At 72.2% G+C, this 55,712-nt stretch carries 56 protein-coding genes (1 of these 56 running past the window's edge); 20 read left to right on the forward strand and 36 right to left on the reverse strand.

All coding sequences use genetic code 11. From position 1 onward, the window contains the following. Window positions 1–1,005 (forward strand): ABC transporter permease (locus ACWEV0_RS20640; RefSeq protein ID WP_453150793.1); only part of this gene is annotated, 1,005 nt, incomplete at its 5' end. Between the two features lie 80 nt (window positions 1,006–1,085). Then, window positions 1,086–3,074, forward strand: a complete 1,989-nt coding sequence (locus ACWEV0_RS20645) for an FAD-dependent oxidoreductase (protein ID WP_453150794.1) — start codon at window positions 1,086–1,088, stop codon at window positions 3,072–3,074. Here ACWEV0_RS20645 and ACWEV0_RS20650 read toward each other — a convergent pair. Next, window positions 3,071–4,021 (reverse strand): LysR substrate-binding domain-containing protein, encoded by a 951-nt coding sequence (locus tag ACWEV0_RS20650; RefSeq protein ID WP_453150795.1) that lies wholly within the window; start codon window positions 4,019–4,021, stop codon window positions 3,071–3,073. The genes ACWEV0_RS20645 and ACWEV0_RS20650 overlap by 4 nt on opposite strands. A gap of 134 nt (window positions 4,022–4,155) precedes the next feature. Between ACWEV0_RS20650 and ACWEV0_RS20655 the strand changes: the two genes are divergently transcribed. Both ACWEV0_RS20655 and ACWEV0_RS20660 read left to right on the forward strand, forming a co-directional pair. Next, window positions 4,156–4,710: a peroxiredoxin gene (locus ACWEV0_RS20655; protein WP_453150796.1), complete on the forward strand. Its 555-nt coding sequence runs from the start codon at window positions 4,156–4,158 to the stop codon at window positions 4,708–4,710. A 2-nt stretch (window positions 4,711–4,712) separates the two neighbouring features. Next, window positions 4,713–5,246, forward strand: a complete 534-nt coding sequence (locus tag ACWEV0_RS20660; RefSeq protein ID WP_386865860.1) for an alkyl hydroperoxide reductase — start codon at window positions 4,713–4,715, stop codon at window positions 5,244–5,246. A gap of 74 nt (window positions 5,247–5,320) precedes the next feature. Here the strand turns inward: ACWEV0_RS20660 and ACWEV0_RS20665 are convergent, their stop codons facing one another. The 5 genes from ACWEV0_RS20665 to ACWEV0_RS20685 all read right to left on the reverse strand — a co-directional run bounded on the left by ACWEV0_RS20665 (window position 5,321) and on the right by ACWEV0_RS20685 (window position 11,086). Then, window positions 5,321–6,016, reverse strand: a complete 696-nt coding sequence (locus ACWEV0_RS20665) for a hypothetical protein (protein WP_453150798.1) — start codon at window positions 6,014–6,016, stop codon at window positions 5,321–5,323. Continuing rightward, a complete protein-coding gene (locus ACWEV0_RS20670; protein WP_453150799.1) occupies window positions 6,013–7,521 on the reverse strand; it encodes an AI-2E family transporter in 1,509 nt (502 codons plus the stop codon). Before ACWEV0_RS20670 ends, ACWEV0_RS20665 begins: the two co-directional genes overlap by 4 nt. A gap of 112 nt (window positions 7,522–7,633) precedes the next feature. Then, entirely contained in the window at window positions 7,634–8,329 is a 696-nt protein-coding gene (locus ACWEV0_RS20675) for an aggregation-promoting factor C-terminal-like domain-containing protein (RefSeq protein ID WP_453150801.1), read from the reverse strand. 369 nt (window positions 8,330–8,698) lie between these two features. Further along, window positions 8,699–10,024 (reverse strand): PhoH family protein, encoded by a 1,326-nt coding sequence (locus ACWEV0_RS20680; protein ID WP_451607709.1) that lies wholly within the window; start codon window positions 10,022–10,024, stop codon window positions 8,699–8,701. Between the two features lie 300 nt (window positions 10,025–10,324). Then, window positions 10,325–11,086, reverse strand: coding sequence for an isoprenyl transferase (locus ACWEV0_RS20685; protein ID WP_451607708.1), 762 nt, complete (start codon window positions 11,084–11,086; stop codon window positions 10,325–10,327). A 111-nt stretch (window positions 11,087–11,197) separates the two neighbouring features. On the opposite strand from ACWEV0_RS20685, the gene mgrA reads away from it, so the two are divergent. Continuing rightward, a complete protein-coding gene (mgrA, locus tag ACWEV0_RS20690) occupies window positions 11,198–12,235 on the forward strand; it encodes an L-glyceraldehyde 3-phosphate reductase (RefSeq protein ID WP_453150802.1) in 1,038 nt (345 codons plus the stop codon). Window positions 12,236–12,515: 280 nt separating this feature from the next. Here mgrA and ACWEV0_RS20695 read toward each other — a convergent pair whose 3' ends face one another. Next, window positions 12,516–13,886, reverse strand: coding sequence for a DUF2079 domain-containing protein (locus ACWEV0_RS20695; RefSeq protein ID WP_453150850.1), 1,371 nt, complete (start codon window positions 13,884–13,886; stop codon window positions 12,516–12,518). A gap of 172 nt (window positions 13,887–14,058) precedes the next feature. Continuing rightward, window positions 14,059–14,796 carry a prepilin peptidase gene (locus ACWEV0_RS20700; protein ID WP_453150851.1) on the reverse strand — a complete coding sequence of 246 codons (738 nt, stop codon included), beginning with the start codon at window positions 14,794–14,796 and terminating at the stop codon, window positions 14,059–14,061. A gap of 38 nt (window positions 14,797–14,834) precedes the next feature. On the opposite strand from ACWEV0_RS20700, the gene ACWEV0_RS20705 reads away from it, so the two are divergent. Next, window positions 14,835–15,200, forward strand: coding sequence for a DUF192 domain-containing protein (locus tag ACWEV0_RS20705; RefSeq protein ID WP_453150803.1), 366 nt, complete (start codon window positions 14,835–14,837; stop codon window positions 15,198–15,200). 113 nt (window positions 15,201–15,313) lie between these two features. Here ACWEV0_RS20705 and ACWEV0_RS20710 read toward each other — a convergent pair whose 3' ends face one another. The 16 genes from ACWEV0_RS20710 to ACWEV0_RS20785 form a co-directional block, all read right to left on the reverse strand. Next, window positions 15,314–16,414: a hypothetical protein gene (locus tag ACWEV0_RS20710; RefSeq protein ID WP_453150805.1), complete on the reverse strand. Its 1,101-nt coding sequence runs from the start codon at window positions 16,412–16,414 to the stop codon at window positions 15,314–15,316. Between the two features lie 11 nt (window positions 16,415–16,425). Further along, the gene (locus ACWEV0_RS20715) at window positions 16,426–16,836 is read right to left on the reverse strand and encodes a hypothetical protein (RefSeq protein ID WP_453150806.1); all 411 of its coding nucleotides are present in this window, start codon (window positions 16,834–16,836) and stop codon (window positions 16,426–16,428) included. A gap of 272 nt (window positions 16,837–17,108) precedes the next feature. Beyond that, complete coding sequence (locus tag ACWEV0_RS20720; protein ID WP_453150807.1) at window positions 17,109–18,320, reverse strand: hypothetical protein; 1,212 nt, start codon at window positions 18,318–18,320, stop codon at window positions 17,109–17,111. A gap of 21 nt (window positions 18,321–18,341) precedes the next feature. Next, window positions 18,342–18,950, reverse strand: a complete 609-nt coding sequence (locus tag ACWEV0_RS20725; protein ID WP_453150808.1) for an OmpA family protein — start codon at window positions 18,948–18,950, stop codon at window positions 18,342–18,344. A 10-nt stretch (window positions 18,951–18,960) separates the two neighbouring features. Continuing rightward, window positions 18,961–19,491, reverse strand: a complete 531-nt coding sequence (locus ACWEV0_RS20730; protein WP_453150809.1) for a hypothetical protein — start codon at window positions 19,489–19,491, stop codon at window positions 18,961–18,963. A gap of 73 nt (window positions 19,492–19,564) precedes the next feature. Next, entirely contained in the window at window positions 19,565–20,239 is a 675-nt protein-coding gene (locus ACWEV0_RS20735) for a pilus assembly protein TadG-related protein (RefSeq protein ID WP_453150852.1), read from the reverse strand. Continuing rightward, the gene (locus tag ACWEV0_RS20740; protein ID WP_453150853.1) at window positions 20,236–20,469 is read right to left on the reverse strand and encodes a Flp family type IVb pilin; all 234 of its coding nucleotides are present in this window, start codon (window positions 20,467–20,469) and stop codon (window positions 20,236–20,238) included. The genes ACWEV0_RS20735 and ACWEV0_RS20740 overlap by 4 nt, the downstream gene beginning before the upstream one ends. A gap of 102 nt (window positions 20,470–20,571) precedes the next feature. After that, the gene (locus tag ACWEV0_RS20745; RefSeq protein WP_453150811.1) at window positions 20,572–21,141 is read right to left on the reverse strand and encodes a response regulator transcription factor; all 570 of its coding nucleotides are present in this window, start codon (window positions 21,139–21,141) and stop codon (window positions 20,572–20,574) included. Window positions 21,142–21,148: 7 nt separating this feature from the next. Beyond that, a complete protein-coding gene (locus tag ACWEV0_RS20750; protein WP_453150854.1) occupies window positions 21,149–22,036 on the reverse strand; it encodes a DUF5936 domain-containing protein in 888 nt (295 codons plus the stop codon). Window positions 22,037–22,123: 87 nt separating this feature from the next. Beyond that, entirely contained in the window at window positions 22,124–23,083 is a 960-nt protein-coding gene (locus tag ACWEV0_RS20755) for a type II secretion system F family protein (RefSeq protein WP_453150812.1), read from the reverse strand. Window positions 23,084–23,095: 12 nt separating this feature from the next. Further along, window positions 23,096–24,442 (reverse strand): CpaF family protein, encoded by a 1,347-nt coding sequence (locus tag ACWEV0_RS20760; RefSeq protein ID WP_453150813.1) that lies wholly within the window; start codon window positions 24,440–24,442, stop codon window positions 23,096–23,098. After that, window positions 24,439–24,816 carry a TadE family protein gene (locus ACWEV0_RS20765; protein ID WP_453150814.1) on the reverse strand — a complete coding sequence of 126 codons (378 nt, stop codon included), beginning with the start codon at window positions 24,814–24,816 and terminating at the stop codon, window positions 24,439–24,441. Before ACWEV0_RS20765 ends, ACWEV0_RS20760 begins: the two co-directional genes overlap by 4 nt. After that, a complete protein-coding gene (locus ACWEV0_RS20770; protein ID WP_453150816.1) occupies window positions 24,813–25,184 on the reverse strand; it encodes a TadE/TadG family type IV pilus assembly protein in 372 nt (123 codons plus the stop codon). The genes ACWEV0_RS20765 and ACWEV0_RS20770 overlap by 4 nt, the downstream gene beginning before the upstream one ends. Before the next feature lie 2 nt (window positions 25,185–25,186). Next, window positions 25,187–26,437 carry an AAA family ATPase gene (locus tag ACWEV0_RS20775; protein WP_453150817.1) on the reverse strand — a complete coding sequence of 417 codons (1,251 nt, stop codon included), beginning with the start codon at window positions 26,435–26,437 and terminating at the stop codon, window positions 25,187–25,189. 122 nt (window positions 26,438–26,559) lie between these two features. Further along, window positions 26,560–27,270 (reverse strand): Flp pilus assembly protein CpaB, encoded by a 711-nt coding sequence (cpaB, locus tag ACWEV0_RS20780; protein ID WP_453150819.1) that lies wholly within the window; start codon window positions 27,268–27,270, stop codon window positions 26,560–26,562. Between the two features lie 45 nt (window positions 27,271–27,315). Beyond that, entirely contained in the window at window positions 27,316–28,194 is an 879-nt protein-coding gene (locus ACWEV0_RS20785) for a hypothetical protein (RefSeq protein WP_453150820.1), read from the reverse strand. 292 nt (window positions 28,195–28,486) lie between these two features. Here ACWEV0_RS20785 and ACWEV0_RS20790 point away from each other — a divergent pair, with 292 nt between their 5' ends. Beyond that, complete coding sequence (locus tag ACWEV0_RS20790) at window positions 28,487–30,169, forward strand: chitinase (RefSeq protein WP_453150821.1); 1,683 nt, start codon at window positions 28,487–28,489, stop codon at window positions 30,167–30,169. 219 nt (window positions 30,170–30,388) lie between these two features. Further along, the gene (locus ACWEV0_RS20795) at window positions 30,389–31,720 is read left to right on the forward strand and encodes a M14 family metallopeptidase (protein ID WP_453150823.1); all 1,332 of its coding nucleotides are present in this window, start codon (window positions 30,389–30,391) and stop codon (window positions 31,718–31,720) included. Here ACWEV0_RS20795 and ACWEV0_RS20800 read toward each other — a convergent pair. Genes ACWEV0_RS20800 through ACWEV0_RS20815 form a run of 4 tightly spaced genes read right to left on the reverse strand, consistent with a single transcriptional unit; the run spans window position 31,717 to window position 34,519 of the window. Further along, the gene (locus ACWEV0_RS20800) at window positions 31,717–32,202 is read right to left on the reverse strand and encodes a hypothetical protein (protein ID WP_453150825.1); all 486 of its coding nucleotides are present in this window, start codon (window positions 32,200–32,202) and stop codon (window positions 31,717–31,719) included. The genes ACWEV0_RS20795 and ACWEV0_RS20800 overlap by 4 nt on opposite strands. A 60-nt stretch (window positions 32,203–32,262) precedes the next feature. Next, entirely contained in the window at window positions 32,263–32,673 is a 411-nt protein-coding gene (locus ACWEV0_RS20805) for a RidA family protein (protein WP_453150826.1), read from the reverse strand. After that, window positions 32,670–33,437: an IclR family transcriptional regulator gene (locus ACWEV0_RS20810; protein ID WP_453150827.1), complete on the reverse strand. Its 768-nt coding sequence runs from the start codon at window positions 33,435–33,437 to the stop codon at window positions 32,670–32,672. Before ACWEV0_RS20810 ends, ACWEV0_RS20805 begins: the two co-directional genes overlap by 4 nt. Then, window positions 33,434–34,519 (reverse strand): sugar kinase, encoded by a 1,086-nt coding sequence (locus ACWEV0_RS20815; RefSeq protein ID WP_453150855.1) that lies wholly within the window; start codon window positions 34,517–34,519, stop codon window positions 33,434–33,436. Before ACWEV0_RS20815 ends, ACWEV0_RS20810 begins: the two co-directional genes overlap by 4 nt. Window positions 34,520–34,688: 169 nt before the next feature. On the opposite strand from ACWEV0_RS20815, the gene ACWEV0_RS20820 reads away from it, so the two are divergent. Both ACWEV0_RS20820 and ACWEV0_RS20825 read left to right on the forward strand, forming a co-directional pair. Beyond that, window positions 34,689–35,954 carry an alanine racemase gene (locus ACWEV0_RS20820; protein WP_453150828.1) on the forward strand — a complete coding sequence of 422 codons (1,266 nt, stop codon included), beginning with the start codon at window positions 34,689–34,691 and terminating at the stop codon, window positions 35,952–35,954. A 14-nt stretch (window positions 35,955–35,968) separates the two neighbouring features. Then, the gene (locus ACWEV0_RS20825; RefSeq protein ID WP_453150829.1) at window positions 35,969–37,600 is read left to right on the forward strand and encodes an N-acyl-D-amino-acid deacylase family protein; all 1,632 of its coding nucleotides are present in this window, start codon (window positions 35,969–35,971) and stop codon (window positions 37,598–37,600) included. Here the strand turns inward: ACWEV0_RS20825 and mptB are convergent. From mptB to ACWEV0_RS20840, 3 genes are all read right to left on the reverse strand, one after another. Further along, window positions 37,554–38,933, reverse strand: a complete 1,380-nt coding sequence (gene mptB, locus ACWEV0_RS20830) for a polyprenol phosphomannose-dependent alpha 1,6 mannosyltransferase MptB (protein WP_453150830.1) — start codon at window positions 38,931–38,933, stop codon at window positions 37,554–37,556. The genes ACWEV0_RS20825 and mptB overlap by 47 nt on opposite strands. Window positions 38,934–38,984: 51 nt before the next feature. Continuing rightward, entirely contained in the window at window positions 38,985–41,054 is a 2,070-nt protein-coding gene (locus tag ACWEV0_RS20835; protein ID WP_453150856.1) for a bifunctional polysaccharide deacetylase/glycosyltransferase family 2 protein, read from the reverse strand. Window positions 41,055–41,437: 383 nt separating this feature from the next. Beyond that, on the reverse strand, window positions 41,438–41,893 hold the full coding sequence (locus ACWEV0_RS20840) for a hypothetical protein (protein ID WP_453150831.1): 456 nt from the start codon (window positions 41,891–41,893) through the stop codon (window positions 41,438–41,440). A gap of 145 nt (window positions 41,894–42,038) precedes the next feature. Here ACWEV0_RS20840 and ACWEV0_RS20845 point away from each other — a divergent pair, with 145 nt between their 5' ends. The 6 genes from ACWEV0_RS20845 (at window position 42,039) to ACWEV0_RS20870 (ending at window position 48,491) form a co-directional block, all read left to right on the forward strand. After that, complete coding sequence (locus tag ACWEV0_RS20845; protein ID WP_453150832.1) at window positions 42,039–43,250, forward strand: pyridoxal phosphate-dependent aminotransferase; 1,212 nt, start codon at window positions 42,039–42,041, stop codon at window positions 43,248–43,250. 135 nt (window positions 43,251–43,385) lie between these two features. Beyond that, window positions 43,386–43,784, forward strand: coding sequence for an SCO4983 family protein (locus tag ACWEV0_RS20850; protein WP_453150833.1), 399 nt, complete (start codon window positions 43,386–43,388; stop codon window positions 43,782–43,784). Between the two features lie 175 nt (window positions 43,785–43,959). After that, complete coding sequence (locus ACWEV0_RS20855) at window positions 43,960–45,081, forward strand: hypothetical protein (RefSeq protein ID WP_453150834.1); 1,122 nt, start codon at window positions 43,960–43,962, stop codon at window positions 45,079–45,081. Beyond that, the gene (locus ACWEV0_RS20860) at window positions 45,078–46,292 is read left to right on the forward strand and encodes a toxic anion resistance protein (RefSeq protein ID WP_453150835.1); all 1,215 of its coding nucleotides are present in this window, start codon (window positions 45,078–45,080) and stop codon (window positions 46,290–46,292) included. Before ACWEV0_RS20855 ends, ACWEV0_RS20860 begins: the two co-directional genes overlap by 4 nt. Continuing rightward, window positions 46,289–47,884 carry a substrate-binding and vWA domain-containing protein gene (locus ACWEV0_RS20865; protein ID WP_453150836.1) on the forward strand — a complete coding sequence of 532 codons (1,596 nt, stop codon included), beginning with the start codon at window positions 46,289–46,291 and terminating at the stop codon, window positions 47,882–47,884. The genes ACWEV0_RS20860 and ACWEV0_RS20865 overlap by 4 nt, the downstream gene beginning before the upstream one ends. Further along, entirely contained in the window at window positions 47,871–48,491 is a 621-nt protein-coding gene (locus ACWEV0_RS20870) for a hypothetical protein (protein ID WP_453150837.1), read from the forward strand. Before ACWEV0_RS20865 ends, ACWEV0_RS20870 begins: the two co-directional genes overlap by 14 nt. 95 nt (window positions 48,492–48,586) lie before the next feature. Here ACWEV0_RS20870 and ACWEV0_RS20875 read toward each other — a convergent pair whose 3' ends face one another. Further along, window positions 48,587–50,410, reverse strand: coding sequence for a phosphoenolpyruvate carboxykinase (GTP) (locus ACWEV0_RS20875; protein ID WP_453150838.1), 1,824 nt, complete (start codon window positions 50,408–50,410; stop codon window positions 48,587–48,589). A gap of 197 nt (window positions 50,411–50,607) precedes the next feature. Between ACWEV0_RS20875 and trhA the strand changes: the two genes are divergently transcribed. Next, window positions 50,608–51,300, forward strand: coding sequence for a PAQR family membrane homeostasis protein TrhA (gene trhA, locus ACWEV0_RS20880; RefSeq protein WP_453150839.1), 693 nt, complete (start codon window positions 50,608–50,610; stop codon window positions 51,298–51,300). Window positions 51,301–51,327: 27 nt separating this feature from the next. Next, complete coding sequence (locus ACWEV0_RS20885) at window positions 51,328–51,957, forward strand: TetR/AcrR family transcriptional regulator (protein ID WP_453150840.1); 630 nt, start codon at window positions 51,328–51,330, stop codon at window positions 51,955–51,957. Here the strand turns inward: ACWEV0_RS20885 and ACWEV0_RS20890 are convergent. From ACWEV0_RS20890 to ACWEV0_RS20900, 3 genes are read right to left on the reverse strand one after another with little or no spacing between them, the layout of a single operon-like run. Then, window positions 51,902–52,915, reverse strand: a complete 1,014-nt coding sequence (locus tag ACWEV0_RS20890) for a glycoside hydrolase family 26 protein (protein WP_453150842.1) — start codon at window positions 52,913–52,915, stop codon at window positions 51,902–51,904. The two genes, ACWEV0_RS20885 and ACWEV0_RS20890, sit on opposite strands and share 56 nt — an antisense overlap. Window positions 52,916–52,952: 37 nt before the next feature. Next, on the reverse strand, window positions 52,953–53,621 hold the full coding sequence (locus ACWEV0_RS20895; protein WP_453150843.1) for a vitamin K epoxide reductase family protein: 669 nt from the start codon (window positions 53,619–53,621) through the stop codon (window positions 52,953–52,955). A gap of 19 nt (window positions 53,622–53,640) precedes the next feature. Beyond that, window positions 53,641–54,144 (reverse strand): DUF5949 family protein, encoded by a 504-nt coding sequence (locus ACWEV0_RS20900; protein WP_453150844.1) that lies wholly within the window; start codon window positions 54,142–54,144, stop codon window positions 53,641–53,643. Between the two features lie 151 nt (window positions 54,145–54,295). Between ACWEV0_RS20900 and ACWEV0_RS20905 the strand changes: the two genes are divergently transcribed. Both ACWEV0_RS20905 and ACWEV0_RS20910 read left to right on the forward strand, forming a co-directional pair. Next, window positions 54,296–54,733 (forward strand): tyrosinase family oxidase copper chaperone, encoded by a 438-nt coding sequence (locus tag ACWEV0_RS20905; RefSeq protein ID WP_453150845.1) that lies wholly within the window; start codon window positions 54,296–54,298, stop codon window positions 54,731–54,733. Beyond that, a complete protein-coding gene (locus ACWEV0_RS20910) occupies window positions 54,717–55,583 on the forward strand; it encodes a tyrosinase family protein (RefSeq protein ID WP_453150846.1) in 867 nt (288 codons plus the stop codon). Before ACWEV0_RS20905 ends, ACWEV0_RS20910 begins: the two co-directional genes overlap by 17 nt. Before the next feature lie 89 nt (window positions 55,584–55,672). Here ACWEV0_RS20910 and ACWEV0_RS20915 read toward each other — a convergent pair whose 3' ends face one another. Beyond that, window positions 55,673–55,712: the 3' portion of a chaplin gene (locus tag ACWEV0_RS20915; RefSeq protein WP_451611588.1), read on the reverse strand. It continues 239 nt past the right edge of the window; 40 of the gene's 279 nt are visible here — the last part of the coding sequence; its start codon lies off the right edge, out of view; its stop codon occupies window positions 55,673–55,675.

Below are 55,712 nucleotides of genomic sequence, written 5' to 3' on the forward strand. Positions count from 1 at the left end.
CCGAGTTGGTCTCCGGGGGTCGCCGCCCCCGGCGGCGACGACGCCCGGCGCGCCATCGACGCGCTCAGGCGGACCCAGGGCGTCACCGGCGTCATCGGCACCATCGAGTCGAACGTCTACTGGCCCGGGCAGCTGAAGAAGGGCGACGAGGTCGGGCCGATCACCTCGGTCGCCGTCGGCGACTGCGCCTCCCTGAGTGAGCTGGCCCACCTGCCGTCCTGCGCCGACGGCGACGTCTTCGTCGCCCTCGCGCACGGCGAGGAGGGACCGGAGGACGCCTGGGTCAAGCGGACCGCCCGGCCCGGAGCCGTCGTCGCACTGCGCGAACCGCGGCCCCGCCGGGCAGCCGGGTCCGCCCCGCTGCCGACCTGGCGCATTCCGGCCACCGCCCGCTACGTCGACTCGCGCCACGACCCCATGGGCCGGATCCAGTTCGGCGTGCTCGCCACCCCGAAGGCCATCGACGCCACCCGGCTCGAACACCCCGAGGCCGGCGCCATGATCCGCGTCGACCCGGCGGTGCCGGACGCCGCCGAGCACGTACGGAACACGGCCGCCGCCCTCGACCCGCTCACCCGCGTCATCACCCTGCAGAACCTCGAACGCGACGGGCGCTTCAGCAGCGTCCGCACCGGCATCCTGGCCGGCGCCACGCTCACCATGCTGCTCGTCGCCGCCTCGCTCCTGGTCACCACCCTGGAGCAACTGCGCGAACGCAAGCGGCTGCTGTCCTCGCTCGTCGCCTTCGGCACCCGGCGCACCACCCTCGGCTGGTCGGTGCTCTGGCAGACGGCCGTCCCGATCGTGCTCGGCATGACGCTGTCGGTGGCCGGCGGACTCGGACTCGGCGTGCTGCTCCTGAGGATGATCGGCAAGCAGGTGGAGGACTGGTGGGTGTTCCTGCCGGTGACCGGGGTCGGGGCCGCGCTGATCCTGCTCGTCACGCTGCTGAGCCTGCCGCTGCTGTGGCGGATGATGCGCGCCGACGGCCTGCGAACCGAGTGATCACCGTACGAGTGGTTTAGCTCCACGTCCGTGTGAACGGGCTCGCTACGGCAGTGGTCCGCCGCCCAGGGTGATCGGCGATGACTCCTCATGACCTGAGCAACCCGGACCTGACCACTCCCGACACTCAGTCCTCACCCCCGCACCACGGCGTGCCGCCCACGCGGCGCGCCGTGGTCACGGCCACCGGCGCCACGGCGCTCGCCGCCGGACTCACCGCCGCCGCACCCGCGGTGGCCCTGAACCCGGGCGCCGCCCCTTCCCTCGCGCCACCACCCGGCACCGACCCCGCCGCCTACACCACCGTCGCCCGCGCGATCGCCGTCTACGACGAGCACGACCACCCCCTCGTCCCGGCCTACCTCGACATCGTCCGCGGCGGCCTGCCCCCGGCCCAGGGCCGCCCCACCAAGCGCGTCCTCGTCGTCGGCGCCGGCCCCGCCGGACTCCTCGCCGCCGACCTGCTCAACCGCGCCGGCCACGACGTCACCGTCATCGAGGCCAACGGCAACCGCGTCGGCGGCCGCATCAAGACCTTCCGCAAGGGCGGCCACGAGAACGGCGCCCAGCCCTTCGCCGACCCCAGGCAGTACGCCGAGGCCGGCGCCATGCGGCTGCCCGAGAGCCACCCGCTGCTCATGGAGCTGCTCAAGAAGCACGCCCTGCCCGTGCAGGAGTTCCTCCTCGTCGACGTCGAGGTCGAGAACCCCGCCAAGCGCGCCAACCGCACCTGGATCCACGTCAACGGCATCCACGAGCGCCGCGCCGACTACGAGAAGAACCCGGCGCGGGTCAACGACACCTTCGGCGTCCCCGCCGAGTTCAGCGACATGACCGCCGCCGCGATCCTCGCCGAGGCCCTGGAACCCGCCCACCTCCTCGTCCGCGGCAAGCACGGCACGGAGCTCGTCGAGGGCTGGGCCGAGGTCCTGAAGCGGTGGGGCCACTGGTCCATGTACCGCTACCTCACCGAGTCCGCGAAGCTCGACACCCGCACCATCGACCTCGTCGGCACCATCCAGAACCTCACTTCCCGCCTGCACCTCTCCTTCGTCCACAGCTTCCTGTCCGCCGCGCTCATCGACCCCAAGACGAAGTTCTGGGAGATCAAGGGCGGTACGGCGAAGCTCGTCGACGCGCTCTACGCGCCCGTGAAGAGCAAGGTGCGGCTCGACCGGCGCGCCGTGCGCGTCGAACGCCACGCGGGCAAGGTCCGGGTGCACACCGTCTCGGAGAACTGCCAGACCGGAAAGGGCGGCGTCACCGAGGTCTTCGAGGGCGACGAGGCCGTCATCACCGTGCCGTTCTCCGGCCTGCGGCACGTGACCTTCGACCCGCCGCTGTCCTACGGCAAGCGCCGGGCCGTCTTCGAGCTGCACTACGACGCCGCGACCAAGGTGCTCCTCGAGTTCTCGCAGCGCTGGTGGGAGTTCACCGAGGCGCAGTGGGAGGAGGCGCTGAACTCCATCGAGCCGGGGCTGTACGCGAAGTACCGGCGCGGCCGGGTCGGGGACGCCCGGCACCTCGGCGCCCACAAGTCGGTGAAGGCCCTCGGCGTGACGGTCCCGCCCGAGCTCAAGGAGTGCTTCGGCCCCTTCCGCCCGGCCCGAGCCCGCGACCCCGAGGCCGCCCACGTCCGCGGCGGCGGCTCCGTCACCGACTGGGCCAACCGCTTCCTCTACTTCGAGCACGCCCACCCGATGGAGGGCAGCGACGGCGGCATCGTCCTCGCCTCCTACAGCTGGGCCGACGACGCCCTCAAGTGGGACGCCTACGCCGACGAGGAGCGGTACCTGCGCGCCCTCGCCGGCGTCCAGGCCGTCTTCGGCCGCCGCTGCGAGGTCTTCTTCACCGGCAAGGGCAAGACCCAGTCGTGGATGCGCGACCACTACGCCTACGGGGAGGCGTCCGTCCTCCTCCCCGGCCAGCACACCGAGCTCTTCCCCGACGTCCCCGGCTCGGAGGGGCCGCTGCACTTCGCCGGGGACCACACCTCGATCAAGCCCGCCTGGATCGAGGGCGCCCTGGAGTCCGCCGTACGCACGGCCCTGAAGGTCCACACCGGCTAGACCCCAGGGACGATCCTCACCGGAAGGCCCTCCATGGCCTCCCGCAGCGAGCCCGCCAGCTCCTCGAACTCGGACTGGCGGGCCGCCCCCGTCCGCATCGCAAGCGCGATCCGCCGCGACGGCGCCGGCTCCGCGAAGTCCCCCGTGAACAGCGCGCTGTCTCGGGCCGTCTCCACCTTCACCGCGGTGCGCGGCAGCAACGTCACCCCGAGCCCGCCCGCCACCAGCTGCACCAGCGTCGACAGCCCGGCCGCCGTCGTCGTCACCGCCGCCCCCTCCGTACGCCCCGCCTCCCGGCACACGTCGAGCGCCTGGTCCCGCAAACAGTGCCCCTCGTCGAGCAGCAGCAGCCTCAGCTCCCGCAGCGCCGCCCGCGGAATGTCCGCCCGCCCCGCCAGCGGATGCCCCTGCGGTGTCACGAGCACGAAGTCCTCGTCGAACAACGGCAGCTCCGTCACCCCCGGCACCCCCAGCGGCACCGCGAGCAGCAGCAGGTCGAGCCGTCCCGCCGCCAGACCTTCGAGCAGCGACGACGTCTGCTCCTCGTGCACCTGCAGATCCAGCTCCGGATACCGCCCGTGCACGAGCCTGAGCACCGTCGGCAGCAGATACGGCGCCACCGTCGGAATCACCCCGAGCCGCAGCACCCCGGTGAACGGCGCCTGCGCCGCCTCCGCCTCCTCCATCAGCTCCCCCACCGCGTCGAGCACCGCGTGCGCCCGCACGGCAAGCCGCTCCCCCGCCGGCGAGAGCAGCACCTTCCGCGTCGTACGCTCGAGGAGCTGCACGCCGAGTGCCTCTTCGAGAGCCGAGACCGCGCCCGACAGCGCCGGCTGGCTCATCCCGATGGCCGCCGCCGCATCGCGGAAGTGCAGATGCTCCGCGACCGCCGCGAACGCTCTGAGCTGGGACAGACTGGGCTGCTTCACACGCCGCACCGGAATCACTGATAACCACCTTCGATCAACGCGACCGAGTCTAGCTATTTCACTGATCAATGGCCCCCGTGTCAGGATGTGAGACGTCCAACCCCTCACGGAAGACCCCAAAAGGGACCCTTCCGACCCTGCAAGGAGAGCGCGTGCTCACTGTCGGTGACAAGTTCCCCACCTACGACCTGACCGCCTGCGTGTCGCTGGAGAGCGGCAAGGAGTTCGCGCAGATCGACCACAAGTCCTACGAGGGCAAGTGGCGCGTGGTGTTCTTCTGGCCGAAGGACTTCACCTTCGTCTGCCCGACCGAGATCGCCGCGTTCGGCAAGCTGAACGACGAGTTCGCCGACCGTGACGCGCAGATCCTGGGCGTCTCCGGTGACTCGGAGTTCGTGCACCACGCCTGGCGCAAGGACCACGCCGACCTGCGTGACCTGCCCTTCCCGATGCTGGCCGACTCGAAGCACGAGCTGATGCGCGACTGCGGTGTCGAGGGTGCCGACGGCTTCGCGCAGCGTGCCGTGTTCGTGATCGACCCGAACAACGAGATCCAGTTCGTCATGGTGACCGCCGGCTCCGTCGGCCGTAACCCCAAGGAGGTCCTGCGGGTCCTCGACGCCCTGCAGACCGACGAGCTGTGCCCGTGCAACTGGAACAAGGGCGAGGACACCCTCGACGCGGCCGCGCTGCTGGCCGGTGAGTGAGCATGGCGCTCGATGAGCTGAAGGCCGCCGTACCGGACTTCGCCAAGGACCTCAAGCTGAACCTCGGTTCGGTGATCGGCAACAGCGAGCTGCCGCAGCAGCAGCTGTGGGGCACGGTGCTCGCCTGCGCCATCGCCTCGCGTTCGCCGAAGGTGCTGAAGGAGCTGGAGCCGGAGGCCCAGGCCAACCTGAAGCCCGAGGCGTACCAGGCCGCGAAGTCGGCCGCCGCGATCATGGCGATGAACAACGTCTTCTACCGGACCCGGCACCTGCTGTCGGACCCGGAGTACGGGACGATGCGCGCCGGTCTGCGGATGAACGTCATCGGCAACCCGGGCGTCGAGAAGGTCGACTTCGAGCTGTGGTCGCTGGCCGTGTCCGCGATCAACGGCTGTGGCCAGTGCCTGGACTCGCACGAGCAGGTCCTGCGCAAGGCCGGTGTCGACCGCGAGACGATCCAGGAGGCCGTGAAGATCGCCGCGGTCATCCAGGCGGTCGGCGTGACGCTGGACGCCGAGGCGGTCCTGGCCGAGTAGGGCCCGCCGCAGAGCACGACGAAGGCCCCGGGGTTCCCAGAACCCCGGGGCCTTCGTCGTGCCCGTGCCGCCGCCTACTTCTTCAGCGCGGCCATCAGCTGCCTCATGTCCTCGACGAGATACGTCCGCATGGCGGCCGGGTCCAGTTTCGGCACCTCGCGGGGGATGCCATGCTCGTCGATCTCCTCCGCCCGGACGTTGAGGCTGAGCTCGGCCTGCCCGTCGAGGACTTCGAGCGAGGTGTCACCCAGCGGTCCGCCGGCGTAGGCCATGTCCCCGAGGCCGGCGATCCAGTCGCCTCCGCCGAGGCCGCCCGGGTCGGACCGCAGGGCCTCGAACTCCGGTCGGGGGTCGGTGACCCGGTGCAGCCGGTAGTCGATGCTCACCTCGTACGGGGCCTTCTTGCCCTTGAGGTAGACGGAGCAGCTCCAGGAGAAGAGGGCGGGCTGCTCCACCTTGTACGGCTCCTGGTGCATGGCCCGCTCGCCGGTCTCGCGGGGGCCGATGGCCGAGGTCAGGCCCTCCAGCTTCGCCGCCTTGCAGGGGTCGCGGTCCGTGCGGTAGCCGCCGAGGTCGGGGCCGGCGGCGTCGCCGCGCTCGTACGCGTAGAGCCCGCCGGCCCAGACGGCGGAGGCGACGGCCGCGCCGCCGAGCGCCCACAGCCAGGGGCGGCGAGCCCGGGGCGTCCGGGGTGGCTCCTGCGCGAGGAACGGCGGAGGGCCGGCGGCGGGGAAGGCGGGGCCGCCGACGAGTTCGGGTTCGGAGATCACGCGTCCACTCCCGGGAGGCGGTCGGTCGAGCCGGGCGCCGGGGTGGGCGCGACTTCGAAGGCGGTGGCGCCGCGGGGTTCGGGCGTGGCGCGCAGGGCCTGTTCGGTGCTGTACGCGCGGAGGTAGCCGACCACGGTGTTGAGGACGGCGACCAGCGGGACGGCGACGACGGCGCCGCCGATGCCGGCGGTGAGTCCGCCGGCGGCGACGGCGAGGACGACGGCGAGCGGGTGGACGCGGACGGCCCGGCCGAGGATGAACGGCTGGAGGACGTGGCCTTCGATCTGCTGTACGGCGAGGACGACGACGAGCACCATCAGCGCGGTGAACACGCCGTTGGTGACGAGGGCGACGACACAGGCGAGGGCGCCGGAGACGACGGCGCCGACGAGCGGGATGAAGGCGAAGAGGAAGATGAAGACGGCGAGCGGCACGGCCATCGGGACGTCGAGGAACCACAGGCCGATGCCGATGAAGACGGCGTCGATGAGGGCGACGAGGACGGTGCCGCGGACGTAGGCGGTGAGGGTGCGCCAGGCGCGCGGGCCCGCGCCGGCGACGCCGGGCCGGGCCTGGGCGGGCACCAGCTTGAGCGTCCACTCCCAGACCTTCTTCCCGTCGTAGAGCAGGAAGAGGGTGCAGAACATGGCCAGCAGGATGCCGGTCATGGCCTCCACGATGACGGTGACGCCCTGGAGTCCGGCGGAGGTGATCTGCTCGGCGTTGGCGCCGATGGCCTCGCTGAGGTTCTTGGCGATGTCGTTGATCTGCTGCTCGGTGACGTGGAAGGGGCTGTCGAGGAGCCAGTGCTTGAGTTCCTCGATGCCGTCCTTGACGCGGTCGGACAGGTTGTCGACGTTGTCCATGACCTGCCAGACCACGAACCAGCCGACCAGGCCCATGATCACGAAGCCGGAGACGGCGGTGATGGCGGTGGCGAGGCCGCGCGGCAGGCCCTTGCGGCGCAGCAGGGCGACGGTGGGCTGGAGCAGCGCGGTGATGAGGAGGGCGGCGACGAAGGCGAGGACGACCAGCTGGACGGAGCTGATGACCTTCATCAGGACCCAGACGGTGCCGGCGAGGACGAGCAGGCGCCAGCCGGCCTCGGCGGCGACGCGCATGCCCCAGGGGATGGCGGCGACGGGGTCGGGGCGGGCGGCGACGGCGGGTGCGTACGCGGGGGGCGCGGGTACGGAGGCGGAGGCGGCGGGCGTGTCCGGCTGCTGCGTCGCCGGCTGCTGCGTCGCCGCCGGGTCCGGGGCGGCCGCGGGGGCCGGCTCGGCGACCGGCTCCGGCGCGGGGGCGAGGCCCAGGTCCCGGTCCCGGTCGAGGCCGTGTCCGGTGGCCAGGCGGGCCGGGTCCACGGCGGCGTACGGCTCCGGCACGGCGTACGGCGGAGCCGACGGGTCCTCGCGGCCGGCCGCCGCGCGGCGTTCCTCAAGGCGTTCGCCCATCCGGCTCAGGCCGCTGCCCAGCCGGTTCAGCCATCCTGGCAGTCTCGACATGCTCTTCCCTCTCCCCCCTCGGGTCCTCGAAACTACACCTACCTACGGGCGAAGCCCCTCACCGGAAGACGGTGAGGGGCTTCGAAGGGTTGAGCGGAGGCCGCTGCCGGTCCTAGTACCAGCGGTTGGCCTGCCAGAACGACCAGGCGCCGCAGGGGCTGCCGTAACGGCCGTTCATGTAGCTGAGGCCCCACTTGATCTGGGTGGCCGGGTTGGTCTGCCAGTCGGCGCCGGCGGAGGCCATCTTGGAGCCCGGGAGGGCCTGGACGAGGCCGTAGGCGCCGGAAGAGGCGTTGGTGGCGCGGTAGTTCCAGCCCGACTCGTGGCTCACGATGTTGCTGAAGCAGGTGAACTGGTCGCCGGCCATCATCTGACGGGCCATGGCCTTGACGTCGGAGATGGAGTACGAGCCCTGGGCGGCGAAGCTCGAGGCGTCGCGCAGGGCGGACCGGCTGGCGCGCTCGGCCTCGGCCTCCTTGCGCTCCTTCTCGGCCTTGTCGGCGGCCGTCTTCTTGGCCTCGGCGTCCTTGGCGGCCTGGATGCGGGCGGCTTCCTCGGCGGACTTGCGCGCGAGGGAGTCGGCGGCGGCGGCCTGGACGTCGGCCTGTTCCGAGAGCGAGGAGACCTGTACCTGGGCCTGCTCGCCCGCGGGGATGTCCGCGAGCAGCGTCGTGTCGGCCGCGGTGGCCTCGAAGTTGTCGTCCGAGGGCTGCGCGGCGTTGCCCGAGGCAACACCGGCGATGGCGCCGACAGTGGTGACCGCAGTGGCCGAAGCCACCGCGAATCCCCGGACCGAGATCCGGCTCACACGGTTTCCTTCCACAATCACCCGCACGCGTGACCACGCGGGCGAAATCGTGCCCCTGGCGCTGGTCTCCGTTACTAGATGACTAGTGGGTCACAGAAGACACGGGCCCGTGGTGCTGTGGGCGGCATACGGCGAACGGCTGTTGAGTTGTGTGGTGCTGCACCCCTGAAGGTGCACGTGTGCCGTATGCGGGGCCTGACGGAAGCAAGACTCTGCCGGACGGCGACGCCGCAAGGCAATTCCACGTTGCGTGTGAAAGCTCACACCTGGGTGGACGCACGGGATTTGGCGTATACGGGCGACAGCGCGACGCCGCCCGGCTAAGCTCTCGCGCTTTGCCGGGCGGCGCCAACTGCCGGACGATACGGGTCAGATCTGGACGTCCTCCAGCATTTCGGTCACGAGCGCGGCGATCTGCGAGCGCTCGGAGCGGGTGAGCGTGACGTGCGCGAAGAGCGGATGGCCCTTCAGCTTCTCTACGACGGCGACGACTCCGTCGTACCGGCCCACCCGCAGGTTGTCGCGCTGGGCGACGTCATGGGTGAGCACCACCCGGGAATTCGCCCCGATCCTGGACAGAACGGTCAACAGCACGTTCCGCTCCAGGGACTGGGCCTCGTCCACGATGACGAACGCGTCGTGCAGCGAGCGGCCCCGGATGTGGGTGAGCGGCAGCACCTCCAGCATGCCGCGCTGCAGCACCTCCTCGATCACCTCGCGGCCCGCCACGGCCGACAGGGTGTCGAAGACGGCCTGCGCCCACGGGCTCATCTTCTCGGCCTCGGTGCCCGGCAGATAGCCGAGCTCCTGCCCGCCGACCGCGTACAGCGGACGGAACACCATCACCTTCTGGTGCTGGCGGCGCTCCAGGACCGCCTCCAGGCCGGCGCAGAGCGCGAGCGCCGACTTGCCGGTGCCGGCCCGGCCGCCCATGGAGACGATGCCGACGTCCGGGTCGAGCAGCAGGTCGAGCGCGATCCGCTGCTCGGCGCTGCGGCCGCGGATGCCGAAGGCCTCCCGGTCGCCGCGCACCAGCCGGACGTTGCCCTCGGAGGTGACGCGGCCGAGCGCCTTGCCGCGCTCGGACTGCAGCACGAGACCGGTGTGCACCGGCAGTTCGGCCGCCTCCGGCACGTACAGCGTCTCCTGGTCGTAGAGGATGTCGATCTGGTCGGCGGACAGCCCGATCTCGGTCATCCCGGTCCAGCCGGAGGAGTCCGTGATGGCGAGCTCCGCCCGGTACTCCTCGGCGAGCAGGCCCACCGACGACGCCTTGATCCGCAGCGGCAGGTCCTTGGAGACGACCGTGACGTCGTACCCCTCGGCCTGGAGGTTGCGGGCGACGGCGAGGATCCGGGAGTCGTTGTCGCCGAGCCGGTAGCCGGCCGGAAGGACGCTGGGGTCCGAGTGGTTGAGTTCGACACGCAGGGTGCCGCCCAGCTCCCCGATGGGGAGCGGTGCGTCGAGGCGCCCGTACCGCACCCGGAAGTCGTCGAGCAGGCGCAGCGCCTGCCGGGCGAAGTAACCGAGTTCGGGGTGGTGCCTCTTGGCCTCCAGCTCGGTCACCACGACGATCGGCAGCACGACTTCGTGCTCCTCGAAGCGGGACATCGCGCTGGGGTCGGCCAGCAGGACGCTGGTGTCGAGAACATAGGTGCGCCTGTCGGACAAGCGGCGCTTAGTGCTGGTCACCACGGAAGGACAGACCCCCTTTGTCGACCCCTGAGAGGTCGGGGTGCGACGGCTCCGCGGACCGCGGAACCGATGTCGCGGCGGAATGGGACCGGGCTCAGGCCACGATGCGCGGGCCGAGCTCCGGCCCTCCGCTTCTCCCGTGCGCGTCCCGCACGGTCGTCCTGGTGCAAAGGGCCTCCCGGGTGGCGGTCTCCGTGCCGCTCACTTCACATGGGATATGCCCTCGAACACACGCCGTCATGCCATGGCATATGACGGCGTGTTCATGAACAGAGGGTGACGGAGGGGGCCGAAGGGCCCTCAGTTGCCGAAACGGCGGTGCCGGGCCGCGTAGTCGCGCAGCGCACGCAGGAAGTCGACCTTGCGGAAGGCCGGCCAGTGCACCTCACAGAAGTAGTACTCGGAATGCGCGCTCTGCCACAGCATGAAACCGGACAGTCGCTGCTCGCCGCTGGTGCGGATCACCAGGTCCGGGTCGGGCTGGCCGCGGGTGTAGAGGTGCTCGGAGATCAGGTCGATGTCGACGACCTCGGCCAGCTCCTCGAAGCTGGTGCCGCGCTCGGCGTGGTCGAGGAGCAGGGAGCGGACGGCGTCCGCGATCTCCTGCCGGCCGCCGTAGCCCACGGCGACGTTCACGAGTATGCCCTTGTTGTCGAGGGTGGCCTGCTCGGCCTCCTTGAGCACGGACTGGGTGTGCGCCGGCAGCAGGTCGAGGGTGCCCACGTGGTGCACCCGCCAGCGGCCGTCGGCGGCGAGCGCCCGGACCGCGTCCTCGATGATCCCGAGCAGCGGGAGGAGCTGCTCCTCGGGGCGGTTCAGGTTGTCGGTGGAGAGCATCCAGAGCGTGACGACCTCGACGTCGGTCTCGGCACACCAGCCGAGCAGCTCCTGGATCTTGTCCGCGCCGGCCTTGTGACCCTGCTCCGGGGTGCCGCCACTGGCCTTGGCCCACCGGCGGTTGCCGTCGAGGATGACGCCGATGTGCTTGGGCACCTGGGCGTGATCGAGGCGGCCTTCCACCCGGCGTGCGTAGAGCCCGTACACCAGGTCGCGCAGGTTCACTGTTCTTTACCCCTCCATGCAGTGTCGGCCCCCCGAAGCCGCCACATTACTGCGGACGGGTAACGAGCTCCCAGCCCGGGACTGTCACAAGTCCGTGATAAGCAGAGATACGTGACTGATTCCCCCCTGTACCGCGCCGCCGCGGACCGTTATGACGCCATGGAGTACCGGCGCACCGGCCGCAGCGGGCTCAAGCTCCCCGCGATCTCGCTCGGCCTCTGGCACAACTTCGGCGACGACCGCTCGCTCGACTCGCAGCGGGCGATCCTGCGCCGCGCCTTCGACCTGGGCGTGACCCACTTCGACCTGGCGAACAACTACGGCCCGCCGCCCGGCTCCGCCGAGCTGAACTTCGGCAAGATCTTCGCGCAGGACTTCGCGCCGTACCGGGACGAGCTGATCGTCTCGACGAAGGCCGGCTATCTGATGCACCCCGGGCCGTACGGCGAGTGGGGCTCCCGCAAGTACCTGATGTCGTCGCTCGACGCCTCCCTGAAGCGGATGGGCCTCGACTACGTCGACATCTTCTACTCGCACCGCTTCGACCCGCACACGCCCCTCGAGGAGACGATGGGGGCGCTCGCCTCCGCCGTGCAGCAGGGCAAGGCGCTGTACGTGGGCGTCTCCTCGTACACCAGCGAGCAGACCGCCGAGGCCGCGGGGATCCTCAGGGAGATGGGCGTCCCGGCCCTGATCCACCAGCCCTCGTACTCGATGATCAACCGGTGGACGGAGGAGGACGCCCTCCTCGACACCCTGGAGGCGGCCGGCATGGGCTGCATCTCCTTCGTGCCGCTGGCGCAGGGCCTGCTCACCAACAAGTACCTCAAGGGCGTCCCGGAGGGCTCGCGCGCGACCCAGGGCAAGTCCCTCGACCCGAACCTGCTCTCCGACGAGGTGCTGCGCCGGCTGCGCGGCCTCGCCGACATCGCGGAGCGGCGCGGCCAGTCGCTGGCCCAGCTGGCGCTGAAGTGGGTGCTGCGGGACGAGCGGATGACGTCGGCGCTGATCGGCGCGTCGAGCGTGGCGCAGCTGGAGGAGAACGTGGCGGCGCTGCACGGGGCTCCGCTGACGGAGGAGGAGCTGAAGGAGATCGACGCGTTCGCCGTCGACACCGAGGGCACCAACATCTGGGCCGGGCGGGGCTGAGCCGCTCCCCCGGTGCGGGTGGGGAAAGAAAACGGGCCGGTCCGTGGGGGGGATACGGACCGGCCCGAGGGGGGGTTTCCACCATAACCCTTCATTAACCGTGTTGTGCGCCACGCGCGCCGACCGGTCGCCGCCGATTCGCTCGGAGGCCAGGCGGCACAAGGGCTGTAGCGGCCCGTGGCGGGTTTGCGCCCGGGCGTGGCGGCGTAATCCGTACCTCCCACGGGGGACCCCGGTCACGGGTCGCACGGTTGACGCGGCGAGGGGGCGGGGCCGCAGGTCAGGGGGCGCTTCGCCGGTGAAGCAGTGTGATGCCGTCACGGCGGGCGACGAGCTCGTAGCCGTACGTGCGCCGGGCGGCGGCCAGCTCCGCGTCCTGCTGTTCCAGGGGGTAGGGCCAGTGTCCGCGCCGGTACGGCCACGCCTCGGGGGCCTCCGGATCGTGGACGATCCATTCGGCCGTGGGCGGTGGCAGATCCTTGCGCCGGTACTCGTAGAGCCGTCCGCCGACCGGGAAGGTCGGGAAGAGGACGACCGTGCAGCGGGAGGTGAGCTGCGGGGCGAGCCGGTTGGAGGCGGCGACGGTCGCGCCGTCGGGGATCCTCGCCAGCAGCGCCCGGGCCGCTTCCAGGTGCGGGGTGGTGTGCCAGGTGGCCCGCTGGGCGAGCTGCGCCAGCGGGAAGGACGGGATGAGCACGGCGGTCACGGCGAGGACGGTGGCGAGCGCGGCCCGGACCTGGCGCCGGTCGCCCTCCCGGTTCTCCCGGCTCTCCCGGCTCTCCCGGCCGAGGACGTCGAGCAGCCCGGCGAAGACCACGGGCATCAGGATCGCGCTGTAGTGGAAGGCCGTGCCCCAGTGGAAGACGTTCTCCGACGCCATCCGCCAGCCGAGCGTGGGCAGCGCGATCAGCGCGAGCGGTGAGCGCAGGGCGAGCAGCGCGGACGGGGCGAAGACCAGGATCAGGGTGGTGGCCTTGACGTCGGGCCGCAGCAGGTCGAGCGGGGCGTGCGCGAGCGCGGAGAGCAGCGAGCCGTGCGCGGCGGCGAGCTGGCCGCCGTGGGCGTAGCCGCCGGTGGGGGCGAGGGCGGGGAGGACGACCTCGATCTCCAGGGCCGAGCCGAGCAGCCCGGCGGCGACGGTGGCGAGGCCGAGCCGGCGCGGGCCCTTGAGGGCGATGTACGCGCCGACGGCGGCGAGCGTGAACCCCAGGTCCTCCTTGACGAGCAGCAGCGGCGCGGCCCAGGCGACGGCGGCCCGCCAGCGCCGTCGCCCGAGCGCTTCGAGGGAGCAGGCGAGCAGCGGTACGGCGAGGGCCACCTCGTGGAAGTCGAACGCGGCGGCGGACGCGATGCCCCAGCTCAGCCCGTATCCGGCGGCGACGGCATGGGCGGCGCGCGGGCCGACGGCGCGGACCGCCCAGCGGGTCAGCGGTACGGCGCCGAGCGCGAGGAGCGCGGACTGGGCGACGAGGAGGGTGAGCGGCGAGGGGAAGAGGCGGTAGAGCGGGGCGAGGGCGGCGAGCAGCGGGTGGAAGTGGTCGCCGAGGAGGTTGAAGCCCTCGCCGCGCAGGGGCACGACGGGGGCGCGGAGCTCGGCGTAGGCGCGGACGGCCTGTTCGAAGATGCCGAGGTCGTAGCCGGTGGTGCGCATGAGCTGGTGACGGCGCACGGCGACGGTGGCGTAGAGGAGACAGAGGGCGGCGGCCCAGGTCCAGGGGAGGAGGGCGGCCCGCTGTCGTTCCCTTGCCGCAGCCGGCGCCGGCGCATATGGGGTCAATTCCGTATCAATTGTCCGCATATGGGCTGATGCTAGGGCGGGCCGTTCACGGCAGGGCGGTGAACGCGCCGAGCAGCAGCCCCAGGAGCGCGCCCACGATCATGAACGGTCCGAACGGGATCGCCGAGCCGCGCCCGGCCCGGCGCGCGAGGACGAGCCCGAGCCCGTACACCGCCCCGAGCAGGAACCCGGCGAACGCCCCCGCGAACAGCACCCCCCAGCCGTACCAGCCGAGGGCCGCGCCGAGCGGGACGGCCAGCTTCACGTCGCCGAGGCCCATGCCGTCCGGATGGAGGAGGAAGAGTCCGAGGTAGCCGCCGCCGAGCGCGAGGGCGCCGAGGAGGGAGTGCAGCCAGGAACCGGCCGCGTACGGCAGCAGCGCGGCGAACGCGAGGAGCAGCGGCAGCACGGCGGCGAGCGGCAGCGTCAGCGGGTCCGGCAGCCGGTGGACGCGGGCGTCGACGACGGCGAGGAGGGTGCCGAAGGGGGTGACGAGCAGCCAGACGAGCAGCTCGGGCCGCGGGCCGCCGGTGGCCGCGGCGAGCGCGGCGCAGGCGAGCGCGGTGAGCAGCGGCGCGAAGAGCGGCGCCCGCGTGGTCGCGCAGCCGGCGCGCCCGGGGCCGCCGAGCCAGCCCCGCGCCGGCCCCGCGAAGGGATGGCCCGCCGGACAGGCGTCCCGCCAGGGCTCGTCGGGCGCGACGGCGAGCCGGTACGCGGCCCGGGGGACGAACAGCCCGGCCGCCGCGCCCCACAGGGCGGCGGCGGTGACGAGGGCGATCGACAAGGCGTCCACGGGCCGACCCTAGGGCTACTGTCGTACGCATGGGGAGGACTTGGCGGGACGGGCTGGGGTGGCTGGACACACCGGACGGCGGTCCGGTGCCTCTGGAGATCGCCGCCTCCTACAAGGCGCGGCGGCGGGGGCTGCTCGGCCGCGACGGCATCGACGGCGCGCTGCTCATCACTCCGACGAACAGCATCCACACCTTCGGCATGCGCTTCACCCTCGACATCGCCTATCTCGACCGCTCGTTCACCGTCCTCGACGTGGTCACCATGCGGCCGGGCCGGCTCGGCATGGTGCGGTGGCGCGGCCGGCACGTCCTGGAGGCGGAGGGCGGCACGATGGCGGGCTGGGGCCTGCGGCGCGGAGTGACCGTCAGGGTGGACCGGCGCCGAGGAGCGTGAACGCCCCGTACGCGGCGGAGGCGAGCGACGCCGGCGTGACCGTCACGGCGGACCGGCGCCGAGGAGCGTGAACGCCCCGTACGCGGCGAAGGCGAGCGACGCCGGCGTGACCGTCACGGCGGACCGGCGCCGAGGAGCGTGAACGCCCCGTACGCGGCGGAGGCGAGCGCGAGTCCGGTGAGGACGGGCACGGCGGTACGGGTCCGGAGCCGCGCCAGGGCCGCGGCGGGCGGCAGCAGCAGGCCGAACGCGGGCATCATCAGACGGGGCCGGGAACCGAAGTAGGCGGCGCCGACGAGCGAGATGACGACGACGGCGACCGTGTAGACGAGCAGCGGGAGCGGCTGCCGCTGCCGCACGCACAGCACGATCAGCCAGCCGAGCAGCCCGAGCACGAGACAGAGGCCGAGCGCCGCCGGCCACGGCAGCCCGGCGATGAAGCGGGCGAGCGCGACACCGCCGTCGATGGAGTTGCCCCAGGCCGCCTGCACGTCGAAGTAGGCCGTCGCGCCGCCCTGGCGGACCCCGACGTACACGACGTACCCGAGCCAGCCGAGCGGCGCGAGCAGCACGCCGACGACGAGGCGGGCCCGCAGGCGCCGTTCGCGTACGACCGTCACCACGGCGGTGATCCCGATGGCGGCGATCAGCGCGGCGGCCGTCGGCCGGGTGAGCCCCGCGAACACGGACAGCGTCCCGGCGAGGATCCAGCGGTCCCGCAGGACGGCGAGGAGCGACCAGGCGGCGAGCGCGGTGAACAGCGTCTCCGTGTACGCCATCGACTGCACGAACGCCGTCGGATACACCCCCCACAACACCGCCAGTACGACCCCGGTGCGCCGCCCCGCGACGTGCGCGCCGACCTCGTAGATGCCCCAGGCGGCGGCGAGCGAGGCGGCCCAGGAGACGAGGAGCCCGGCGGTGGCGGCGTCGACGGGGAGGACGGCGGCGACCGCCCGCTCCAGGGCGGGGAAGAGCGGGAAGAACGCGAGGTCGGCGTGGACGCTGCCGTTGGGGAGCGTGACCTCGTAGCCGTATCCGTGCTCGGCGATCCGCGTGTACCAGACCGCGTCCCAGCGCCCCTTCAGCCGGTGCAGCCCGTCCTCGCCGGTGACCGCGGCGGCGATGGCGAGGACGGCGAGCCCGAGGAGACGGGTGGCGGCGTAGCCGCCGAGGGCGAGGGGCAGGTGGTGACGCGGGGTGGAGCGGGACATGCGCTCGATTATCAGCCGCCTGGACGAAGACGCTGGAACCGGGCGGTCATGACGGGGCCGAGCTGCCCGACGATCGCGTGGCCGGGCTCGTGGGGGTGGGGCAGGTCACCGAGGAAGGACGTGACGATGACCTCGTCGACGCCGACGACTCCGCGGCGGCTCTGCTCCTCCAGGAAGTCGAGGGTGCCCCGCCAGTCGACGGCACCGGCCTCGGCCGGCTCCTGGTGGAGGAAGGAGCGGACGGTGTCCTGGACGACGGCCCAGAAGAAGACGTGCGGCTGGACACTGCCCTGGCTGAAGACGTGCGCGTCATAGGCGCCGCGGAACCCGGGGACGCGGGCGACGAGGTCGCTGACGAGCTGCACGCTGGGGGTGGCGACGGGGAGGGGAGTGGGGCTGGGGGTGGGGGTAGGGGTGGTCATCGGCTGCCCGTTTCGGATGCGCTGGGGAGCTCGCTCGTGCGAGCGCGTGAGGGCCGGCTCCTTGATCAGGATGCCCGTTCCGAGGTGACCGATGTCACCGATTAGCGGTGCTTTTGCGCTTTCCTGACGATGCCTTTCGCGGAGTTTTCCACAGGGGATGCGAAGTGTCGCTCTTCCGTGGATCGTTGCTCATATGTACGAGTTGGGGAGGCTCACCGGGGGGCCGGGGGGGGCGGGCGGGGTGCTGCTTCCGGTCCAGGCGGCCGAGGGGCTCACCCCCTCCGAGCGCTCTCCCTCTCCATCTCCGCCGCCCCGCGAGCGTGGCGCCCCTGGGTACGACGGCGGGCCCTCTGGACCAGGGGCCAGGCGCCGAGTCCGGCGACGAGGACGGTGCCGGTGGTGACGCCCGCGATGCCGATGACACGCAGGACGGGATCCGGGGCGCGTACGGGAGCGGAGGCGGGTTTCGCACCCGTGGACGGTGGCGTGAGGGCGAGGTCGAGGGAGACGAGGACGGGGGCGGGGGCGGCGCGGTCCAGGGTGACCTGGACGTAGTAGTCGCCGGCGAAGCGCATGGCGCCGACGGCGTTCGTGGTGCCCGTGGAGCGGTTGGCGTAGGCGGCCGGGGCGGTGGCCAGGGAGAGGGTGGCGGGCTCGCCGGTGTAGAGGCCCTTGGTCTCGTCGACGGCGCCCCGCGCCGGGTTGTACAGCGCGAGCCGCAGCCCGTCCGGCAGCGCGGGCCGCCCGGGCGGCGCGGCCGCGTTGCCGAACCGAGCCCGTACGAAGAGCTGCTGGCCCCAGGCGACCGGCACCCGGTAGAAGCGGCTCTCGCCCGGCCGCAGCTCGTCCCGCCAGGTGCCGCCGTCACCGGAAAGGCCGGCGGCGTCGTTGAAGCCGGTGCCGCCGTGGGCCGTGCGGGCCGGCCCCGTGCCCAGCCCGGCCGGTGGCTCGGTGCGCCACGCGGTCGGCGCGGGCGGCGCCGGTTCGTCGGGCGCGGGCTCGACGACGTACCCCAGCTCGACGGTCCGCCGCGCCGCCGAACCCTCCGCCCGCCCGACGCCCTCGACGACGAACTCGTACTCCCCCGGCTCCTGGCAGTCCCGTCCCGGTTCGACGCGCCGGCTGACGTAGTCGGCGATGGGCCGGGCGGTGTCGCCGTAGAACCGGACGTCGGTGTGCATGCCGCACGGCAGGCCGTCCGCGGTGCGGAGGGAGAGGGAGAGTCCGTCGACGACGTCGACCGGCTTGCCGGGGGCGGGGGCGAGGACGGCGGAGAGGTAGACGTTCGAGGTGCCGTCGAGGCGCACCCGGTACGTGCGCGTCTCGCCCTTCGCGATGCCGTCGGTGTACGTGCCCGGCCCCGGCAGCACCGCACCGTCGCCGACGGGCCGGGCGTCGGGCGCGGTGCGGTACGCGGGCGGGCTGCTGCTCCCCGCGTGGACGCCGAGCGCCCCGAGGACGCCGATGCCGAGCGCGGCTGCCATGACCGTGCGCATCGCGCCCCGCTACCCGCCGGAGGTGCGGGGGAAGGACACCTCGACCCGGCGGTTCTTCTTGCGGCCCTCCTCGGTGGCGTTGTCCGCGATCGGGTAGTCCTCGCTGTACCCGCGGATGTCGTACGTCGTCCCCGCGTCCAGGCTCTTGGCGAGCTCCTGCTGCACGGCGTCGGCGCGTTCCTTGGACAGCTTCAGCCCGTGCTCGTACGTCCCGAGGTCGTCGGTGAACCCGAAGACGCGCACCCGGCCCGAGCCCTGCTTCCTGATCTCCGCGGCGATGGCGGCGATACGGGCGGCGGCGGACGGGCTGAGCCTGGCGCTGTCCTTGCCGAACAGCACCTCGGCCTGCAGCGCGAACGTCACGTCCACGTTCGTGTCCTCGCGCCGCTGCTCGCCGCCCTCCTCCTCGACGATCTGCTTGATGTCGAGCACCTTGGGCGGCGCGAGCGTGGCGCCGTCGGGCAGCATCAGCGCGGGCGAGTTGGTGTCGATGGCGGGCAGAGGCGCGCCGGTGGAGGCGGCCCCGGGCGGATCGTCGGCATACGCCGTCACGGCGGAGGCCGAAACCAGGACGAGACCGGCGGCGAGGGCGGCGAGGCGGCGGCGTGTGGAGGTCATGGCGGCGCTCTCAGGAGAGCTTGATGGTGGCGGGGGTGAAGGTGGGGAGTTGGAGGGAGACTTCGGTGGTGGTGGGGGGTGGGGCGGGGAACTGCATGAAGACGTTGCTCCAGGCGCCCGCGGCAAGACTGGACAAGTCGGTGGTGGTGAGCGGGCGCCCGTCCGTGTCGCGCAGCACGTAGTACCGCTTCTTGCCCACGGAGTCGACGAGGGTGGCCCCGCCGAAGGAGTTGCCGTGCTTGATGATCTCGGTCTCGTTGCCGCCGAGTTGCGCGGGGATGATGCGCGTATCGCTCGCCGTGTTCGTCAGCTTGCCGCTGACGGTGACGAAGCCGCCCTGATCGCGCTTGGCCGAGACGACGGAGAGTTCGAGACCCTCCTGGCCCTTGAGCACGGCGATGGGCTCGGTCGGCGCCTCGGACTGCGGCTGGACGTTGCCTTCTCCGCCCTTGGACACCGGGGTGGTCGTTGCCGGCTTGGTCTGCGGCGGCTTCTCCTCACTACCGCAGCCCGCGAGGGCGAGGACCAGTCCGGCAGTCACGGCCACAGCGGCCACTCCTCTGCCGGACTTCATTACATGCCGCACACTCATGGGAAACAGAGTCCTTCGCTCGTCAGTCGACCAGTCGGACAGTGAAGAGATCGGCCGCGTCGGGCAGCCTGGGGTCTTCGGGGTCGATCGTCCACTCGACGCCGTCGCAGACGAGGCCGGTGATCGGTTCGGGTTCGGGGCTGGGCGTGGGCGTCGGGTCGGGGGTGGCCGAGCCCGTCGGCGTGGGCGTGGTGGGGGTTGGAGGCGGAGTGGGCTCCGGCGCGTCGAAGTAGCAACGAGGTTCGAGGACCGCCGTTGCCGTCGCGGTGGCATGCTGCCGCTCCGTACCGGGAACCAGAGATCGCCCTACGGTGCCGAGTGTGCGGATCTGCACGCGGAACTCTTCCCGCCCGCCCGCGCGCTGGGACGTGCAGCCGTCCTGCCAGAGCTCTGCGCCGTTGTCCGCGGCGAAATCGGCCGCCTTCTCGCAGGCTCGGCCGGATCCATACGCCTCACCGTGCAGGTACCGGTCCCATGCCTCGGGATCCAGGATCACGTCGAGCCAGCCGTCCCGCAGCTGCCGCCGAGCATCTTGAGCCGCCGCCAGCGCGGCAGCATCAGCCGCCGTCTGCCCGCCACTTCGGGTCACGGCCGCCTGCCCGACCGCGAAGTAGACGAACGCCAGGAAGAGAAGTCCTGCCATCACCGTGACGTAGACGGGGAATGCCTGCCCCGAGTCTCCCCCGCGGCCACTCAGTGCTGGCCTCCGCCACCTCCGGTCAGGCTGGCGATCTTCGTGGCGATTGCGTTCTTGATGTCCTGCCCGATGCTCGTCCCGGAGATCGCGACCACGATCGCCACCACCACCACGATGATCCCCAGGTACTCCACCGCCGTCTGCCCGCGGTCTCCGTTGCGCCTCGTGGCGCCCCAACTTCCCACCCGCACCTTGGCCTTGGTCAGGGCCTTCAGCAGCGCCTCGTTCATCGTGTTCCCCTCCGAGTCCGGCGACTCGGGCAGGGTACGCCGGGTGGGGCCGGTGTTCACAGGGTCCGTAGGCCCAATCACGCTCGGTAGTCACCTTGGGCATCACGACGCCGTCCTCGTGCCGAGCCAGGAGGCGATGGCTTCGCCGCGGGTGGTGCTGTGGAGTTTGGCGAAGATGCGGTTGATGTGGTTCTTGACGGTCTTCTCACTGATGGAGCAGGTGGTGGCGATCTGCTGGTTGGTCAGACCGGACGCGATCAGGTCCATGACCTCCACCTCCCTCGCACTCAGACCGAATCGTTGCACTCGCGAAGCCGGATTTCTGAAGCGCAGTATATTCGCGAGAGTTGGTCTCGCGCCAGCATGTGCAGTCGCACGCACAACGCGGAAGAGTTCCGCCACGTCGAACCGGCCGTGGACCAACTGAGCCGCAGCCGCCCCTGCGCCCGCGCCCCTGTCGACCCCCGCGCCCGCGCCCGCCGGCTCGTGGGTCAGCAACAACACCGGGGCGAGCGCCGACAGTTCCGCGACCGCGTCCTGGTCTTCGTCGACGACGACCAGGTCCGACGCGGTCGGTTCGGCCACCAGCTCGATGTCCGGGCAGGCGCCGAGCAGGACGGTCAGGCCCGCTCGTACCACCGGGTTGGCGCTCACCACCAGGACCTTCAGCATCCGCACCTCATTCGCCCGTGATCGAGCCGAAGTCGGTGCCCGTGCCCAGGAAGAGCCCCGCGCCCAGCAGGATCATCGTCGCCGGGACCATCAGTGTCGTGATCACCATCGTGGCCTTGGGCACCGCCTTCGCGGCCTTGCGCCTCGCGTTCTGGGCGTCCGTGCGGCGCATGTCGTTGGCGATCTGGATGAGGGTGTCGACGATCGGGGCACCCAGTTCCTCGCCCTGCTGCAGCGCGGTGACGAACTGGGCGACCTGTTCGGAGTCGTTGCGGCGGCGCAGCTCGTCGAAGGCTTCGCGGCGGCTGACGCCCATGTCCATCTGGCGCAGGGTGATGCGCAGTTCGTCGGCCCAGGGGCCCTCGTACTTGTCCGCCACCCGCTCCAGCGCCTGGCGGAAGCCGAGGCCGGCGGAGACGACGACGGCGAGGACGTCGAGGAAGTCCGGCAGGGTGCGTTCGATCTGGTCCTTGCGGATGCGGACGGCGGACCAGATGCCGACCTCGGTCCAGAACGCGCCGAACGCGAAGAGCAGCACCGCCACCAGGTACGAACCCCGGCCGAGCATGAGGAGTCCGCCCAGGCCGCCCAGGAAGCCGTAGACGGCGCGCCGCGCCCCGTACCGGTCGATCGTCAGGCCGCCGGGGTTGCCGGCGAGGTCGATGCGGCGGCGGACCGAGTTGACGCGCTTGGGGCCCATGAGCCGGAGCACGGCGGGTGACCAGCGCATGCCGAGGCGGTCGACGGCGGAGTAGACGGCGCCGGTGCGGGTGGCGCCGACCTCCAGGGCGAGCTGGAGGTCGGAGGGGAGTTTGGCGTCGGCGCGGTAGAGGCGGATGCCGTAGCAGATGCCCGCCACGGACACGCCCGCAAGCAGGGCCCACAGGAATTCCACGGTCGTCGTCACGCCCCTCACGGTTCGCCCCTCATGGTTCGCCCCTCATCGTCCGGCCCTCACAGTCCGCCCCCACACGGTCGCCCCTCACACGTCGATCTTCGCCAGCCGGCGGATGATCACGAAGCCCACCGCGTAGAGCCCGAAGGCCAGCACCACCGCGAGCTGGCCGAGACCCGACCCGGTCATCCGGTCCAGCGCGCCCGGCTGCATGTTGTCGATGAGCAGCAGCGAGCCGACGCCGATGACCGGGACCGCGTACGCCGTCAGGCTCACCTGCGACAGCTGCGTACGGACCTCGCGCCGGGTCTCCTTCCGTTCCTCCAGCGTCTCGGTGAGGTTGCGCAGGGAGGAGACGACGGTGCCGCCGGCCCGGTTGGCGAGGACCAGGGTGGTGACGAGGACGACGAGTTCGCGGGACGGGAGGCGCTCGGCCAGCTCGCCGAGGGCGTCGTCGATCGACGTGCCCACGGCCAGCTGCTGGGAGACCTTGGCCAGTTCGTCGCCGGCCGGGGCCTCCATCTCGTCGGCGGCGAGCGAGAGCGCCATGCGCAGGGCGAGGCCGGCCTGAGTGGCGTTGGCGAGGATGCGGGAGAGTTCGGGGAGCTGGTTGATGAACTTCTCGATGCGCTTCTGGCGCTGCCAGTTGAGGAAGCCCCAGGCGATCCAGACGCCGAGGAAGCCGCAGATCGGGCCGAAGAACGGGGAGAGCAGCGCCTGCCCGGCGATCCACAGGACGGCGATGGTGACCGCCATGTAGACCACGAACTCGCCCGGTGTGATCTCCAGTCCGGTGGCGGAGATACGGAGTTCGAGCTTGCGGCCCAGGGCCGTCCGCCGGACCCGCCGGTCGACGCCGCGGAACGGGCGCCTGCGCCGGCCGCCCGCCCCCGTGCCGTCGTCGCCCTCGCCGGCGGTCTGGCTGAGCCGGGCGATCAGCGCGGAGCGCTGGGCGGCCCCGCTCGCGTACAGCTGGATGCCGGCCACCGCGAGGACGCAGCAGATCAGCGCCACTCCGGCAGTCAGCCACGTCGGGTTCAGGTGCACGACAGTTCTCCCCTACTTCGCTTCCCGCGTGGCGAGCTGCTCGTCCGTCGCCGCCACGCCGAACGCCTGCGGAATGGGCTGGCCAGCCATGTAGAGCCGCTCGGCGACCCGGCGCGGCAGCGGGTGGTGGGAGAACTCGCCGTACACCCGCCCGTCGGCGGCGAGCGGCTGGGCGTTGAAGCGGCAGACGGTGGCGAGGAGATAGCGCTCGCGGCCGCTGGAGGCGAGGATCGCGATCTCGGTGACCCGGCGCGTGCCGTCGGGGTGTCGGGTGAGCTGTACGAGGACGTCGACGGCGCTGTTGATCTGGTCGCGGAGCGCCTCGAACGGCACCTTGACCTCGGACATGGAGGCGAGGGTCTGGAGCCGCATGAGGGCGTCCTCGGCGGAGTTGGCGTGGACGGTGGCGAGCGAGCCGTCGTGGCCGGTGGACATCGCCTGGAGCATGTCGAGCGTCTCGCCGCCGCGCACCTCGCCGACGACGATGCGATCGGGGCGCATGCGCAGCGAGTTGCGCACGAGGTCGCGGATGGAGACCTGGCCGCGGCCCTCGATGTTGGGCGGCCGCGCCTCCAGGCGGATGACGTGGGACTGCTGGAGCTGGAGTTCGGCGGAGTCCTCGATGGTGATGATCCGCTCGCCGTCCGGGATGAGCCCGGACAGGGCGTTGAGGAGCGTCGTCTTTCCGGTGCCGGTGGCGCCGGAGACGATGATGTTGAACTTCGCCTGCACGAGCCCGGACAGCAGGAACAGCATCTGCTCGTCCATCGAACCGAGCCCGATCATCTCGTGCAGGGTGTACGAGCGCGGGAAGCGGCGGATGGTGAGCGTGGCGCCGGTGAGCGAGAGCGGCGGGATGATGACGTTGACGCGTTCGCCGGAGGGCAGCCGGGCGTCGACCATCGGATTCGACTCGTCCACGCGGCGGTTGACGGTCGACACGATCCGCTCGATCGTCTGCATCAGCTGCTCGTGCGACGCGAACCGCAGCGGCAGCAACTCCACCCGCCCCGCCCGTTCGACGTAGATCTGGTCGGGGCCGTTCACCATGATCTCGGTGATCGACGCGTCTTCGAGCAGTGGTTCGAGGACGCCGAGGCCGAGCGCCTCGTCCACGACCCGGCGGATCAGCTGGGCCCGCTCGGCCGTGGAGAGCACCGGGCCCTCGCGGCTGATGATGTGCCCGAGGACGCGCTCCAGGCGGGCCCGGCGCTCGGCGGCGGCGAGCGCGGACATCTCGGTGAGGTCGATCTCCTCCAGGAGCTTGGCGCGGAACGACGCGACGAGGTGACCGTCCTCGCGTCCGGCGCTGCCCGCCCGGTTCTCCTCGGGGGTGTGGATACGGGCCCGCAGGCTCATCGGCGGTCCTCCTCGGGCACGGGCATGGTGGCCGTCTTGGTCAGGTCGGGGATGTCGAGGAAGGGGACGAGGGAGGGGACCTCGACCGTCACGCTCCAACTGCCGGGTCCGGACCGGTCGAAGGAGCTGTGGCCCGCGATCCAGTCGCTCATCGCCGCCCGCCCCGCCGCCTCCGGGTCCGGTACGGAGTCGGGGTCGTCGACGCTCGCCGCCCGCGCCGCCGCCCGCGCCCCCGTGCCCGCCTGCTGGGCCGCGTACGCCACGATGCCGAGCTGGACGCCGGCCAGCCCGATCAGCAGCAGGATCGGCAGGAAGCCCAGGTACTCGACGGCCACCTGGCCCCGGTCACGTCGCGGCTTCCGGAAGCTCTTCACCGGTCCTCTCCCTCCCACACCGCCGCCGCCTCGCCGTCCACCCGGAACGGGAAGCTGCCCGCGCCCGGGAACAGCACGGGCACCTTCAGTCCCACCGTCACGTGGACCATTCCGCCCGCCGGCGACCCGCAGTCGACGCTCGCGCCCGCCCGCCACGCCCCGTCCAGGTGCCGCAGCGCCGCCGCCCCGCAGTCGTCGCCGACCGCGCCCGCCCGCGCCGCCTCGTCCGCCGCGTTCCCCGCGAGCGTGTACGTGTAGCCGATCAGGACGCACTGCCACAGCAGTACGAGCGTGAGCAGGATCAGCGGCAGCATGCCGACGAACTCGACCGCCACCTGTCCCCTGTCGTCCCGTCTGATCGGCCTCATGGTCAGCGTCCGGTTCCGCGCCGTCGCAGCCCCAGTGCGCCGCGCTCCGGAGCCCGTACCAGCTCCCTGCCCTGCGGCTCCCCCGCCCGCACCAGCCCCAGCTCGCCCGCCAGCGCCCACAGCGCCTGCTTGATCGTCGAGCGCGCGTCGAGGTCGTGCAGCCGGCCGGCGTCCACGACCGCCGCCAGTTCCTTGAACTGGGCCGGGACGGCGGTGCCCGCGATCCGGGTGCCCGTGATCTTCTGGATGAGGGCGGGCTGGATCTCGGTGCCGCGGGTGTGGCGGTTGACGAGGACCGTGGTCTCCTCCGGCTTGCGGACCTGGAGGCGGTCCCACATCCGTACGGCCCGCTTGGCGGCCCGTACGGCGACCACGTCCGGCGTGGTGACCAGGAGCGCCGCGTCGGCCATCTCGACGGCCGCCGCGCCCGCCGCGTCCAGGTGGGTGCCGCAGTCGATGACGACGACCTCGTAGCGGCTGCGCAGGGCGCTGACGATCTGGCGTGCTGAGCGGTCGGTGACCTCTTCGCCGCGTTCGCCTTCGCCGGGGGCGAGGAGCAGGGAGAGGCCGGTCTCGTGGACGTACACGGCGTCCTGGAGCACCCGTGGCGAGATGTCGCTGATCGCCGCGAGGTCGGCGAGCGAGCGGCGGAACTGGACGTCGAGGTACGAGGCGATGTCGCCGCCCTGGAGGTCCATGTCGACGAGGGCCACGGCGCGGCCGGAGGCTCGGGCGGCGAGGGCGAGGTGGACGGCGGTGACGGTGGTGCCGACGCCGCCCTTGGCGCCGCTGACGGTGACGACGGTGCCGCCGGGGCCGGTGGGGGTGTCGGCGGCGGCGCCGAGGTGGCGGCGGACGCCGGCGGACCACTGGGCGGCGGCCTGGACGCGGCTGGCGAGTTCCTCGTAGCCGAGCGGGAGGGTGACGAGGCCGCGGGCGCCGGAGTCCATGGCGGCGGAGAAGAGGACGGGGCTGGCGTCGGCGGTGATGAGGACGACGCCGACGGCGGGGAAGCGGAGGGCGACCTCGCGGATGAGTTCGAGCGCGGGGACGGGGCCGATGCGCTCGTGGACGAGGACGACCTCCGGGAGTTCGTCGACGGACCCGGCGGCGAGCCGGGCGAGGGTGTCGACGAGCTGGGTGGAGTCGGTGACGGGGCCGGCGGGTTCGGCGTCGGGGAGCTGGCCGATGAGGGTGGTGACGGCGCGGGCCGCGTCCGGGTCGCCGACGGCCGGCAGGATCCTGGTGGTCATACCGGGTGCCTCACTTGTCCTTACTGGTCCTCACTGGCTGCTCTCACTTGTCCTTGCCGCGCGTTCCGGCCACTTGTCCCTGCCGCGTGTTCCGGCCACCTGTCCTTGCCCACGTGTTCCGGTCACTTGTCCTTGTCGAGCGTGTACGTGCGGTCGCGCGGGTCCGGCGGGGTGCTGCCGCCGGGGCCGGGGGCGACGAGGGCGAGGCGGACGTGCTGGGCGAAGGACTCGGCGTAGGCGACGCGCTGGGTGTCGGCGGTGGAGAGCGCGAAGGTGATCGGGACGGCCTCGGTAGCGCGGCCGCCGCGGTCGTCCTGGTTCTCGATCGGGGTCAGCTTGCCGATGGCGAGGACGTGGGCGCCGGCGACGATCAGCTTGGACTGGGCGGGGCGGCCGCCGCGTTCGCCGGCGAAGGTGGCGTAGATGTTGACGCTCGCCCCGGGCGTGATCTTGCCGGCGACGCCCGTGGCCGCGTCGATCATGATGGCGATCTCCTGCTGGCCGGGTTCGAGCGCGGGCCGCTTGACGATCATGTCGGTCTGGAGGAGGGAGCCGGCCTTCAGGGTGGTGACCGCGATCATGCCCTCGGTCTCGCGGAGGTCGGTGACGGCGGTGGCCGGAAGCCAGCGCTTCGGCATGGAGATCCGCTCGAAGCTCCCCGGGCCGAGCGGGGTGTACGGCGCGATGTCGTCCTTGACACGGTACGCGGCCACCTCGGGCCCGACCTTGGAGTTGACGTCGCTGATCACCGAGAGCACGCCGGCGAAGGCGCCGAGCGCGCACAGGACGGAGAGCAGCAGCAGGATGACGCCACGGCGCTGGCGCGAGTTCATGGCCGTAGTACCTCGATCGTGGACGGGTGGCGCGGCGGACGGGGGCTAACGGGTGGCGTTGACCTCGGCGGTGGTGGGCAGGGGCGCGGCGCAGAAGCCGCAGCGGTCGCCGATGAGCTCCATCCGGCACCAGTGGCATGTCTCGCGCCGCACGGAGGAGACGAGTTGGTGCAGGACGGGCAGGTCCGGCAGGTACGCGGTGAACTCGACGAGCCGTCCCGTGCCCCACCAGCGCGGCGAGGACTCCGGCAGCGCGGCCTCCTGGACGGCGCGGACCTGCCAGCCGGGGGCGAGGGCGGCGGTGGGCCAGTCGGTCTGGAGCTGGCCGCGGGCGAGGACGAGGTCGGTGGCGAAGTCGGGCCCGGCGAGCCCGTCGGGGCCCCCGCGCCCGTCCGGTCCGGCCGGCGCGGCCCCGGCGCCGATGCGTACGAGCCGGGGCGCGGGCCCCGCGAGGACGGCGAAGTGGGCGCCGGGCAGCCAGCCCTTGAGGTGGGAGCCGAGTCCGACGGGCACGTGGTCGAGCTTGGCGACCGAGCCGAGGACGGCGCCCGCGTACACGTAGTGCGTGAGCAGCCGGGCGGCGGAGGCGAGGACTCCGGGGCTGAAGTCGCAGGCGGAGAGCTGGCGGAGCTGGCGCACGAGGACGGCGGCGCCGAGCGGCGGCAGGTCGGTCCGCACGATCGCGATCCGGTCGGATTCGAGCAGCGACCGCACGGCGTGCAGACGTCCGGCGGTCGCGGGCGGCGCGGCGGTGGGGCAGACGACGATCAGATGGCCGTGCACGTCGAGCAGTTGGCGTACGTCGGCGAGGGCGGCGTCGAGCGGCCGGGTGTCGGGGCCGGGCAGGACGGCGGCGGGGGGCGTCTGCGGATCGGTCGGCGGCAGCACCAGGTCGGCGCTGGTGACCGCAATCGCTGTCGGCACGTCGGGCTCCCCCCGATCCCTCACTGACCACTCGTTGATCACTAGCTGCGTCCGCAGCGTTACCGCCTCTGCACTTTATCCAGGCCACTGGAGTGGTGAACACACAATCCTTCAAGCTCCGTCACTTTCTTGGTCGGTTCGGTCATCGGCGTACGGGCGGCTGAACTGCGCTTCCTGCCTGAGGTCTTGACAACCCAATTGGTCTGGACCAACTTGTTCCGCGCACCTCCCCGCCCTTCCCCGCACCTCCCTTCCCCCTCCCCTCCCCCCACTCCCCCTCCGGAGGAAGCACGTGGACCGCACCACCAGAGCCGCCCTGACGCTCGCCGTCAGCGCCGGGCTCGTCCTCGCCGGCGGCGCCGGCACCGCCCAGGCCGCGGACGTCAACAACGCCAGGAACGCCGGCTTCGAGAACGGCCTCGCCGACTGGTCCTGTTCGGCCGGCAGCGGCACCGTCGTCTCCTCGCCGGTGCACAGCGGCGCGGGCGCCCTGCGGGCCACCCCGGCCGGCATGGACAACGCCCGGTGCACCCAGACCGTCGCCGTGAAGCCGGGCTCCACGTACACGCTGAGCGCCTGGGTGCAGGGCGGTTACGCGTACCTCGGCGCGAGCGGCACCGGCACCACCGACGTCTCCACCTGGACGCCGGACAGCGCGGGCTGGAAGCAGCTGACGACCACCTTCACCACCGGCGCGAGCACCACGTCCGTGCAGATCTACACGCACGGCTGGTACGGCACCGCCGCCTACTCCGTCGACGACGTGAGCGTCTTCGGCCCCGACGGGGGCGGTGGCACCGACCCGGCTCCCACGGTCCCCGCCGCCCCGGCCGGCCTCGCCGCGGGCGCCGTGACCTCCTCCTCCGTCTCCCTCGGCTGGAGCGCGGTCTCGAACGCCACCGGCTACAAGGTCTACCGGGACGGCGCCCTCGCGGCCACGGTGAGCGGCACCTCGGCCACCGTCACCGGTCTGGCCGCGAGCACCTCGTACCAGTTCCAGGTCTCGGCGACCAACGCCGCCGGCGAGTCCGCCAAGTCGGCGGCCGTCACGGCGAGGACCTCCGACGTGACCAACCCGGGGCCCGGCCCGGCCGTGCCCAAGCACGCGCTGACCGGCTACTGGCAGAACTTCGACAACGGCGCCACCGTGCAGAAGCTGCGGGACGTGCAGTCGCAGTACGACATCATCGCCGTCTCCTTCGCGGACGCCACCAGCACGCCCGGCCAGCTCGCCTTCAACCTCGACCCGGCCGTCGGCTACGCCTCCACCGCCGACTTCAAGGCCGACATCGCGGCCAAGAAGGCGGCCGGCAAGTCGGTGATCCTCTCGGTCGGCGGCGAGAAGGGCAACGTCGCCGTCAACAGCGACGCCTCCGCGACCGCCTTCGCCGACAGCGCGTACGCGCTGATGCAGGAGTACGGCTTCAACGGCGTCGACATCGACCTGGAGAACGGCCTCAACTCCACGTACCTGACGAAGGCGCTGCGCCTGCTGTCCGCCAAGGCCGGCTCGTCGCTGGTCCTGACGATGGCGCCGCAGACCATCGACATGCAGTCCACCGGGACCGAGTACTTCAAGACGGCGCTCGCCGTGAAGGACATCCTCACGGTGGTCAACATGCAGTACTACAACAGCGGTTCGATGCTCGGCTGCGACGGCAAGGTCTACAGCCAGGGCTCGGTGGACTTCCTCACCGCGCTCGCCTGCATCCAGCTCCAGGGCGGCCTCGACGCCTCCCAGGTCGGCCTCGGCGTGCCCGCCTCGACGCGCGGCGCGGGCAGCGGCTACGTCGACCCGCAGATCGTGAAGAACGCCCTCGACTGCCTGGCGAGGGGCACGGGCTGCGGCACGTTCAAGCCGTCGCAGACGTACCCGAACATCCGGGGCGCGATGACCTGGTCGACCAACTGGGACGCGACGGCCGGCAACGCCTGGTCGAACGCGGTGGGCCCGGCCGTGCACGGTCTCCCGTAGCCGGTGGACCCGACGCGCCCCTTCGGGGGAATCCGTACGCAGCGCCGCCGCTCCCCCGGCGGCGCTGCGCCGTTTCCGGGGCCGGGGACGCGACAATGTGGCCGAACTTCCTGTCTTGACCGGTTCATGCCACGCCTCGACCATGTCAGCACCGCACGAACCGTCACGCAGGTCCGTCTGCTCGTCGCACTCCCCCACACTCCCCACCCAGGAGACAGCATGCGACTTCGTACCCGCGGGAAGCCGGCCGTCCTCGCGGCCCTCATGGCACTCGCGCTCGCGGTACCCGTCACGACCGCCGCCACCAGCCACGCCCGCCCCGCCGTCGGCGCCAACGGCGGCGAGGAGGTGATCCGGCAGTACGAGATCGCCGGACCCGCCACCGTCACCGAGCGCTCCGACCTGACCGCCACCGGCGTCTCCATCGACCAGGTCGACGCCCGCTCGGTCGTCGTCAGCGCCAACGCCCAGCAGCTCGCCCACCTCAGGAGCCTCGGCTACAAGGCGACCGCCCTGCCCGCGCCGCCCGACCGCGGCGAGAGCGCCAAGTCGGCGCTCGGCCCGCTCGACTTCCCCTCCGCGGACGCGAAGTACCACAACTACGCGGAGATGAACGCCGAGATCGACCAGCGGCTCGCCGCGTACCCGTCCATCATGAACAAGCGGGTCATCGGCAAGTCGTACCAGGGCCGCGACATCATCGCCATCAAGATCAGCGACAACGTCGGCACCGACGAGAACGAGCCCGAGGTCCTCTTCACCCACCACCAGCACGCCCGCGAGCACCTCACCGTCGAGATGGCGCTCTACCTGCTGCGCGAACTCGGCGCCGGCTACGGCACCGACCCGCGCATCACCAGCCTCGTCAACAGCCGCGAGATCTGGATCGTGCCGGACCTCAACCCGGACGGCGGCGAGTACGACATCGCCTCCGGCTCCTACCGCAGCTGGCGCAAGAACCGCCAGCCCAACTCCGGATCCTCGTACGTCGGCACGGACCTCAACCGCAACTGGGACTTCAAGTGGGGCTGCTGCGGCGGCTCCTCCGGCTCCAGGAGCTCGGAGACCTACCGCGGCTCCGCGCCCGAGTCCGCGCCCGAGGTGAAGGTCGTCGCCGACTTCGTCCGCTCGCGTGTCGTCGGCGGCAAGCAGCAGATCACGGCCGCCATCGACTTCCACACCTACAGCGAACTCGTCCTCTGGCCCTTCGGCTGGACCACCGCCGACACCGCCACCGGCATGACCCAGGACGACCGCGACGCCTTCGCCGCGATCGGAAACAAGATGGCCGCCAGCAACGGCTACACGCCCGAGCAGTCCAGCGACCTCTACATCACCGACGGCTCGATCGACGACTACCTCTGGGGCACCCAGAAGATCTTCGCCTACACCTTCGAGATGTACCCGACCTCGTCCTGGGACGGCGGCTTCTACCCGCCCGACGAGGTGATCGAGCGGGAGACGAGCCGCAACAAGGACGCGGTGCTGCAACTCCTTGAGAACGCGGACTGCATGTACCGGTCCATCGGCAAGGCCGCGCAGTACTGCTAGACGCGCTCGGAGTTCTCAGCGCTCTCGGCACTCTCGGCGTTCTCGTCGAAGTACGCGTCCAGGACCGCGTCGAGGAGTGACTCCCACTCCTTGACGCGGTCCTTGGACGTCGCGTCGACGTCGGCCGTGTACCAGCGCCGGTTGGGCGTGTGCACGACCACCGTGAACCGCTTGCCGAAGCGGCCGGTCGCCGTCTCGACCGCGCCGATCTCGTCCCAGCGGAACTCGCAGCTCTCCTCGTCGAGGCTGAGCCGCACGCCGGTGGCGTCGGCGACGATCCGGGCGCGCCGGTCGGCGGCCTCGAAGACCGGCCCGTCCGGGGCGGCGGCCTCCTCGACGGGGTCCGGCACGGCATCAGCCGGGACCGCGTCCCGGGGCTCGGCGTCCGCCGGTTCCTCCGGCATCGCGGGCTGGAGGCCCGTGACGCCGGTGATGCCCGGCACGAACGCCGGGTCCGTCGCGGCGCCTTGCACCGCCTGCATGCTGGGTCCTGTGCGCTGCTGCTCCACGGCGAAAGTATGACCGACGTTCCTGTGAGCGTGTCAGCCGAGTACGGCCATCGCGTCGATCTCGATGAGCAGCCCCTTCGGCAGGCCGACGTACACGGTCGTGCGCGCCGCGGCGGGCGCCTTGAGACCCTGCTCCTCGAAGTAGGCGTTGTAGATCTCGTTCATCTCGGCGAAGTGGTCCACGTCGGTCAGGTAGACGCGCATCATCATGACGTCGTCCCAGCCGGCGCCGCCCTCCTCCAGGATCGCCTTGATGTTGGCGAAGGTCTGGAGCGTCTGCTCGCGCAGGGTCGGGCCGGCCGGGGTCGGGGCCCGGCCCTCGACGGCGGGCAGGAAGCCGACCTGGCCGGCGACCTGGAGGATGTTGCCCTTCCGCACGCCGTGGGAGAACTTCGCGGGCGGGGTGGTGTGGGTGGCGGGCGTGAGGGCGGTCTTCTCGGTCATGCGCTGTCCTTGGGGTGAGGGGTACCGGTACCGGAGTAGTCGTCGCTGATGTCCTCGGCCGTGCGCCGCACCAGCGGCAGCAGGGCGAGGAGTTCCTCGGCCGTGACGACCACGTTGGGCGCCGACACCGACATCGCGGCGACGACCCGGCCGTCGGCACCGCGGACCGGCGCGGCGACGCAGTTGATGGACTCCTCGTGGCCGCCGAGGTCGGTGGCCCAGCCCTGATCGCGTACGGTCGCCAGCTCCTTGAGGAAGGCGGCGGCGTTCGGCGTCGAACGGGACGTGTACAGGGGGTAGTCGAGCCTGGCGGCGAGCGCGCGGCGCTCGGCCTCGGGCAGGTCGGCGAGGAGCAGCTTGGCGACGGCGGCGACGGTGATCGCGACGGGCTTGCCGATCCGGGAGTACATGCGGACCGGGTAGCGGCTCTCGACCTTGTCGATGTAGAGCACCTCGCCCTCCTCGCGGACGGCGAGGTGGACGGTGTGGCCGGTCCGCTCGTTGAGCGCGGCGAGATGGGGGTGGGCGATCTCGCGGACGTCGAGGTTCTCGACGGCCTCCTGCGCGAGCGCGAAGAGGCGGGCGCCGAGCCGGTAGCGCTGGTCCTGCCGGCGGTGGACCAGGCCGTGTTCGTGGAGGGTACGGAGCAGGCGCAGCGCGGTGGACTTGTGCACGCCGAGCCGTTCGGCGACCTGCCCGAGGTCGGCGGGCCCCTGCGCGAGCAGCGGCAGGATGCTGAGCGCGCGGTCGACGGTCTGGCTCATCGCGTACGTTCCTCCTGGTCGTCCCCCGTCCAGCCGGGGCCGAGGTGCAGTGTCCCCCAGGCCGCGTCGTCTAGCGCGGCGAGCCGGTCGGCGTGGGCGCGGCGGGGCCGGCGGGGTCCGGCGAGGTCGCCGGGGGCGGTGAGGGCGGCCGCGGCCATGAGGTGACCGTGGCGGAGGCGGGCGGTGGCGTCGAGCCCGCGCAGGGTCGCGGAGAGGAACCCGGCGGCGAAGGCGTCGCCGGCTCCGGTGGCGGAGACGACGTCGACGCGGGGAGCGGGGACGTGGATGACCGCGCCGGGGGCGGCGACGTGGGCGACCGCGCCCGGGGCGGGCGCGTGGGCGGGGCCGCTGCGCGGGGGCTCCGCCCCCGGTTCCGGAAGGGGCGGGGTGGGGAAGGAAGCCGCGCAGCGCTCGAACACCGTGGCGCCCTCCGCGCCCCGCTTCACCACCAGCACCGCCGGCTCCGGCAGTGCCGCCCGGATCTCGGCCGGGTCACCGGTCCCCCACACCTCCCGCGCCTCGTCCGCGCCGACGAACACGACGTCCGCGCCGCGCGCGAGGTCGAGCAGGACCTCGGAAGCCCGGCCGGCAGCCCACAGCGCGGGCCGGAAGTTGACGTCGAAGGAGACGAGCGGCCGGCCGGGCCGGGGAGCGGTCAGCCGGCGCATCAGGGAGAGGCAGCCTTCGGAGAGCGCGGCGGTGATGCCGGAGAGGTGGAGGACGCGGCCCGCGGCGACCGACTCGTACGGGACGTTCGACGGCGACATCGCCGACGCGGCCGAGCCCGCCCGGTAGTAGGCGACCTCGTGCCCGGCGGCGGACCGGTCCGTGGCCGTGCGGAAGTAGACGCCGGTCGGCCGGGCGGGGTCGCGGACGACGGCGGAGACGTCGACGCCGTACGAACGGATCGCCTCGACCAGATGGTCGCCGAAGCCGTCCCGGCCGACCCGTCCCACCCACCGCACCCGGTGCCCGGCGGCGGCGAGCGCGCAGGCGACGTTGGACTCGGCGCCGCCGACGGCGCGGTCGAAGGCGGGTACGTCGGCGAGGCGGCCGGGCCGGGTGGGCAGGAAGGTGACCATGGACTCGCCGAGGCAGACGACGTCGGGCGCATCGCCGTGCGACGGGGTTCCGGTCACCGGAGAACTCCTGTCGTTGACCCGGCCTCGGCCCGGATGCTAGACAGCCACAAGCGACATACGCAACGAGCGTTGCACACAGTGCAACGCTCAGGCGCGAAGAGGAGCCCCCATGCCCGACCTGGCGAACGAGGTCGTCGACCACCGTTTCAAGGCCCTGCCGCCCGACGCCGAGGGCCTGACCGTCGGCGAGCTGGCCGCCCAGCGCCGCAACCTCTTCACCGGTGGCTTCACCACCCCGGTCCTCGCCCTCTCCGCCGAGTCCGTCGAGCACAACCTCCGCCTCCTGGAGACGTACGCCGAGCGCCACGGCCTCGCCTTCGCACCGCACGGCAAGACCTCCATGGCCCCGCAGCTCTTCGACCGCCAGATCGAGCACGGCGCCTGGGGCATCACCGCCGCCGTCCCGCACCAGGTCCGCGTCTACCGCGCGCACGGCGTCGCCCGGATCTTCCTCGCCAACGAGGTCGTCGACCCGGTCGCGCTGCGCTGGCTCGCCGCCGAGCTCGACGCCGACCCCGGCTTCCACCTCGTCTGTTACGTCGACTCCGTCCGCGGCGTCGAGCTGATGGACGAGGCCCTGCGCGCGGCCGGCGCGCGGCGCGCCGTCGACGTCGTGGTCGAGCTGGGCGCCGCCGAGGCCGGGCGCACGGGCGTGCGGACGGACGCCGAGTGCGAGGCCGTGGCCGACGCGGTCGCGGCGACGGACCGGCTCCGTCTGGTGGGCGTGGCGGGGTACGAGGCGACGATGCCGAAGGCCGACGCCACGCTCGTACGGGAGTGGCTGAACCGGCTGGTCGGGCTCGCGGTCGCGTTCGACAAGGCGGGCCGGTTCGCGCCCGACCTGCCGGAGATCGTGGTGAGCGCGGGCGGCAGCGAGTGGTTCGACACGGTCGCCGACGTCTTCGCCGAGATTCCCGAGCTCTCCCGTCCGGTCCTGAAGCTGCTGCGCTCGGGGGCGTACGTCTCCCACGACGACGGCCAGTACCGGGAGCGGACGCCGTTCAACCGGGTGCCCGAGGAGGGCGCGCTCCAGCCGGCGTTCCGGCTCTGGTCCCAGGTCCTGTCCCGGCCCAACGCCGAGCAGGCGTTCACCAACGCGGGCAAGCGCGACGCCGCCCACGACCTGCACCTGCCCGAGGCGCAGGTGGTGCGCGACGGGCGCACCGGTGAGATCCGGCCGGCCGAGGGTGTCACGGTCACCGCGCTCTCCGACCAGCACGCGTGGCTGCACACGGAGCCGGGCGCGGACGTGGAGGTCGGCGACTGGGTGGGGATGGGACTGTCCCACCCGTGCACGTCCTTCGACAAGTGGCAGCTGATCCCGCTGGTGGAGGCGGACGGCACGGTCGTCGACTACATCCGTACGTTCTTCTAGGCCCGGGGGTCCCGGTGGATCTCGTCTTCCAGGACGCCGAGGTCGTCGACGGCAGCGGTGCGGACTCCTACCGCGCCGACGTCGCGATCGCCGGCGGGCGGATCGCCGCGATCGTCAAGGAGGGCGCGGCCGCCGGCTGCCAGCGCCCCACCGGCCGGCGCGTCATCGACGCCGAGGGGCTCGCCCTGTCCCCCGGTTTCGTCGACATGCACTCCCACAGCGACCTCGCACTGCTCCGCGACCCGGACCACAGCGCGAAGGCCGCGCAGGGCGTGACGCTGGAGGTCCTCGGTCAGGACGGCCTGTCGTACGCGCCGGTGGACGACCGCACGCTCGACGAGGTCCGCCGGACGATCGCCGGCTGGAACGGCGGCGGTCCGGACGACACGGGCATCGACTTCGACTGGCGGACGGTCGGCGGGTACCTGGACAGGCTGGACCGGGCGCACGGAGGCCGGGGCATCGCCGTGAACGCCGCGTACCTCGTCCCGCAGGGCACGGTGCGGATGTACGCGGTGGGCTGGGAGGACCGGCCCGCGACCGGCGCCGAGCTGGATCGCATGCGGCAGCTCGTCGCCCAGGGCCTGGAGCAGGGCGCGGTCGGCATGTCCTCCGGCCTCACCTACACGCCCGGCATGTACGCGCCGGACGCCGAGCTCACCGAGCTGTGCCGGGTCGTGGCGCGGTACGGCGGCTACTACTGCCCGCACCACCGCTCGTACGGGGCGGGCGCGCTGAAGGCGTACGAGGAGATGGTGCGGCTCACGGCGGACGCGGGCTGCGCCCTGCACCTCGCCCACGCCACGATGAACTTCGGCGTGAACGAGGGGCGGGCGCCCGAGCTGCTCGCCCTGCTCGACGAGGCACTGGCGGGCGGCGCGGACATCAGCCTCGACTCGTACCCGTACACCCCCGGCTGTACGACGCTGGCGGCCGTGCTGCCGAGCTGGGCGCACGAGGGCGGGCCGGAGGCGCTGCTCGCGCGGCTGCGGGACGAGGCGACGGCGGAGCGGATCCGGCACGGTCTGGAGGTGGCCGGGTCGGACGGCTGCCACGGCGTGCCGGTGGAGTGGGACACGATCGAGGTCTCGGGCGTCACCGACCCTTCCCTGGCCGGTTTCGTCGGCCGTCGGGTGGACGGCTGGGCGACGGCCCGCCGCCTGCTGCTCGCCGACCGCCTCGGCACGACGGTCCTCCAGCACGTCGGCCACGAGGCGAACGTCCGCGCGATCATGCGCCACCGGGTCCACACGGCCGGCTCCGACGGCATCCTCCACGGCGCCAGGCCGCACCCCCGCGCGTACGGCACCTTTCCCGAGTACCTCGGCCGTTACGTCCGCGAGGAGCGCGTCCTGTCGCTCGAAGAGTGCGTCGCCCACCTCACGTCGCGCCCCGCCGCCCGCCTCCGCCTCCCCGACCGCGGCCTGGTGAAGGAGGGCTACGTCGCCGACCTCGTCCTCTTCGACCCCGCGACGGTCGCGTCGGGAGCGACGTACGAGAGGCCGACGGGGCTGCCGGTCGGGATCCCGCACGTCCTGGTCGACGGCCGGTTCGTGATCGAGGACGGGCGGAGGACGGACGCACTGGCGGGCCGGGCGATCAGGCGGACACCCGCTCCGGCGGGACGGATGCCCGCGCCCGGGTGAGCACGAGCCCCGCCACCAGCGCCACGCCCGCCAGCGCGAACCCGTACGCCGGTGTGTGTCCCGACGGAGCCGTCTCGTAGGTCAGCGCCGCGCAGAGCACCGCCAGGAACCGGCCGAGCCGGGTGTCCCACGCCACCGCCGCCACCGCGCACGTCCCCCACAGCACGTACCAGGGCTGGACCATCGGCGAGAGCGCGACCAGCACGAGCAGCGAGACGCCGAGTCCGAGGACCACGTCGAGGCGGCCCTTCCAGGCCCGCCAGGCCAGTACGCCGATGATCGCGACGGCCACGAGCAGGCCCAGCTTCTGCACCGCGCCCTTCACCGGCTCCGGGTCGCCGCCGAGGAGCAGTCCGAGGCCCAGGCCCAGGTCGCTGGTGGCGGAGAGCGCCGTGTGGATGGTGGCGGCGACGCTCTGGGTGCGGAGCCAGCCGAAGCCGGTGCCGGCCAGCACCGTGGCGCAGGCGGCGACCGCGCCCGCCACGGCCCCGGGCAGCACGAGCCCCGCCGGCACGCCCCGGCGCCGCGCGACGAGCACGCCGACGAACAGCAGCGCGACCGCCGCCGGTGACTTGACCATCATCGCGAGGCCGAGGACCGCGCTGCCGGTCACCCACCGCCCGCGCACGGCGAGCAGCATCCCGCACAGCACGAGGGCGATCATCAGGCCGTCGTTGTGCAGACCGCCCACGACGTGGATGAGGAGAAGCGGGTTCAGCGCGGCGAGCCACAGCGCACCGGGGCCGCCGCCCAGGCCCCGTACCGCCCACACGATCAGGGCGAGGGCGGCCAGGGCGAGGAGCCGGAAGCCGATGACGGCGGGCAGGATCTGGCCGCCGGTGAGCTTGACAACGGCCTGGGCGAGGACGAGGAAGACGGGGCCGTACGGCGCCGGGGTGTCGGTCCAGTGGCCGCCGACGCTGGCGGCGGCGTCGTGGCCGAGTTCGCCGGGGGCGAGGACGGAGGGCCCGGAGCCGTAGACGTCGTGGCCTTCGACGACCATGGCGCCCTGGGCGATGTAGCTGTAGACGTCGGCGCTGTAGAGCGGCGGGGCGAGCACCAGCGGCCCGGCCCACCAGCCGAGGGTGAGCAGCGGGCGGCCGTCGGCTCCGGCGAGCAGTTGCCGCCCGTACTGCCACCACGCGAGGAGCAGCAGCGTCAGTCCGAGGTACGCGAGGACCGCACCGGCCGTCTCGACGCCCGACCCGCGCGGCTGCCACAGGCCCCATCCGCCCCGGACCGGGAGCGTCCCGGCGGCCCAGCCGCCGACGGTGACGGCGAGCGAACCGGCCGCGCCGAGCCACCGGCAGCCGGCGGTGCTGAGAACCCACATGGGGGGCAAACCTACCTGCCTGCCTGCCGGTGCGCGCCGGCGGCCGGACGCCTACCCGGCCGCCGTCGCCCGGTCCAGGGTCTCCGTGGCCGTGCCCGTGCGCTGCATGCGGTGCCAGCGGAGCCGGTTGCCGAGCAGGGCCGTCACCACGGACTGGACGACGACCAGGTACATGAGCTGGCGGTAGACGAAGATCTGCAGCGGCAGCGTCCAGATCGGCTCGAACCGCTCCCGGTCCAGGCGCAGGGCGTAGACGGCGGTGGCGACCTGTACGGCCGTGAAGGCGAGCCAGACGCCGACCGCCTGCCCGGCGTCCTGGAAGAACAGGCCGTACAGGGCGAAGACGTCGACGAGCGGCGCGAGCAGCGGCAGCACGGTCTGGAAGAGCAGCAGGTAGAGCAGGCCGCGGCGGCCCAGCTTGCCGGACTGGCCGCGCTCCACCACGGCCCGGCGGTGCTTCCACATGGCCTGGAGGGTGCCGTAGCACCAGCGGTAGCGCTGCTTCCACAGCTGGCGGACGGTGGACGGCGCCTCGGTCCACGCGATGGCGGACTCCTCGTACACCACGCGCCAGCCGTCCCGGCACAGGGCCATCGTGAGGTCGGTGTCCTCGGCGAGGGTGTCCTCGCTGACCCCGCCGACCCCGGCCAGGGCTTCCCTGCGGAAGGCGCCGATGGCGCCGGGCACGGTGGGCATGCACTCCAGGACGTCGTACATGCGCCGGTCGAGGTTGAAGCCGATGACGTACTCGAGGTGCTGCCAGCGGCCGAGGACGCCCTGCCGGTTGCCGACCTTGGTGTTGCCGCTGACCGCGCCGACGCGCGGGTCGGCGAGGGGCTGGATCAGCCGCTGCACGGCGTCCGGCTCGAAGACGGTGTCGCCGTCGATCATCACGATGATGTCGAAGTGCGCCCAGGCGAGTCCGGTGTTCAGGGCGGCGGCCTTGCCCGCGTTGGGCTGGCGCACCACCATGACGCGCGGGTCGTCGATGGACTCGGCGATCTCGAAGGTGCGGTCGGTGGAGCCGTCGTCGACGACCACGACCTGGACGTACTCGTGGGTGGAGGCGAGCAGGGACCGGATCGTCGCCTCGATTCCGGCCTCCTCGTTGTACGCGGGCACGATCACCGACACCGGCTCGGTGACGGGCGGCATGCGCGGGGCGCCCCGGCGGCGCTTGGTGCGGGTGCGGCGCACGTGGACGCGGGCCACGCCGAGGAGGAGGGCGAGCCGTACGGCGGTGATGAGGCCGGCCGCCCCGAGCAGCCAGGTCATCGCGTCGGAGAACCAGCGCGAGACGCGCTGGGCGGCGACGAAGCCGGCGCCCTTCCACTCGGTGAAGGTGGAGACGGGGTACGTGCCGGCGCCGAGGCCGAGCCCCGCGCCCACGGTCGTGTACGTCGTGCTGCCGACGCGGCCGGCGGGGCCGAGCAGCTTCTCGGTCTCGGTGACGGCCTGCGGCGAACCGGTGTACTGCCGGACCGAGTCACCGTCGGCGGCCACCAGGACGTAGCCGTCGGCGGCCGCCCGGCGGCCCGCCTCCCACTGGTCGTCGCAGAGCGTGTCGAGGTTGCCGGTGTGGGGCAGGCGCAGCAGCCGGGTGCCGAGGCCGGCGGCTCCGGCGAGCGCGTTCTGGGTGAAGGAGAGCTCCAGGTCGGCCCGGGCCGCGGAGACCTGGCCGAGTTCCGCGTCCGTGTAGGTGTGCGAGCCGATCTCGTGCCCCTCGGCGACGATCCGCCGCACGAGCTCCGGGTGCGCGGCGGCCTCCGAGCCGGTGAGGAAGAAGGTGGCCTTGGCGTGGTGGGCGGCCAGCACGTCGAGGAGGCGCGGGGTCCAGTCGGGGCTCGGGCCGCCGTCGTAGGTGAGCGCGACGGTTCCGTCGGGGGGCGCGGCGCTGCGCACGACGCCGTCGCCGTCGACCCGCAGGACCGGCTCACCGGTGCGGATGTCGGTGGGCGCGGGCACGCAGTCGGCCTCGGGGGCGCCGCCGGTGGCGGCGATCTCGTGGCGGCCGTATCCGGCGAAGACGAGCGCGGTCGCGGCAACAACAAGAGTGAGGCAGAGCACCAGCCAGTGCGACCGCGGGTCGCGGCGGCGGGCGTGGCTGCCCGCGCGCGCCACGGGCTGGGGACGGCGCCGGCCGGCGGCCTCGTCGTCGGGGGCGCGGCGAGGTGCGGGGTCCTCGTACGGGCGGGGGGCGGCGGGGTGTCCGTCGTTCGGGTACGGCGTGGACAGCGGGGGCTGCTCGTACGACTGCTCGTACGGCTGCTCGTATGGCTGCTCGTATGGCTGGTACGGCTGCTCGTACGGCTCGTGCGCCTGCTCGTACGGCTGGTACGCGGGCTGCGGCTCGTACGGCCCGTGCCCCTCGTACGACTGGCCCGGAAGGCCCTGCGGGGCCGGGGCCTGGCCCGTCGGGTGCGGGTAGGGGTTCCGGTAGGGGTCCTCGGCGGGGTACGGGTTCTGGTCCGAGTACGGGTTCCGATCCCCGTACGGAGCGCCCGTCACTTCGGCCGCTTCGTCGCGCCGGGAGCGCTGCCCGCCTTGCCCGGACCGTCGTACGTGGCGGTCGGGGCGGGTGCGGGCGCCTTGGTGGTGCGTACCGAGGTCGGCGCGGGGGCGGCGGTCTTCGCCGGGGCGGCGGTCTGCGTGGCGCTCGGCGTTGCGGTGGCGCTCGGCGATCCGTCGGGTGCGCCCTTCGCCGTGCCGTCCCCGCCGGAGTCACCGGATTCGCCGGAGTCGCCGCCGCCCGGTTGCGACTCGATCAGTTTCGGGAGGGCGGGCCGGTCGTCGTCCTGCCAGTGCAGGGGTCCGCCGGTCGGCCCAGCGCCGAAGATCCCGGCGACGACGACTCCGAGGAAGCCCAGGCAGCCGGCTCCGACGACCGCCACCGCCCAGCGCACGGCACGCCGCCGTCGGCCCGAGGTGTCGAGGAAGACGCTGTTGTCCTGGTGGCTCATGGGCAGGGATTGTAGGGAGCACGACATCGGTGTGCGAGCCGCGTCGCATTAAGGACAAACGAGCACCCACCTCCCGGCCCGGCTCGATGTCCGACGTGTCCCAAAACACGGAGCGCCCCGCCGCGCCCCGCCGTAAGCTCTCGTCATGCAGGTGATCCAGTCCACGAAGCTCGCCAACGTCTGTTACGAAATCCGGGGCCCGGTGCTCGAAGAGGCGATGCGGCTTGAGGCCGCGGGTCATCGCATCCTCAAGCTCAACACCGGAAACCCGGCCGCCTTCGGCTTCGAGTGTCCGCCGGCCATCCTCGAGGACATGCTGCGCAACCTCGGCGAGGCGCACGGTTACGGGGACGCGAAGGGCCTGCTGTCCGCGCGGCGCGCGATCATGAGCCACTACGAGACCAAGGGCATCCCGCTCTCGGTCGAGGACATCTACCTCGGCAACGGCGTCTCCGAGCTGATCCAGATGTCGATGCAGGCGCTGCTCGACGACGGCGACGAGGTGCTCGTCCCGGCCCCGGACTATCCGCTGTGGACGGCCTCGGTGTCGCTCGCGGGCGGTACGGCCGTGCACTACCGCTGCGACGAGCAGGCGGACTGGATGCCGGACCTGGCCGACATCGAGCGCAAGATCACCGACCGCACCAAGGCGATCGTGATCATCAACCCGAACAACCCGACCGGCGCCGTCTACGACGACGAGATGCTGCGGAGCCTGACCGAGATCGCCCGCCGGCACAATCTGGTGGTCTGCTCGGACGAGATCTACGACAAGATCCTCTACGACGGCACCACCCACACCCCGACCGCCGCCATCGCCCCGGACCTCCTCGTCCTCACCTTCAACGGGATGAGCAAGAACTACCGGGTGGCCGGCTTCCGCTCCGGCTGGCTCGCGGTCTGCGGCCCGAAGGCGCACGCCTCCTCGTACATCGAGGGCCTGACGATCCTGGCCAACATGCGCCTGTGCGCCAACATGCCGGCCCAGCACGCGGTGGCCGCGGCCCTGCAGGGGCGCCAGTCGATCGAGGACCTGGTGCTGCCGGGCGGGCGGCTCCTGGAGCAGCGGGACGTGGCGTACGAGCTGCTGACGCAGATCCCGGGCGTGACGTGCGTGAAGCCGAAGGGCGCGCTGTACCTGTTCCCGCGGCTCGACCCGGCCGTCTACAAGATCAAGGACGACCGGCAGATGGTCCTGGACCTGCTGCGGGCCGAGAAGATCATGGTGGTGCACGGGACGGGCTTCAACTGGCACGAGCCGGACCACTTCCGCATCGTGACCCTGCCGAACGCCACGGACCTCGCGGAGGCCGTGACGAGGATCGGCCGCTTCCTGGACGGCTACAGCCAGCACTGACGCGCCCCGTTTCCGGTTTCCGGCCCCGCTTCCCGCCTCCGGCCCCGTTTCTTGACCCACCCTTTCCGGACTCGGCTCAACTTTAGATTGAATCCAAGCTAGGATGCCTCCAGAGCTACTGCAGGAGGCCATCCCATGTACGAACCGATCCGCACGAAGTCGGTCCACCGGATGGCCGACGACGACCAGAACCGCAGCTCCTACCCGCACCGCTCACGCGGCGAGGAGCTGGACATCCAGCTCGCCGGCCACCTCGCCGCCCTGCTCGCCGTCACCGACGAGCTCGGCGACACCGAGGCCGGCGAACTCATCGCCCGGCAGGTCGCCAGGCTGCGCGGCGCGCCCCCGGCGCGGCACGCGGGGCTGAGCGGCGCGCCCGCCGAGGCGCTGCACCGCAAGGCGCACGCGCTTGCGGGCCGGGCGCTGGTCGTCGCCGCCTCCCGGGCGGACACGGCCGCCGCGATCCTCGCCGCCGAGCGCATGGACGCGCACACGGCGGCACTGTCCGGCGACCCGCTGGTCGCCGCCCCCTGATCGGCCCCGGTCCGCGCGTACACGAAGCCGCGCGGACCGGGCGCCACCCACGCCGCCACCGCACCGCCGGTCGCCGCGCCACCGCCGGTCACTGCGCCATCGTCCGGACGTCTCGCGTCCGGTTCGTTTCCGGGATCGCGGCTTCACCCCCCGTACACCCAACTCCCCCTGGAATGTGGGTTTCCGCGAGCACGCTGCCCGCGTGAGACGCATTCTGGGAATCGTCCTCGCCGTCCTGCTCCTCGGCGGCGTGGCCGCCGCCCTCGTGGTGGGCGGCGACAAGGACGACAGCGGCACGGCAACGAAGACCGTGCGAGGAGTCATCGGGTCGGAGAAGGCGGAGTTCTTCACCGATCCCGAGGTCGTGAAGGCCCTGGCAGCCAAGGGCCTCACCGTGCGGACCGAGACCTCCGGGTCCTGGGACATGGAGCAACTGCCCCTCAAGGGCTACGACTTCGCCTTCCCGTCCGCCAAGGCGCCCGCCGACGAGATCAAGGCCAAGGAGAAGGTGACGACCGCCCCGCTGCGGCCGTTCTACTCGCCGCTCGTGGTCGTCGCGCACAGCGCCGCCGCCAAGGTCCTCGCGGACAACGGGCTCGCCGCGCTCGGCCCCGGCGGGCACACCGGCACCCTGAGGATGGACGCCTATCTGTCCGCCGCCCGCGCCGACCGCACCTGGCAGCAGCTCAAGGGCTCCGCCGGGCACGCCGAGCTGACGGGCACGCTCTTCATCACCTCCACCGACCCCGTCGCCTCCAACTCCGGCGCGCTCTACCTCGCCGCCGCGAGCTATGTCGCCGACGGCGGCCGGGTCGCCGGGGACAAGGCCGCCGTCGACCGCACGGCGCCGCTGCTGCGCAAGCTGATCCAGGTGCAGGGCGCCCAGCAGTCCAGCTCGGACGCGCCCTTCCGGGACTTCGTCAGCGGCGTCGGGAATCCGCTGGTCCTGGTGTACGAGTCGCAGGTCGCGTCGCAGCTCCTGGCGAAGCAGCCGACGGGAGACCTGGTGGTCCTCTACCCGGACACCACCGTCAACAGCGACCACACCCTCGTCCCGCTCACCGAGGCCGGCCGCACCCTCGGCGAACTCCTCTCCACCGACCCGGAGTTGCGCAAGCTCGCGGTCCGGCACGGCTTCCGCCCGCAGGGCGCGGCGGCCGAGTTCACCGCCGCCACCGCCGGCCACACCGGCTACCTCAACCAGACGCTCACCGGAGTCCGCCAGGCGCCCGTGCCCACCTTCCAGGTGCTGCACCGGATGGCGCTGCGGGCCCGCGACCAGGGGGACACCGCATGACGACGCCTTCGCTCCAGCCGCCCACCGAGACACCTCTCGTCCTCACCCCGCCGGAACCGGTCGCGCCGGTCCGCGCCGAGCAGGCCGCCACGCTCGTCCCGATCGACGACTCGGCACGTACGGAGATGGAGCGGCGGGCCGCCGAGTACGTGGGCTCGCTCGCCGGACTCGACGCCCGCTCCCCGGAGTTCACCGGCCGCATCGGCGAGATCGCGGCGCTCGGCTCCGGCGAGATGCGCACCGCCGCGCAGCAGTCCAACCGGATGCTGGACCGCACCGTCCGCTCCCTCGGCTCGGCCGGCGGCGACGCGACGACCCGGGTCGGCGGCTCGCTCGTCGAACTGCGTCGCACCATCGAGGACCTCGACCCGCGCGACACGCCCGCCAAGGGCATGCGGAGCCTGCTGTCGAAGCTGCCGGGCGGGAACAGGGTGCGCGACCACATCGCCAGGTACGCCTCCGCGCAGGACACCGTCAACCGCATCCTCGACGCCCTGAAGGGCGGCCAGGACGAACTGCGGCGCGACAACGCGGCGTTGCAGACCGAGCGGGCCCGGCTGTGGGAGACCATGGGCAGGCTCCAGGAGTACGCGGTGCTCACCGAGGCCCTCGACGCGGCGGTCGAGCAGCGGCTCGCCGGCACCACGGACCCGGTCCAGGCGGACGCGCTGCGCGCGGACGTGCTCTTCCCGGTGCGGCAGAAGCACCAGGACCTGCTGACCCAGCTCGCGGTGTGCGCGCAGGGCTATCTGGCGATGGACGTGGTCCGGCGCAACAACGACGAGCTGATCAAGGGCGTCGACCGGGCCGCCACGACGACGGTGACCGCGCTGCGGATCGCCGTGATGCTGGCCTCCGCGCTCGACCACCAGAAGAAGGTCGTCGAGCAGGTCAAGGCGCTGCAGGGGACGACCGAGCAGCTCATCCAGGGCAACGCGGCCGCGCTCGCCGGCCAGAGCGGCGACATCCAGCGGCTCGCGGCGGAGCCCGCGGTGGGCCTGGAGACCGTGCGCACCGCCTTCCAGCAGATCTACTCGACGCTCGACGCGATCGACACGTACAAGGTCCGCGCGACCGAGTCCATGGCGCAGACCGTGGACGCGCTCTCCGCCGAACTGCGCACCGCGAGCTCCCACTTGGAGCGCACGCAGGCGAGGGAGGGCGGTTCCGGCTCCGGCGCGGCCGGCATCCTCGAAGGGGGCCGCGGATGAGAACCCGTACGAGATCCCGTACGAACACCCTGGCCGCCCTCGCGCTGGCTCTCGCCCTCGCGGTGACCGCCTGCTCCGGCGAAGGCGACAGCGACAGCAACGGCAAGGGCGCCGCCGACTCCGGCGAGTACCGCGCCGGCACCCTCCGGGTCCTCGCCTCCTCCGAGCTCGCCGACATGGCGCCCGTCCTGGAGGAGGCCCGCAAGGCCACCGGCGTCACCGTCCGCCCCACCTACGCCGGCACCCTCGACGCCGCCAGGCGGATCGCGTCCGGCGAGGCCGACAAGCAGTTCGACGCCGTGTGGCTGTCGTCCAACGACTACCTGCGGCTGAACCCGGAGTCCGCCCGCCGGATCACCGGCGAGACGCCGGTCATGACCTCGCCGGTGGCCCTCGGCATCCGGCCCGCGGCCGTGACCCGGCTCGGCTGGGACCCGAAGAAGGTCACCTGGGCGCAGATCCACCAGGCGGTCGCCGCGAAGCGGCTCAGCTACGGCATGACGGACCCGCTGCGCTCCAACTCCGGCTTCTCCGCGCTCGTCTCGGTCGCCTCGGGCCTGTCCGGCGCGCAGTCCGCACTCACCGACGAGGACGTGAAGGCGGCCACGCCGAAGCTGAAGGAGTTCTTCGCCGGGCAGAAGCTGACCTCCGGCTCCTCCGGCTGGCTCGCCACGGCCTACGCCCGGCGCACCGACGTCGACGCGGTCGTCAACTACGAGTCGGTGCTGAAGTCGATCCCCGGCGGCCTGACCGTGATCCGTCCGGCCGACGGCGTGGTCACCGCGGACTATCCGCTGACCTCGCTGACCGCCGCCCGCCCGGAGGCGAAGGACGCGGTCCGCCGGCTCGCCGCCCAGCTGCGCACCCCGGCGGTCCAACGGCTCATCACCGAGCGCACGTTCCGCCGCCCGGTCGTCCCCGGCGTGGCCCCGGCGGCCGGGCTCGCCACCGACCCGCGGCGCGAACTGCCCTTCCCCGGCAGCCGGTCCGTCGCGGACGGGCTGCTCGACTCGTACGACAACACGCTGCGCCGCCCGTCCCGCACGGTCTACGTCCTCGACACCTCCGGCTCCATGGAGGGCGAGCGGCTCGACCGGCTGAAGACGGCCCTGGCCGAGCTCACCGGCGACTTCCGGGACCGCGAGGAGGTGACGTTGATGCCGTTCGGCAGTGCGGTGAAGACCGGCGAGGTCACCACCCACACCGTCGACCCGGGGGCGCCGAAGGCCGCGCTCGACGCGATCCGCGGCGACGCGTCCCGGCTCAGCGCCTCCGGCGGCACGGCGATCTACTCCAGCCTGGAGCAGGCGTACGCGCGGCTCGACGACGCGCGCGCGGACGACACGTTCACGTCGATCGTGCTGATGACGGACGGCGCGAACACCGACGGCGACCCGGCGTCCGCCTTCGACGCCTTCCACGCGAAGGCGCTCACCCCGGCCCAGCGGCGCATCCCGGTGTTCCCGATCCTGTTCGGCGACTCCGACAAGGCGGCGCTCGACCACATCGCGCAGCTCACCGGCGGCAAGCTGTTCGACGCGACGACGGGCTCGCTCGACGGGGCCTTCGAGGAGATCCGTGGCTACCAGTAACCCGGTGCTCAGATACGTCGAGTCCCGGAAGAACCTCACGGGCTGCGCCTGCGGGCTCGCCGGGATGGCGCTCACCCTGACCACCGGCGCCGCGGGCGCGCTGTGGCCGGTGGTGGTCGCCGGTCTGTACGGGGCGGGGGCGCTGATCGCCCCGCCGGAGCGCCCGCCGGCGCCGGCCTTCCCGGAGCCGGCCGAGCAGGTCGAGGCGCTGCGCGCGGACCTTGACACGCTGCGCGGCTATCTCGCCGGGGTGGAGCTGCCGCCGGCCGCGCACGGCCGGCTGACCGAGCTGGACACCCTGGTCGGGGCGCTGCTCGAACCGGGCTGGGTGAGCGACCCGGAGCAGGTCCGGGTGCTGGCCCGGGCGGTGCGCCAGGACATCCCGGAGGCGGTCGACGCGTTCGTACGGAGTCGGTGGTGGACCCGGGTCGTGCCGGGGGCCGAGCCTCCGGAGCGGCACCTGGAGCGTCAGTTGGCCGCGCTGCACACGGAGGCGGCCGAGATCGCCTCGGCGCTCCAGGACGCGGAGGCCCGCCGGCAGCAGACCCACACCCGCTATCTGGAGGACCGGGGCCGGCAGGACATGCGCCGGCCCCCGGAGCCGTGAGGGGGCTCCGGGGGCCGGATGCGTCGTGACGGGCCGTCGTGACCCCAGCTGGTCAGGGCGGAAATCGGGGCAACCCGCCACGAGTCTCTACGGGATCAGCCCAGGCGCTCGACCAGCGCGTCGTACTGGTCCCACAGTTCCTTCGGCGTGTGCGTGCCGAAGGTCTCCAGGTGCGCGGGGACCAGGGCGGCCTCCTCGCGCCAGACGTCCTTGTCGACGGTGAGCAGGAAGTCCAGGTCCTCGTCGGCCAGCTCCAGGCCGTCGGTGTCCAGGGCCGCCTTCGTCGGCAGGATGCCGATGGGGGTCTCGACGCCCTCGGCCTTGCCGTCGAGGCGCTCGACGATCCACTTCAGGACGCGGCTGTTCTCGCCGAAGCCGGGCCAGACGAACTTGCCGGCGTCGTTCTTGCGGAACCAGTTGACGTAGTAGATCTTCGGCAGCTTCGCGGCGTCCGCGCCCTCGCCGATCTTGATCCAGTGCGCCATGTAGTCGCCCATGTTGTAGCCGCAGAACGGCAGCATGGCGAAGGGGTCGCGGCGCAGCTCGCCGACCTTGCCCTCGGCGGCGGCGGTCTTCTCGGAGGCCACGTTGGCGCCGAGGAAGACGCCGTGGTTCCAGTCGAAGGACTCGGTGACCAGCGGGACGGCGGAGGCGCGGCGGCCGCCGAAGAGGATCGCCGAGATCGGCACGCCCTTCGGGTCCTCCCACTCGGGCGCGATGATCGGGCACTGGCCGGCGGGCACGGTGAAGCGGGCGTTCGGGTGGGCGGCCGGGGTCTCGGACTCCGGCGTCCAGTCGTTGCCCTTCCAGTCGGTGAGGTGCGCGGGCAGCTCCTCGGTCATGCCCTCCCACCACACGTCGCCGTCGTCCGTGAGCGCGACGTTCGTGAAGACGGAGTTGCCCCACATCGTCTTCATGGCGTTGGCGTTGGTGTGCTCGCCGGTGCCGGGCGCGACGCCGAAGAAGCCGGCCTCGGGGTTGATCGCGTAGAGGCGGCCGTCCTCGCCGAAGCGCATCCAGGCGATGTCGTCGCCGATGGTCTCGACCGTCCAGCCGGAGATCGTGGGCTCCAGCATGGCGAGGTTGGTCTTGCCACAGGCCGACGGGAAGGCGGCGGCCACGTACTTGGCCTCGCCCTGCGGCGGCGTCAGCTTGAGGATGAGCATGTGCTCGGCGAGCCAGCCCTCGTCACGCGCCATGACGGAGGCGATGCGCAGCGCGTAGCACTTCTTGCCGAGCAGGGCGTTGCCGCCGTAGCCGGAGCCGTAGGACCAGATCTCGCGGGTCTCCGGGAAGTGCGAGATGTACTTGGTGCTGTTGCAGGGCCACGGCACGTCCTCCTCGCCCTCCGCGAGCGGGGCGCCGAGGGTGTGGACGGCCTTGACGAAGAAGCCGTCGGTGCCGAGCTCGTCGAGGACGGCCTGTCCCATGCGGGTCATGGTGCGCATGGAGACGGCGACGTACGCGGAGTCCGTGATCTCGACGCCGATGGCGGAGAGCTCGGAGCCGACCGGGCCCATGCAGAAGGGCACGACGTACATGGTGCGGCCCTTCATGGAGCCGCGGAAGATGCCCTTCTCGCCCGCGAAGACGTCCTTCATCTCCGCCGGGGCCTTCCAGTGGTTGGTCGGGCCCGCGTCCTCCTCCTTCTCGGAGCAGATGAAGGTCCGGTCCTCGACGCGCGCGACGTCGGTCGGGTCGGAGGCGGCGTAGTACGAGTTCGGGCGCTTGACCGGGTCGAGCTTCTTGAAGGTCCCCTTGGCGACGAGCTCCTCGCAGAGGCGCTCGTACTCGGCCTCGGACCCGTCGCACCAGACGACGGCGTCGGGCTGGGTGATCTCGGCGATCTCGTTGACCCAGGAGACGAGCTCCTGGTGCTGGGTGGGGACGGTGGAGGGAGCCGCGTTGTCGCGCGCCACGATTGCTCCTTGAAGAGGGGTTTTTAAGATGTATGCCCCTTGGGGGCTGCGACCCGGATGCGTCGTAGGCGCTCATCCGGTGCCGACCGCACTCATTTGATCATCCGATGCTACCGCCCATATGTCCAGAGGGCCGCACACGTGAGCATCGCCACTCATATCCGTGGCTTACGGAGGCGTAGGTACGATGCCGAACCATGACTGCAGCCTCGGCGGACCTCGCCACCACGGAGCAGCGCCAGGCGCTGCCGCTTCCGCTCAAACCGAGACTCCGAGGCTGGCTGCACGCCGGAATGTTCCCCGCGGTGATCGTCGCGGGGCTCGTTCTGGTGGCCCTCTCCGACTCGCCGCGGGCCCGGATCGCCTGCGGCGTCTACGCGCTCACGGCCTGCCTGCTCTTCGGCATCAGCGCCCTGTACCACCGCGGCAACTGGGGCCCGCGCGGCGAGGCGGTGCTGCGGCGGCTCGACCACGCCAACATCTTCCTCATCATCGCGGGCACCTACACCCCGCTGACGCTGCTCCTCCTCCCCGACTCCACCGGCCGGCCGCTCATGTGGGCGGTCTGGGCGGCGGCCGCGGCCGGCATCGCCTTCCGGGTCTTCTGGGTCGGCGCCCCTCGCTGGCTGTACACGCCCTGCTACATCGCGATGGGCTGGGCCGCCGTCTTCTTCCTGCCGGACTTCATGCGGGCGGGCGGCATCGCCGTCCTCGTCCTGGTGATCGTCGGCGGCGTCCTCTACAGCGCGGGCGGGGTGATCTACGGCATGAAGCGCCCCAACCCGTCACCGCGCTGGTTCGGCTTCCACGAGGTCTTCCACTCCTTCACCCTCGCCGCCTTCATCGTCCACTACGTCGGCATCTCGCTGGTGGCCTACCAGCACTCCTAGCGCGTCTGGCCAGGCACAATGAAAGCCATGGCCACCGCTGACCGCCCCTCCCTGCGCGAGCGCAAGAAGCTCAAGACCCGCGCCGCGATCCGGAAGGCCGCCTACCGGCTGGTGGCCGCTCAGGGGTACGAGGCCACCACCATCGAGCAGATCGCCGCCGCGGCCGAGGTCTCCCCGTCCACGGTCGTCCGCTACTTCCCCGTCAAGGAGGACATCCTCCTCAGCGACGACCAGGACGCCCTCCTCGTCGACCGGCTGCGCGCCCGCCCCGCCGACGAGGAACCCCTCGACTCGCTGCGCACGGTGATCCTCGACGCCGTCACCGCCGCCCTCGCCGAGGACCCGGCGGACACCCTGCTGCGCGCCCGCTTCCTGGTGGAGGTCCCGGCCGTCCGCGCCCGCTTCACCGAGACCACCGCCGAGACCGGCCGGCTGCTCTCCGCCGCCGTCGCCGAGCGCACCGGGCGCGACCCGGACGACCTGGAGGTGCGGGTCTTCGCCGCCGCCGTCCTCGGCGCGCTGCGCGAGGCCACCGTGCACTGGGCCGAACACGGCCGCGGCGACGACCTCGTGACGCTCCTCGACCGGACCGTCGACACCCTCAAGGGCGGACTGACCCTGCGCTCCTCGAGCCGGTCCGGCCGAGCGCGCCCCTGATCACCTCGCCCGACTCCGGGTTCTCCGCACAGCCCCACACCCCGTGCGGGCAGTAGTCGGTGAAGGTCTGGTAGACGGGCCGCTGCCGCGCGAACCAGTCCAGCATCCCCCGTACGTACGCCGGATCGTCCCCGTTGCGGAACAGCCCCCACTCCGGGAACGACACCGGCTTGCCGTGCGCCGCCGCGAACCGGGCGTGGAAGGCGAGCCCGTACGGCTCCGCCACCTGCTCCTCGAAGGACAGCCCGGCCGGCTGGTCGTAGGCGTCCATGCCGACGATGTCCACCACGTCGTCGCCGGGCCAGCAGCGCGTCCACGGCACGGCGTCGAGTCCGCGGCTCGGCGCGAAGTCGAAGCGGAAGCGCTGTCCCGGCACCTGCCGCAGCACCGTCACCACCCGCCGCCAGTACGCCTTCCAGGCCGCCGGGTCCGGCCCGCAGCGGTGCGTGTACGTGGTGCCGTTCATCTCCCAGCCGAGCACCAGGACCGCGTCCGCGAGCCGGTGCGCCACGAGCCGCTCGCCGAGCGTGCGGAAGTGCCCGTCGAACGCCCCGGCCGCCCCGCGCCGCAGCCCGGCCCGCGCCTCAGCGTCGCCGACGCCCTCCTCGTTGCGGTCCATCAGCGGCACGTTGAGCACGAAGAGCCGGCCCGGCCGCTGCTCCTTCCACCGCGCCCACGGCTCGAACAGCGCCGGATGCCCCTCGATGTTGGACCAGCGGTCGCCCGGCAGATAGGTGTGCCCGACCGTCAGCGGCGCCCCGCCCAGCCACTTCTCCACCTCGGCGATCCGCCGCACCCCGGCCTCGTCCGAGCCGGTGAAGAACCCGGCCGGCGCGGCCGCCCGCTCCCGTACGGGCTCCGGTACGGGCTCCGCCAGCGGGTCCCGGCCGTCCGGCGCGAGCCGCTGGTACGACACCAGGAACACGACAACGGCCGCGAGCAGCACGGTCAGTGCCACTCGCGGCCATGTCGTCCAGGAGCGGAGGGGGCGCACGTCAGCTGGTCCAGAACTCCCACCAGCGGGTCAGGATCAGCATCCCGATGATCCCGATGTGCAGCACCGGCAGCGCGAAGGTGAAGTCCGCGAGGAAGCCCTTCACCGCGGCCGGCGCGGGCAGCAGCCCACGGCGCACGTTGTGCGCGGTGGTGTACCAGAACATGGTGATCGTCGCGCACCAGGCCAGACAGCACCACAGGCACAGCGCGTTGATCTCGTACAGCGACTGCTGCATCAGCCAGGTGCAGAAGCCGACGCCGAACAGCATGCCCGCGTTGAGACCGAGCCAGAACCAGCCCCGGTAGCGGGCGCCGGCCAGGATCCCGGCGCCGACGGCGACGACGACGGCGTACGTGACGAGGCCCAGCATCGGGTTCGGGAAGCCGAACACGCCCGCCTGCTCGCTCTTCATGATGCTGCCGCAGGAGACCACCGGGTTGAGGCTGCACCCCGGCGTGAAGTTCGGGTCCTCCAGGAGCTTGAACTTGTCGATCGTGATCACCCAGCCGGCGAGCACGCCCGCCGCCCCGGTCACGATCAGCATCCAGGCGAAGGCCCGGCTCGCGCCGGTCCCCGCTCCGCCCGTCCGCCCGTCCTGCTCCTGCTCCTCGTCCCGCTGCCGTGGCCCCGGGACCCCGACCCCGCCGGGTGCGTTCAGCGTCGTCATCGCGCCGCCCCCCGTCCGCTCAGCCCTGGATCCGGCTCACCGGCACCGTGATGTGGGCCGCGCTCCGCACCACGTTGTCGTCGGTGACGAACGCCTTCAGACGCTCCTCCGTGATCGGCGTCCCCGGCGCCGCCTCCGGCCAGGGCAGGAGCGGGATCGTCAGGATGGCGTTGCCCCTCTCGTACGCCGCCTCCTGCCACTCCGCCGTCACCGGGCACTGCGCCTGCATGAACGGAAGGTTCAGCACCGCGCGCTCCGCCTCGACCAGCAGGTGCACGCCGAGCTCGCGCTCCTCCCCGGCGAACGCGATCTCGGCTCCGATCGTCGCGCCCATGCCCTCCAGGACCGCCCGCAGTTCCTGCGCGCCGGCCTCCGGACCGTGCAGGCCGTCGCCGATCGAATACACCATCAGACGGGGGATGGCGGGCAGGTCGTCGGTGGGCCCCATGGTCCACGAGACGGCGGTGAGCGTCCCGATCGAATGGGCGCTGTGCGCCTTGGACTCGACGTTGGATGTGGTCATGAATCCGGATGCTAGGGGACGAACACCCGGCAACCGGAGCCGAATTCACTCATTCGGCCGAGAATCCGTCGACTGTCATTTCCGCCGCAACGAACCGGGGTTTTCATCGTTGTGCCCATAGGGCACCTTTTTCGACCCCAGGAGATCAATCATGATCGTCCCGCGCCGGTTGGCCGTGCGTTCGCTTTTCGCACTGGCCGTCACCGCCTTCACCGGCGGCGCGCTGACCCGTATCACCGCCATACCGGCCCTGCGGGACCGGACCGACCCGGACGACGGCGAGGACCCGCACGCCTTCGACGAGATGTACGCGGGCCGTCGCATCCAGGGCTTCACGGGACCGACCGGCGAGCCGTCGGTCCTCGTCGACGGCCGGCCGCTGCATCTGATGCGCTGCGCCGACGGCGGCTGGGTCACCCCCATCGACCACTACGAGTCCTGTCCGACGCCGCTGGCGGCCACCCGCGCGGCCGTCGCCGATCTCGGCCCGGCCCCGCTGAGCCGGTACGCCGCGTGGCACGGCGGCCACGCCGACAGCGGTGCCGAGGGCGCCCACCCCGGAGGGAGCCCGCGTGCCGTACACGCGTAAGAACCAGCGCGATCTGACGAGCGCCGAGCGCAGGCGCTTCGTCTCCGCCGTCCTGGAGCTCAAGCGGTCGGGGAAGTACGACGACTTCGTGCGCACCCACATCGACTACTACGTCGCCGACGGCGAGGGGAAGCGGCGGGTCGGGCACATGTGCCCGAGCTTCCTGCCCTGGCACCGCAAGTTCCTGCTGGAGTTCGAGCGGGCGCTGCGCCGGATCGACCCGACGGTGACCGTGCCGTACTGGGACTGGACCCGGGACAACACGCCGGCGGCCTCGCTGTGGAGCGAGGACTTCATGGGCGGCAACGGCCGGCGCGGCGACTTCCAGGTGACGACCGGCCCGTTCGCGTACGCGGGCGGGAAGTGGACCGTGCGCTACGGGATGACCGAACAGCGCTTCCTGAGCCGGGACTTCGGCCGGCCACGCGATCCGATCACGCTGCCGACGGCGGCGGACGTCGACCAGGCGATGCGGGAGCACACGTACGACTCGGCGCCGTGGAACTCCACCAGCCGCTCCGGCTTCCGCAACCGTCTGGAGGGCTGGGCGTCCGGCACCGGCAACGACCGCTTCCGGCTGCACAACCGGGTGCACCGCTGGATCGGCGGCCTGATGCTGGGCGGCGGCTCGGTCAACGACCCGGTGTTCTGGCTGCACCACGCCTACATCGACCTGCTGTGGTCGCGCTGGCAGGCCCGCAACCCGGGGGCCGGCTACCTGCCGAAGGACCCGCCGCCGCTGGGCGACCCGCAGTACCGCAAGGTCGCCGCGCTGCACGAGCGGCTCGGCCCGTGGAACGTGACGCCGGCGGAGCTGCTCGACCACAGCGCGGTCTACCGGTACGCGTGAGGCGCGGAGCGCCGAAACGCCGTGTCCCCCCGGCCCAGGCGGGCCGGGGGGACACGGCGTACTACGCGTGCTGCTGGACGGGGCGGGGATCAGCCGCCGTAGCCGCCCTCGCCACCGTGGTCGTGGCCG

The sequence above is a fragment of the Streptomyces sp. NPDC003943 genome (genome assembly GCF_053605265.1).

What these genes read in the sequence shown, in the direction of transcription:
- ACWEV0_RS20645 (WP_453150794.1), top strand. Translation starts at nt 1,086, where the DNA reads ATGACTCCTCATGACCTGAGCAACCCGGACCTGACCACTCCCGACACT.
- cpaB (WP_453150819.1), bottom strand. Translation starts at nt 27,270, where the DNA reads ATGAACTCGCGCCAGCGCCGTGGCGTCATCCTGCTGCTGCTCTCCGTC.
- ACWEV0_RS20720 (WP_453150807.1), bottom strand. Translation starts at nt 18,320, where the DNA reads ATGGCAGCCGCGCTCGGCATCGGCGTCCTCGGGGCGCTCGGCGTCCAC.
- ACWEV0_RS20710 (WP_453150805.1), bottom strand. Translation starts at nt 16,414, where the DNA reads ATGTCCCGCTCCACCCCGCGTCACCACCTGCCCCTCGCCCTCGGCGGC.
- ACWEV0_RS20745 (WP_453150811.1), bottom strand. Translation starts at nt 21,141, where the DNA reads ATGCTGAAGGTCCTGGTGGTGAGCGCCAACCCGGTGGTACGAGCGGGC.
- ACWEV0_RS20775 (WP_453150817.1), bottom strand. Translation starts at nt 26,437, where the DNA reads ATGACCACCAGGATCCTGCCGGCCGTCGGCGACCCGGACGCGGCCCGC.
- ACWEV0_RS20815 (WP_453150855.1), bottom strand. Translation starts at nt 34,519, where the DNA reads ATGGTCACCTTCCTGCCCACCCGGCCCGGCCGCCTCGCCGACGTACCC.
- ACWEV0_RS20715 (WP_453150806.1), bottom strand. Translation starts at nt 16,836, where the DNA reads ATGACCACCCCTACCCCCACCCCCAGCCCCACTCCCCTCCCCGTCGCC.
- ACWEV0_RS20725 (WP_453150808.1), bottom strand. Translation starts at nt 18,950, where the DNA reads ATGACCTCCACACGCCGCCGCCTCGCCGCCCTCGCCGCCGGTCTCGTC.
- trhA (WP_453150839.1), top strand. Translation starts at nt 50,608, where the DNA reads ATGACTGCAGCCTCGGCGGACCTCGCCACCACGGAGCAGCGCCAGGCG.
- ACWEV0_RS20740 (WP_453150853.1), bottom strand. Translation starts at nt 20,469, where the DNA reads ATGAACGAGGCGCTGCTGAAGGCCCTGACCAAGGCCAAGGTGCGGGTG.
- ACWEV0_RS20795 (WP_453150823.1), top strand. Translation starts at nt 30,389, where the DNA reads ATGCGACTTCGTACCCGCGGGAAGCCGGCCGTCCTCGCGGCCCTCATG.
- ACWEV0_RS20900 (WP_453150844.1), bottom strand. Translation starts at nt 54,144, where the DNA reads ATGACCACATCCAACGTCGAGTCCAAGGCGCACAGCGCCCATTCGATC.
- ACWEV0_RS20800 (WP_453150825.1), bottom strand. Translation starts at nt 32,202, where the DNA reads ATGCAGGCGGTGCAAGGCGCCGCGACGGACCCGGCGTTCGTGCCGGGC.
- ACWEV0_RS20805 (WP_453150826.1), bottom strand. Translation starts at nt 32,673, where the DNA reads ATGACCGAGAAGACCGCCCTCACGCCCGCCACCCACACCACCCCGCCC.
- ACWEV0_RS20760 (WP_453150813.1), bottom strand. Translation starts at nt 24,442, where the DNA reads ATGAGCCTGCGGGCCCGTATCCACACCCCCGAGGAGAACCGGGCGGGC.
- ACWEV0_RS20705 (WP_453150803.1), top strand. Translation starts at nt 14,835, where the DNA reads ATGGGGAGGACTTGGCGGGACGGGCTGGGGTGGCTGGACACACCGGAC.
- ACWEV0_RS20810 (WP_453150827.1), bottom strand. Translation starts at nt 33,437, where the DNA reads ATGAGCCAGACCGTCGACCGCGCGCTCAGCATCCTGCCGCTGCTCGCG.
- ACWEV0_RS20860 (WP_453150835.1), top strand. Translation starts at nt 45,078, where the DNA reads ATGACGACGCCTTCGCTCCAGCCGCCCACCGAGACACCTCTCGTCCTC.
- ACWEV0_RS20865 (WP_453150836.1), top strand. Translation starts at nt 46,289, where the DNA reads ATGAGAACCCGTACGAGATCCCGTACGAACACCCTGGCCGCCCTCGCG.
- ACWEV0_RS20885 (WP_453150840.1), top strand. Translation starts at nt 51,328, where the DNA reads ATGGCCACCGCTGACCGCCCCTCCCTGCGCGAGCGCAAGAAGCTCAAG.
- ACWEV0_RS20850 (WP_453150833.1), top strand. Translation starts at nt 43,386, where the DNA reads ATGTACGAACCGATCCGCACGAAGTCGGTCCACCGGATGGCCGACGAC.
- ACWEV0_RS20820 (WP_453150828.1), top strand. Translation starts at nt 34,689, where the DNA reads ATGCCCGACCTGGCGAACGAGGTCGTCGACCACCGTTTCAAGGCCCTG.
- ACWEV0_RS20905 (WP_453150845.1), top strand. Translation starts at nt 54,296, where the DNA reads ATGATCGTCCCGCGCCGGTTGGCCGTGCGTTCGCTTTTCGCACTGGCC.
- ACWEV0_RS20670 (WP_453150799.1), bottom strand. Translation starts at nt 7,521, where the DNA reads ATGTCGAGACTGCCAGGATGGCTGAACCGGCTGGGCAGCGGCCTGAGC.
- ACWEV0_RS20770 (WP_453150816.1), bottom strand. Translation starts at nt 25,184, where the DNA reads ATGAGGCCGATCAGACGGGACGACAGGGGACAGGTGGCGGTCGAGTTC.
- ACWEV0_RS20840 (WP_453150831.1), bottom strand. Translation starts at nt 41,893, where the DNA reads ATGAGCCACCAGGACAACAGCGTCTTCCTCGACACCTCGGGCCGACGG.
- ACWEV0_RS20895 (WP_453150843.1), bottom strand. Translation starts at nt 53,621, where the DNA reads ATGACGACGCTGAACGCACCCGGCGGGGTCGGGGTCCCGGGGCCACGG.
- mptB (WP_453150830.1), bottom strand. Translation starts at nt 38,933, where the DNA reads ATGTGGGTTCTCAGCACCGCCGGCTGCCGGTGGCTCGGCGCGGCCGGT.
- ACWEV0_RS20845 (WP_453150832.1), top strand. Translation starts at nt 42,039, where the DNA reads ATGCAGGTGATCCAGTCCACGAAGCTCGCCAACGTCTGTTACGAAATC.
- ACWEV0_RS20695 (WP_453150850.1), bottom strand. Translation starts at nt 13,886, where the DNA reads ATGCGCACCACCGGCTACGACCTCGGCATCTTCGAACAGGCCGTCCGC.
- ACWEV0_RS20660 (WP_386865860.1), top strand. Translation starts at nt 4,713, where the DNA reads ATGGCGCTCGATGAGCTGAAGGCCGCCGTACCGGACTTCGCCAAGGAC.